The 54823-nt window shown below is 43.4% G+C and carries 55 protein-coding genes; 33 read left to right on the top strand and 22 right to left on the bottom strand.

Annotation, left to right across the window (positions count from 1 at the left end):
* The 3 genes from J2Z66_RS39575 to nagA form a co-directional block, all read left to right on the top strand.
* Nucleotides 1-256, top strand: a 256-nt coding sequence (locus J2Z66_RS39575; RefSeq protein WP_209979131.1) for a hypothetical protein, incomplete at its 5' end; no start/stop codon positions are given.
* Nucleotides 257-528: 272 nt separating this feature from the next.
* Complete coding sequence (locus J2Z66_RS39570) at nucleotides 529-1305, top strand: DeoR/GlpR family DNA-binding transcription regulator (protein ID WP_209979128.1); 777 nt, start codon at nucleotides 529-531, stop codon at nucleotides 1303-1305.
* Between the two features lie 2 nt (nucleotides 1306-1307).
* Nucleotides 1308-2477, top strand: a complete 1170-nt coding sequence (gene nagA, locus J2Z66_RS39565; protein WP_209979126.1) for an N-acetylglucosamine-6-phosphate deacetylase — start codon at nucleotides 1308-1310, stop codon at nucleotides 2475-2477.
* A gap of 66 nt (nucleotides 2478-2543) precedes the next feature.
* Here the strand turns inward: nagA and J2Z66_RS39560 are convergent, their stop codons facing one another.
* On the bottom strand, nucleotides 2544-3488 hold the full coding sequence (locus tag J2Z66_RS39560; protein ID WP_209979124.1) for a helix-turn-helix domain-containing protein: 945 nt from the start codon (nucleotides 3486-3488) through the stop codon (nucleotides 2544-2546).
* A gap of 198 nt (nucleotides 3489-3686) precedes the next feature.
* Between J2Z66_RS39560 and J2Z66_RS39555 the strand changes: the two genes are divergently transcribed.
* Genes J2Z66_RS39555 through J2Z66_RS39545 form a run of 3 tightly spaced genes read left to right on the top strand, consistent with a single transcriptional unit; the run spans nucleotide 3687 to nucleotide 6629 of the window.
* Complete coding sequence (locus tag J2Z66_RS39555; protein WP_209979123.1) at nucleotides 3687-4673, top strand: Gfo/Idh/MocA family protein; 987 nt, start codon at nucleotides 3687-3689, stop codon at nucleotides 4671-4673.
* Nucleotides 4674-4713: 40 nt separating this feature from the next.
* Complete coding sequence (locus J2Z66_RS39550; RefSeq protein WP_209979121.1) at nucleotides 4714-5784, top strand: Gfo/Idh/MocA family protein; 1071 nt, start codon at nucleotides 4714-4716, stop codon at nucleotides 5782-5784.
* Entirely contained in the window at nucleotides 5781-6629 is an 849-nt protein-coding gene (locus J2Z66_RS39545; protein WP_209979119.1) for a sugar phosphate isomerase/epimerase family protein, read from the top strand. The genes J2Z66_RS39550 and J2Z66_RS39545 overlap by 4 nt, the downstream gene beginning before the upstream one ends.
* 396 nt (nucleotides 6630-7025) lie before the next feature.
* Here the strand turns inward: J2Z66_RS39545 and J2Z66_RS39540 are convergent, their stop codons facing one another.
* Nucleotides 7026-7718, bottom strand: coding sequence for a polysaccharide deacetylase family protein (locus tag J2Z66_RS39540; RefSeq protein ID WP_245376187.1), 693 nt, complete (start codon nucleotides 7716-7718; stop codon nucleotides 7026-7028).
* Nucleotides 7719-8035: 317 nt separating this feature from the next.
* On the opposite strand from J2Z66_RS39540, the gene J2Z66_RS39535 reads away from it, so the two are divergent.
* The 6 genes from J2Z66_RS39535 (at nucleotide 8036) to J2Z66_RS39510 (ending at nucleotide 15271) form a co-directional block, all read left to right on the top strand.
* Nucleotides 8036-8479, top strand: a complete 444-nt coding sequence (locus J2Z66_RS39535) for an Hsp20/alpha crystallin family protein (protein WP_209979117.1) — start codon at nucleotides 8036-8038, stop codon at nucleotides 8477-8479.
* 121 nt (nucleotides 8480-8600) lie between these two features.
* Nucleotides 8601-9575: a DnaJ C-terminal domain-containing protein gene (locus J2Z66_RS39530; RefSeq protein WP_245376186.1), complete on the top strand. Its 975-nt coding sequence runs from the start codon at nucleotides 8601-8603 to the stop codon at nucleotides 9573-9575.
* Between the two features lie 27 nt (nucleotides 9576-9602).
* Complete coding sequence (gene clpB, locus J2Z66_RS39525; RefSeq protein WP_209979138.1) at nucleotides 9603-12215, top strand: ATP-dependent chaperone ClpB; 2613 nt, start codon at nucleotides 9603-9605, stop codon at nucleotides 12213-12215.
* A gap of 199 nt (nucleotides 12216-12414) precedes the next feature.
* On the top strand, nucleotides 12415-14121 hold the full coding sequence (locus J2Z66_RS39520) for an alpha/beta fold hydrolase (protein ID WP_209979113.1): 1707 nt from the start codon (nucleotides 12415-12417) through the stop codon (nucleotides 14119-14121).
* A gap of 57 nt (nucleotides 14122-14178) precedes the next feature.
* Nucleotides 14179-14466 (top strand): hypothetical protein, encoded by a 288-nt coding sequence (locus tag J2Z66_RS39515; protein ID WP_209979111.1) that lies wholly within the window; start codon nucleotides 14179-14181, stop codon nucleotides 14464-14466.
* A gap of 643 nt (nucleotides 14467-15109) precedes the next feature.
* Complete coding sequence (locus J2Z66_RS39510; RefSeq protein WP_209979109.1) at nucleotides 15110-15271, top strand: hypothetical protein; 162 nt, start codon at nucleotides 15110-15112, stop codon at nucleotides 15269-15271.
* A 230-nt stretch (nucleotides 15272-15501) separates the two neighbouring features.
* Here J2Z66_RS39510 and J2Z66_RS39505 read toward each other — a convergent pair whose 3' ends face one another.
* On the bottom strand, nucleotides 15502-17334 hold the full coding sequence (locus tag J2Z66_RS39505) for an LTA synthase family protein (protein ID WP_209979136.1): 1833 nt from the start codon (nucleotides 17332-17334) through the stop codon (nucleotides 15502-15504).
* A gap of 495 nt (nucleotides 17335-17829) precedes the next feature.
* On the opposite strand from J2Z66_RS39505, the gene J2Z66_RS39500 reads away from it, so the two are divergent.
* From J2Z66_RS39500 to J2Z66_RS39490, 3 genes are all read left to right on the top strand, one after another.
* Nucleotides 17830-18435, top strand: a complete 606-nt coding sequence (locus J2Z66_RS39500; protein WP_209979106.1) for a TVP38/TMEM64 family protein — start codon at nucleotides 17830-17832, stop codon at nucleotides 18433-18435.
* A 29-nt stretch (nucleotides 18436-18464) separates the two neighbouring features.
* Nucleotides 18465-19025, top strand: a complete 561-nt coding sequence (locus J2Z66_RS39495; protein WP_209979134.1) for a pyridoxamine 5'-phosphate oxidase family protein — start codon at nucleotides 18465-18467, stop codon at nucleotides 19023-19025.
* 156 nt (nucleotides 19026-19181) lie between these two features.
* Nucleotides 19182-19397 carry a hypothetical protein gene (locus J2Z66_RS39490; RefSeq protein ID WP_209979105.1) on the top strand — a complete coding sequence of 72 codons (216 nt, stop codon included), beginning with the start codon at nucleotides 19182-19184 and terminating at the stop codon, nucleotides 19395-19397.
* Between the two features lie 246 nt (nucleotides 19398-19643).
* Here the strand turns inward: J2Z66_RS39490 and J2Z66_RS39485 are convergent, their stop codons facing one another.
* The 6 genes from J2Z66_RS39485 to J2Z66_RS39460 all read right to left on the bottom strand — a co-directional run bounded on the left by J2Z66_RS39485 (nucleotide 19644) and on the right by J2Z66_RS39460 (nucleotide 24662).
* The gene (locus J2Z66_RS39485) at nucleotides 19644-20654 is read right to left on the bottom strand and encodes an ABC transporter substrate-binding protein (RefSeq protein ID WP_209979103.1); all 1011 of its coding nucleotides are present in this window, start codon (nucleotides 20652-20654) and stop codon (nucleotides 19644-19646) included.
* Nucleotides 20655-20769: 115 nt separating this feature from the next.
* Nucleotides 20770-22362: an ABC transporter substrate-binding protein gene (locus J2Z66_RS39480; RefSeq protein WP_209979101.1), complete on the bottom strand. Its 1593-nt coding sequence runs from the start codon at nucleotides 22360-22362 to the stop codon at nucleotides 20770-20772.
* 237 nt (nucleotides 22363-22599) lie between these two features.
* The gene (pyrH, locus tag J2Z66_RS39475) at nucleotides 22600-23340 is read right to left on the bottom strand and encodes a UMP kinase (RefSeq protein ID WP_209979099.1); all 741 of its coding nucleotides are present in this window, start codon (nucleotides 23338-23340) and stop codon (nucleotides 22600-22602) included.
* A 274-nt stretch (nucleotides 23341-23614) separates the two neighbouring features.
* Nucleotides 23615-23815 carry a hypothetical protein gene (locus tag J2Z66_RS39470; RefSeq protein WP_209979097.1) on the bottom strand — a complete coding sequence of 67 codons (201 nt, stop codon included), beginning with the start codon at nucleotides 23813-23815 and terminating at the stop codon, nucleotides 23615-23617.
* Complete coding sequence (locus J2Z66_RS39465; RefSeq protein ID WP_209979095.1) at nucleotides 23809-24039, bottom strand: hypothetical protein; 231 nt, start codon at nucleotides 24037-24039, stop codon at nucleotides 23809-23811. The genes J2Z66_RS39470 and J2Z66_RS39465 overlap by 7 nt, the downstream gene beginning before the upstream one ends.
* 260 nt (nucleotides 24040-24299) lie before the next feature.
* A complete protein-coding gene (locus J2Z66_RS39460; RefSeq protein WP_209979092.1) occupies nucleotides 24300-24662 on the bottom strand; it encodes a hypothetical protein in 363 nt (120 codons plus the stop codon).
* A 339-nt stretch (nucleotides 24663-25001) separates the two neighbouring features.
* Here J2Z66_RS39460 and J2Z66_RS39455 point away from each other — a divergent pair, with 339 nt between their 5' ends.
* From J2Z66_RS39455 to J2Z66_RS39445, 3 genes are all read left to right on the top strand, one after another.
* Nucleotides 25002-25490: a hypothetical protein gene (locus J2Z66_RS39455; protein WP_209979091.1), complete on the top strand. Its 489-nt coding sequence runs from the start codon at nucleotides 25002-25004 to the stop codon at nucleotides 25488-25490.
* A gap of 2 nt (nucleotides 25491-25492) precedes the next feature.
* Nucleotides 25493-26116: a TetR/AcrR family transcriptional regulator gene (locus J2Z66_RS39450; RefSeq protein ID WP_209979089.1), complete on the top strand. Its 624-nt coding sequence runs from the start codon at nucleotides 25493-25495 to the stop codon at nucleotides 26114-26116.
* 99 nt (nucleotides 26117-26215) lie between these two features.
* Nucleotides 26216-26692 (top strand): YfbM family protein, encoded by a 477-nt coding sequence (locus J2Z66_RS39445; protein WP_209979087.1) that lies wholly within the window; start codon nucleotides 26216-26218, stop codon nucleotides 26690-26692.
* A gap of 68 nt (nucleotides 26693-26760) precedes the next feature.
* Here the strand turns inward: J2Z66_RS39445 and J2Z66_RS39440 are convergent, their stop codons facing one another.
* From J2Z66_RS39440 to J2Z66_RS39425, 4 genes are all read right to left on the bottom strand, one after another.
* On the bottom strand, nucleotides 26761-27723 hold the full coding sequence (locus J2Z66_RS39440) for an NAD(P)-dependent alcohol dehydrogenase (protein WP_209979084.1): 963 nt from the start codon (nucleotides 27721-27723) through the stop codon (nucleotides 26761-26763).
* Entirely contained in the window at nucleotides 27720-27947 is a 228-nt protein-coding gene (locus J2Z66_RS39435) for a helix-turn-helix transcriptional regulator (protein ID WP_209979082.1), read from the bottom strand. The genes J2Z66_RS39440 and J2Z66_RS39435 overlap by 4 nt, the downstream gene beginning before the upstream one ends.
* Before the next feature lies 1 nt (nucleotide 27948).
* Nucleotides 27949-28395: a hypothetical protein gene (locus tag J2Z66_RS39430; RefSeq protein WP_209979081.1), complete on the bottom strand. Its 447-nt coding sequence runs from the start codon at nucleotides 28393-28395 to the stop codon at nucleotides 27949-27951.
* A 376-nt stretch (nucleotides 28396-28771) separates the two neighbouring features.
* Nucleotides 28772-29215, bottom strand: a complete 444-nt coding sequence (locus J2Z66_RS39425; RefSeq protein WP_209979079.1) for a GNAT family N-acetyltransferase — start codon at nucleotides 29213-29215, stop codon at nucleotides 28772-28774.
* A 217-nt stretch (nucleotides 29216-29432) separates the two neighbouring features.
* On the opposite strand from J2Z66_RS39425, the gene J2Z66_RS39420 reads away from it, so the two are divergent.
* Both J2Z66_RS39420 and J2Z66_RS39415 read left to right on the top strand, forming a co-directional pair.
* Nucleotides 29433-30212 carry a stalk domain-containing protein gene (locus tag J2Z66_RS39420; RefSeq protein WP_209979077.1) on the top strand — a complete coding sequence of 260 codons (780 nt, stop codon included), beginning with the start codon at nucleotides 29433-29435 and terminating at the stop codon, nucleotides 30210-30212.
* 298 nt (nucleotides 30213-30510) lie between these two features.
* Nucleotides 30511-31236, top strand: coding sequence for a hypothetical protein (locus J2Z66_RS39415; protein ID WP_245376185.1), 726 nt, complete (start codon nucleotides 30511-30513; stop codon nucleotides 31234-31236).
* A gap of 296 nt (nucleotides 31237-31532) precedes the next feature.
* On the opposite strand, the gene J2Z66_RS39410 is transcribed toward J2Z66_RS39415, so the two are convergent.
* The 6 genes from J2Z66_RS39410 to J2Z66_RS39385 form a co-directional block, all read right to left on the bottom strand.
* Nucleotides 31533-32378, bottom strand: a complete 846-nt coding sequence (locus J2Z66_RS39410) for a sulfurtransferase (RefSeq protein ID WP_209979075.1) — start codon at nucleotides 32376-32378, stop codon at nucleotides 31533-31535.
* Nucleotides 32379-32417: 39 nt separating this feature from the next.
* Nucleotides 32418-33191 (bottom strand): ABC transporter ATP-binding protein, encoded by a 774-nt coding sequence (locus J2Z66_RS39405; protein ID WP_209979074.1) that lies wholly within the window; start codon nucleotides 33189-33191, stop codon nucleotides 32418-32420.
* A gap of 36 nt (nucleotides 33192-33227) precedes the next feature.
* Nucleotides 33228-34256, bottom strand: coding sequence for an ABC transporter substrate-binding protein (locus tag J2Z66_RS39400; protein WP_209979072.1), 1029 nt, complete (start codon nucleotides 34254-34256; stop codon nucleotides 33228-33230).
* A 32-nt stretch (nucleotides 34257-34288) separates the two neighbouring features.
* A complete protein-coding gene (locus J2Z66_RS39395) occupies nucleotides 34289-35068 on the bottom strand; it encodes an ABC transporter permease (protein WP_209979070.1) in 780 nt (259 codons plus the stop codon).
* Between the two features lie 52 nt (nucleotides 35069-35120).
* Complete coding sequence (locus J2Z66_RS39390) at nucleotides 35121-36482, bottom strand: LLM class flavin-dependent oxidoreductase (RefSeq protein WP_209979068.1); 1362 nt, start codon at nucleotides 36480-36482, stop codon at nucleotides 35121-35123.
* 145 nt (nucleotides 36483-36627) lie between these two features.
* Nucleotides 36628-37620 (bottom strand): aldo/keto reductase, encoded by a 993-nt coding sequence (locus tag J2Z66_RS39385; protein WP_209979066.1) that lies wholly within the window; start codon nucleotides 37618-37620, stop codon nucleotides 36628-36630.
* Between the two features lie 367 nt (nucleotides 37621-37987).
* Between J2Z66_RS39385 and J2Z66_RS39380 the strand changes: the two genes are divergently transcribed.
* From J2Z66_RS39380 to J2Z66_RS39355, 6 genes are all read left to right on the top strand, one after another.
* Nucleotides 37988-38584 (top strand): nucleotidyltransferase domain-containing protein, encoded by a 597-nt coding sequence (locus J2Z66_RS39380; protein ID WP_245376184.1) that lies wholly within the window; start codon nucleotides 37988-37990, stop codon nucleotides 38582-38584.
* A 349-nt stretch (nucleotides 38585-38933) separates the two neighbouring features.
* Nucleotides 38934-39599: a GntR family transcriptional regulator gene (locus J2Z66_RS39375; protein ID WP_209979064.1), complete on the top strand. Its 666-nt coding sequence runs from the start codon at nucleotides 38934-38936 to the stop codon at nucleotides 39597-39599.
* Between the two features lie 118 nt (nucleotides 39600-39717).
* Entirely contained in the window at nucleotides 39718-40281 is a 564-nt protein-coding gene (locus J2Z66_RS39370) for a DUF1697 domain-containing protein (RefSeq protein ID WP_209979062.1), read from the top strand.
* A 4-nt stretch (nucleotides 40282-40285) separates the two neighbouring features.
* Entirely contained in the window at nucleotides 40286-40861 is a 576-nt protein-coding gene (locus J2Z66_RS39365; protein ID WP_209979061.1) for a nucleoside/nucleotide kinase family protein, read from the top strand.
* A 682-nt stretch (nucleotides 40862-41543) separates the two neighbouring features.
* A complete protein-coding gene (locus J2Z66_RS39360) occupies nucleotides 41544-41867 on the top strand; it encodes a hypothetical protein (RefSeq protein WP_209979059.1) in 324 nt (107 codons plus the stop codon).
* A 38-nt stretch (nucleotides 41868-41905) separates the two neighbouring features.
* Complete coding sequence (locus J2Z66_RS39355; RefSeq protein WP_209979057.1) at nucleotides 41906-42241, top strand: transporter; 336 nt, start codon at nucleotides 41906-41908, stop codon at nucleotides 42239-42241.
* Between the two features lie 94 nt (nucleotides 42242-42335).
* On the opposite strand, the gene J2Z66_RS39350 is transcribed toward J2Z66_RS39355, so the two are convergent.
* The 3 genes from J2Z66_RS39350 to J2Z66_RS39340 all read right to left on the bottom strand — a co-directional run bounded on the left by J2Z66_RS39350 (nucleotide 42336) and on the right by J2Z66_RS39340 (nucleotide 46871).
* Nucleotides 42336-43496: a GNAT family N-acetyltransferase gene (locus J2Z66_RS39350; RefSeq protein WP_209979055.1), complete on the bottom strand. Its 1161-nt coding sequence runs from the start codon at nucleotides 43494-43496 to the stop codon at nucleotides 42336-42338.
* An 816-nt stretch (nucleotides 43497-44312) separates the two neighbouring features.
* Complete coding sequence (locus tag J2Z66_RS39345) at nucleotides 44313-46076, bottom strand: sensor histidine kinase (RefSeq protein WP_209979053.1); 1764 nt, start codon at nucleotides 46074-46076, stop codon at nucleotides 44313-44315.
* Between the two features lie 21 nt (nucleotides 46077-46097).
* Nucleotides 46098-46871 (bottom strand): response regulator transcription factor, encoded by a 774-nt coding sequence (locus J2Z66_RS39340; protein ID WP_209979052.1) that lies wholly within the window; start codon nucleotides 46869-46871, stop codon nucleotides 46098-46100.
* A gap of 378 nt (nucleotides 46872-47249) precedes the next feature.
* Here J2Z66_RS39340 and J2Z66_RS39335 point away from each other — a divergent pair, with 378 nt between their 5' ends.
* The 7 genes from J2Z66_RS39335 (at nucleotide 47250) to thyX (ending at nucleotide 54506) form a co-directional block, all read left to right on the top strand.
* Complete coding sequence (locus tag J2Z66_RS39335) at nucleotides 47250-48587, top strand: ABC transporter substrate-binding protein (RefSeq protein WP_209979050.1); 1338 nt, start codon at nucleotides 47250-47252, stop codon at nucleotides 48585-48587.
* 136 nt (nucleotides 48588-48723) lie between these two features.
* The gene (locus J2Z66_RS39330) at nucleotides 48724-49617 is read left to right on the top strand and encodes a carbohydrate ABC transporter permease (RefSeq protein ID WP_209979048.1); all 894 of its coding nucleotides are present in this window, start codon (nucleotides 48724-48726) and stop codon (nucleotides 49615-49617) included.
* On the top strand, nucleotides 49617-50456 hold the full coding sequence (locus J2Z66_RS39325; protein WP_209979046.1) for a carbohydrate ABC transporter permease: 840 nt from the start codon (nucleotides 49617-49619) through the stop codon (nucleotides 50454-50456). The genes J2Z66_RS39330 and J2Z66_RS39325 overlap by 1 nt, the downstream gene beginning before the upstream one ends.
* 31 nt (nucleotides 50457-50487) lie before the next feature.
* Nucleotides 50488-51558, top strand: coding sequence for a Gfo/Idh/MocA family protein (locus tag J2Z66_RS39320; protein WP_209979043.1), 1071 nt, complete (start codon nucleotides 50488-50490; stop codon nucleotides 51556-51558).
* Nucleotides 51559-51601: 43 nt separating this feature from the next.
* On the top strand, nucleotides 51602-52876 hold the full coding sequence (locus J2Z66_RS39315) for a nickel pincer cofactor-dependent isomerase, group 22 (protein ID WP_209979041.1): 1275 nt from the start codon (nucleotides 51602-51604) through the stop codon (nucleotides 52874-52876).
* A 163-nt stretch (nucleotides 52877-53039) separates the two neighbouring features.
* Nucleotides 53040-53711: a hypothetical protein gene (locus J2Z66_RS39310; RefSeq protein ID WP_209979039.1), complete on the top strand. Its 672-nt coding sequence runs from the start codon at nucleotides 53040-53042 to the stop codon at nucleotides 53709-53711.
* A gap of 78 nt (nucleotides 53712-53789) precedes the next feature.
* On the top strand, nucleotides 53790-54506 hold the full coding sequence (gene thyX / locus J2Z66_RS39305; RefSeq protein ID WP_209979037.1) for an FAD-dependent thymidylate synthase: 717 nt from the start codon (nucleotides 53790-53792) through the stop codon (nucleotides 54504-54506).
* Nucleotides 54507-54823 lie beyond the last annotated feature (317 nt).

Genomic DNA, 54823 nt, shown 5'->3' with positions numbered 1-54823 from the left:
TCCTCTTGTGGATCTGGACAATTCCGAGAGTATACCCTACCATTTTTGTCTTGGAAACACTCCAATTTTTGGTACACAGACTATTTTACGCCACCGGGTTTCCTGGCATTCAGTCGCTTTAATGATGTTTTTCATCGTTAAACGAGGACGAATAGCCCCTTTGGGGGTGGTTAAAGGGGTTTTAACGATGTTTTTCATTGTTAAAGTATGGTTGTGGGGGCGACCTCGTGCATTTAGCGATGAAAAACATCGTTAAAGTAGAAGTTCATCTCTCTACTACAATCTAGCACATGCAACTGAGCCTGCTAAGAAAGATCCTCCAGCCAAGAGAAAAACAAATTTATTGTAAACTTTGATCTTAAAACGTTTCGAGTTGCAGCAAAGCCTAAATGCCGAATAGTTGGTCGAAAATCGCAAAAGTAATTAAAATATATGCGGAGATAAGAATAAAATGATTGATATAATGTGTATAAATGCTTATAATTACTTAAATGATGCTTATAATTACTTAAAAGAGGAGGGATTCCATTGTTTCAAGAAGAACGTCTGCTGTACATCATGGAGCATTTGAACAAGCACCAATCGATGAGTGTTGCGGATATTTGCCAGAAAACGGGGGTATCCCGGGATACGGCCCGTCGGGATATCGTCCGGTTGGAGGAACAGGGCGTTGTGGTGCGTACGCACGGAGGAGTGGCGTTACCAAGACTCCACAAGGAGCTTGCCACATACCAGGATCGGTTGATCGACGCGTTTGACGCCAAGCAGTGCATTGGTCGAATTGCTGCTGGTTTGATTCGTGACGGAGAGACGGTTATGTTAGATGTTTCAACAACTGTAAGGGCGGTTGCCGAACAGCTCACTGCGAAGGGGGTTACAATTGTTACTCACTCGATTGACAATGTAAGCGCTCTGTCGGACCGGGAGGACCTGCAAATTTATCTACTTGGCGGCTATCTGAACACGAAGAATAGGCTATTATATGGACCGTCCGTTTTGGAGAAAATCGCGGAAATCAGGGCTGACAAGGCAATCATAGGCGCTTCCGCCATCCTGCCGGATGGTCTATATTACCCGTTCGAAGAGGATGCAAGTGTGAAGAAGGAGATGGCAAGACGAGTCGATCAGGTTATTGTTGTCGCGGATAGCACGAAGTTTAGAAATGTCTCCCGATTCCGGCTGGCGCTGGACTGGGTGGATGTGCTGATTACAGACAAGGACATTCCCGAGGAAACGAGGAAAGAGCTGGAACGGCAGCACGTTGAGATTCTAATATGCGACACAACAACAGAGAAGGAGGACTAAACATGACGACGAAATTGATCGTATATAATGTCAGGCTTGCATTGCCGGATCGGATTTTATCGGGAGCCGCAGTTTGGATTCGAGATGGCATTATCGAACGCGTAGCAAGTGACGCCGTGCTTTCGGAGCAGGAAGACGCGGAATGGATCGATGGGCAGGGCCAACTGCTGATTCCCGGTATGGTGGATGTGCATATCCATGGTGCAAATGGCTTTGACATGATGGATGGGACAGAGGAGAGTGTACAGGCTGTCTCTCGCGCTTGTTCGACAACCGGCTGCACATCGTTTCTTGCGACATCAGTGAGCTCAACGATCGAGGATCTAATAAAGATGATTCACAGCGTAAAACGTGTTGTGGGCAAGGAAGAGGGGGCCCGAATCGCAGGAATCCATTTGGAAGGCCCTTACTTGAACCCGAAGCGGAAGGGTATGCAGAACGAAGCATATTTAAGGCATCCTGATATGGAGGAAATGAAGTTTATTGTCCAGGAAGCGGGATCTCTTATTAAAATGGTCACCCTTGCACCGGAGCTGCCTAACGGAATGGAACTGCTCGCTTATCTGAGAGAGCAGGGGATTATTGTGGCGCTTGCGCATTCAGACGCGACCTATGAGGAGGCTAAGCTGGCGTTTGAATCAGGCGCCCGTCATGTGACGCACTGCTTCAACGGTATGCGATCCATTCATCATCGGGATCCCGGTCTTATCGCCGCGGCACTCGAAGAGTCTCATGTTAGTCTGCAGGCGATTGTCGATGGCGTACATCTGCATCCGGCCATCGTTCGATTGATGCACAGACTCAAAGGGCCGCATGGAATGGTTCTGATTACCGATGCGCTGCAAGCCATGGGACTCGGCGATGGGGAATATGTCTTCGGCGGGCATGACGTAACCGTATCCGAGGGCATCGCGCGTTTGAAGGATGGTACCCTGGCTTCTAGTACGGTGACGATGAACGAAGCATTACGGCTGACGACCACATTTGGTATCTCCCTGGCTGATGCGGTCACGATGGCGGCAAGCACGCCAGCGGCATTGCTCGGCCTCCATCAAGCTGGACGAATTGAGGTTGGTTGCGATGCTGACTTGGTACTCTTGAATAATGAGTTTCAAGTACAGTGGACCATGCTGCGCGGTGAAATCCGTCATCGTGCGTCGTGGTCCTTTTAACATCAACGTCCTTGCAACGCAGAAGCACCCCCGCAGCATTTTCTGCGGGGGTGCTTCTGCGTTGTCCTAGATTCTCGCCTTCAATGTCCTTAAGTATTCAGATGGCGGCATGCCTGTCTCTTTTTTGAACTGGCGTGAAAAGTAATGGATGCTCTTATACCCAAGCTTCTCGGCAATTTCTGTTAAATTGAGCACTTCCTCACGAATGAACAGCTTGGCTTTCTCAATTTTTTTTCGTTTGAAATGCTCCATAATGCCGCAGCCGGAATATTCCCGAAAGATGGTATTGATATACGTTCTGCTTAATGAGAAATCTCCACAAATCGTACTGAGAGATAAACTCTCCCGCAAGCGTTCCTCCAGGTATTGATCGATTTGTAGTGCCAGCTTATGGTTTTCTTTCTCTTTGGTAATTTTGGAAAGCTTGGGTTGATACACTTTATCGGCTTTATCCAATTTAGCCTGCTTCTCCAGACTACTGCGGATCAGCTGGATAAGAAGGGCCTCCAGATAAATTTTCACAAGCTGCTGCGCCCCAAAAGTAGAAGGGTCCGTGTTTTCCAAGGGCGTCTTCGGCTTATTTTTTCTCACTTTAATTTCTTTTGGCATGGGGCTGGATGTAGTAAAAGCGCGGCGGCCTTCCTCGATAAGCAGAGCCAGCAGTTGACGCTCGGCGTTGCCGATCCGCAGTGATTTATAGGAAAAAAAACGCATAGCTTCCGAACGACAACCAAACGCAATGATGAAAATATTGGATGGTGTTTTGCGGTTGCTTTTCAGGCTATGGAATTCATTAGGCGCATAAAAAACGATGTCTCCCTGCTTCAGATAATAGGTGTTAACATCTGTGACAATTTCCAGCTCACCATTATCGACATACAAAAATTCCCAGAAATCATGTTTTTCACCTTCATACACATAATCCTTTGTCAGCTCATTATAATGAAGCGAGTAAATTCTGCGGATGACGATTTCTTCCTTTAAATTCCAGTGTAAATAAATGTTGGGCACGGATAATCCTCCCCGACCGATCCGATATAATGCAATTGTAGGCCGCTTACAAAACACTGTCAATCCAAGGATGAATTTTAGCTTGCCTGATGCAGATAAATATTCATTTGTGCAAATATCGTGGCGAATTGGATAAAGATTTTGCACGTTGAACCAGCTATGATTACCTTGTAAACCAATTTCAGGAGGTAATTATAAATGAGCAAAATTCGCACAGCAGTTGTGGGACTTAATATGGGACTTGAACATGCTTACGCCTACAAATTAGCAGAACGGGCAGAGCTAAGCTGGGTAGTCGATTTAGATGAAAGCAAAGCCGCAAAGGTCGCAGCAGAGCTGGGCTGTAAATATGCTACAGATTGGACACAAGTATTGGACGACGTCGATGCAGTTAGCATCTGTACACCGCATCACCTGCATGCGCCGCAAGCTCTCCAGGCGATCGCCGCAGGGAAGCACGTACTTCTGGAGAAACCGCTCGCTAATACCGAAGAGGACTGCCTGAAGCTGATCAGTGCAGCCGATAGTGCTGGCGTTTCGCTGATGATTGCTTACATCGTTCGCTATTTGCCTGCTTTGCGGAAGCTGAAGGAGATTATGGACAGCGGCCGCTACGGTAAACCGATTCATGCAGAATGCTGGGTGCAAGGGTTCTTGGAGCCGATGCCAAACACTTGGTTTGCGCGCAAGAGCACGCTCGGTGGCGGGGTTTTGTTCAGCCATGGCTGTCACTATATTGACATTCTAATCTGGCTGCTTGGCGAGCCTGAGCAAGTGGTATCTCTGGATACACGTAATGGCACGGATTGGATGGAAGGCGAAGGAACAGCGCACAGCACCATCAAGTTTGTTAACGGAGCCATAGCGCATTTAATCAGCAGCTGGGGAACCAGGTTTCAAGAGGCGCCAGCCAATATGCATATCCATACAACAGATGCACTTATTATTTTAGGAAGAGATCTTTGGACCGTAGAGGTCGTAACTGCCGACGGCCGCCAAACGTTGTTTGAGCGCAGTGAACAGGATGAAGCAGTGCCGGGACGTAATGCGTTGGGTGAAATTGAGCACTTCCTGGAAAGCATTGCCACGGGGCAAAAGCCGGAAACCTCTGGAGAAGACGCGCTGAGATCGCATCGCACGATATGGGCTATGTACGAGAGCAAGGGTGTACCGGTAAAATTATAATAAAGCTAATAAAGATACAAGGAAAGGCGGAAAAAGTACAATGATTAAAGTTGGAATTATTGGCTGTGGATTGATGGGGGCGCTGCATGCGAGAACCTTGCATAAGCTGCCAGGCGTTGCAGTTACGGCTTTACAGAACCGCACGCGGGAAAAAGCGGAGCTGCTTGCTGCTGAGCTCGGAGGAGCGGCTGTTTATGATCGTTACGAGGATTTGCTGAAGCATGATCTCGATGCTGTCTGGGTTGCTACGCCTGACCATCTGCATGTTGATGCAGCCATAGCGGTACTTGAAGCTGGCAAGCATTTATTTTTGGAAAAGGCGATTGCAACTTCTGTTGCGGATGGTGCGCTCATTGCCGCGGCTGGAGCAAAGCATCCCGAGCTGAAGGCGATGGTGGGCTATCCATTACGATTCGCTCCGGCTTACCGGGCGATGAAGGATGTTGTGTCGAAGGAAGACGCAGGCAAGCCTATCCAAGCTTGGTCCATGCGCACACATTTTCTTGACCCTGATCAGCGGGTATATGATAAATATCGCGACCATTACTATGACACGCCGAGCTGGTATTTTGATGATGAAACTGCCAAGGGACCGATCTTTTCCCATGGTTCACACGATTATGATTTGCTCCGCTGGATGTGCGGTGAAATTGAATCCGTATTTGCCTATGGAGGTACCTATTTACTGCCCCCTGGTAGCGTAGCGGATGCTTTCACAGTTGCAATCAAGTTTGTGAATGGTGGAATTGCCCATGTCAGCACACCTTGGGTAACCCGGGTGGAGTATGATATTACAGGCGTGGCGACCGAGAAGCTAACTGTAGTAAACAACAATGGCGAGCTTATGTTCAAAGATGATAATGGACCCGAGCAGCGGACAACCTTTGCAGATAATGATATGTGGGTGCGTTTAAACAGTCATTTTATTGAATGCGTAAGAGACGGCAAAGAACCATTAATCTCATTGGAAGATGGGCTCAGAACGATTGCTGTATCGGAAGCTGCTTATCGCTCACTTAAGGAAGGCGTAGAGGTGAAGATAGAAAAGTTGGATCTGCAAAAGCTGCAAGATACACAGAGTAAAGCCTCTTCAAGTGGGGCGGGCGTATGATCAAGCTGGCTTGCATGTCATGGGTATACGCCAATGTTTCATTTGAGCAAGCGCTGCAGAGAATCGCACAAGCGGGCTATCGTTATGTCTCCTTCGGCTTGCCGCATGAAGGGAAGCCTGCTTTCGATGATAGCCTGCAGGGCGAAGCTGACCGTATTTTGCGTTTGCTTGACAGGCATGGGCTGCAGCCGCTGACGCTTGTCAGCACAGATTCGCTTGCGCCAGATCAACCACTTGCGCTTGCGCTTAACCGTATGGAGTTCGCAAAAGCACTAGGTGTACAAGAGCTCCTTTCTCTTGGCACATGGGGCTATCACCAATTTCCAAACGAGCCCCGCAGCGGGGAAGAAATGAAAATAGTCAACGATGCTTTTGATGAAAAGTTTCGGTTGTTGGGGGAAGAAGCAGGGAAGCGGGGCCTCATGATCTCGATCAAACCGCATACGGGTAATACCGCGACAGGACAGGTTATTGCGGAAACCTTGCATCGTATCGGCTCTCCGTTTGTTAAAGCCTGCTATGATCCGGGAAATGTCCGCTTTTATGAGGGTATCGAGCCTAAAGAAGATGTATCGGCCATTGCGGGACAAACGATCTCTTTCGTTGCTAAAGAGCATAAAGGAGCACAATTTGAATCGAACTTCCCGATTCCAGGACAAGGCGAGGTTGATTTTCCTGCCCAATTCTCCATTCTGAAGGCTGCAGGCTTTGATGGTCCTGTTATTGTCGAGCGGATTGACGGACAAGGTGAATCGCTCACTGTGGAAGCGTTTGACGAAAGGAATGCCCATGCCCGTGCAAATTTGGAAGCCATGTTGGCTGAAGTGGGGTTAGATGTTTCTTAGTTTTCTGTTGGATAACCAGGCAGCGCTTAAATGGCGCTGTCTATTTATGTACTTATTAGCGTATAAGCTTTGGGATTCCTGGAGTGAAAGAAGCAACCTCTGTTGGCAGTCCGTTTGAGCGAGTGAGTACTTCGTGCGCTGCACTTAACGATGTTTTTCATCGTTAAAGTAAGTGTTCCAGGTCAATCCGTCAAGTTAACGATGAAAAACATCGTTAAAGTTCGTAAAGTAGCAGATCCTCTCGGTTGCGCGCGCTGGCGGGGGCGCTCTTCATCCCCAGCACCTGCGCCCGCTAGTTGAAAGGAACAAATCTTAACAGCGGCTGGAGCCCATAGCCATTCCCTCCCTCCATCCACGAACGTTACGAACACGCTCCTCAAAGGAATTCACTGTTCATCAATTCATCATACGTGCTTTTTTGTTGGAGAGGAGCTCCGAAACGGTAACAAATTGATAGCCTCTTTGCTTTAATTCAGGCAAAATGATTTTTAAAGCATCAATGGTTTGTGACTTCCCTTCCACATATTCGTGAAAAAGTACAATATCCCCGTTTCGTGTATGATTCAGCACGCTGTCCACTATTTTTTTAACCCCAGGTCGATCCCAATCCCTAGTATCCTGATGCCAGGACCACATTACGACCGTGTATCCCTCTTCTTTGGCCAGATTCACTAGCTTTTCATGATAAAATCCGCCGGGAGGACGGAATAAGTTGCACTTTTGTCCAGTGATGGATGCAATGATTTCCTCGGCATGCTTGATTTCTGATTTCATTTTGGATAGCGGTGTTTTTTGATTCAAATAGGAGTGGCTGTATGTATGATTCGCCAGCTCATGCCCTTCTTTCACTTCTCGTTTGACTAATTCAGGACTGCGTTCAGCTTTATTCCCGATAAGGAAAAATGTAGCTTTGGCATCATACTGTTTTAGAAGGTCCAAAATAAGAGGAGTATTCTCCAGGTCGGGTCCGTCGTCAAAGGTCAAGGCAACGAGTTTATTATCGGTGGGCACCTCCCATACAACTTCACCGCGGCCTTCGTAATAAGCTCTATTCTTCTTAGGTGCTGCTCCGGCAGAGGAATAGAACAAGAGGGAGCAAACAGCTGCTGTACATGCAAGCTTGAACAGAATGTTTCGGATGACGTAAACCTCCCACGCAAAATGATGACTAATTTGACTACAAGTAGGGTATCCCAAGCGTGTAAAATATATGAGAAGGAAGGAATGTAAGAAACTTCTATTTATAAAGGTCAAAGAAAGTCAAAGTCAATAAAAAACAGTTTTTTTTCATATATTTTGCCTGAAAATGCTGATTTACAGCCGTATTCGGTCTAAAATTGCTTTTGATTGCCATATCGAAGGGATGTATAATATAAACATACCCAATATGAAGGAGGAGATTATGTATGTTTGATCTGGTTCCATTCCGCAAAAGAAACGATGACCTGTTTGGACAAATGCTGAAATCCTTCAATGAAGTTTTTGATCCGAATGCACTTGCACCGCTTCATGGCAACACGAGATCGTTCCGAACCGATATTCGGGAAAAGGAATATGCTTATCTCATTGAAGCTGAGCTTCCCGGATTTACTAAAGAAGATATCGAGATTGATGTAAACGATAAATATTTGACGATTCGGGCAGCGCGCAATCAAGTGGAGGAAGAGAAGGACGAGAAGGGGACCATCATTCGCCGAGAACGCCATTATGGACAATTTGCCCGTCAGTTTTATGTGGAAAACATTGAAGAAGATGGGATTAAGGCTAAGCTGGAGGATGGGGTTCTGAAGCTGGACATACCGAAAAAGGTCAAAAAGGAGCCCTCCAGCAAACGAATCGGCATCGAATAACGCGAAAGCTTGGGCACGATGGAGGTTGCTGCAACCGTCTGTCGTGCACTTTTTATTGAAATTAGTTTGACCTTATTTGACCATAACCATGACCATGACTATGAAAAGGGGGGTGAAGCCATTGAAGAATACAACCAATTACTACGAAGTTCTCGGTGTTGACCGGAAGGCAAGCAAAGAAGATATCAAGAAGGCTTATAAAAAAATGGCTAAGAAATACCACCCCGATGTCAATAAAACGTCTGAGGCAGAGAAGCGCTTCAAGCAAGTGCAGGAGGCTTACGAGGTGCTGCACAATGATGAAGCCCGCGAGGGCTATGACAAATATGGTGAGCATTGGCGCGAGCGTACAAGTGCTCAGCAGGCTGGGGGCGCAAACTTCGGACAATCAGGCGGATTTTACGGCCAGGACAGGGGTGGCGGAACACGCGGCGCCAGCTACCAGACTCAAACCGAGTATGGTGATTTCGGCGATATATTTGGCCAGTTTTTTGCAGGCGCGCAGAACGGAAGCGGGAGGTCAGCAGGTGGCGGCTTTTTTGGCGAAGATGGGGATTGGGATATTCAGGATGAGCGTCCTGATCAAGAGGCAATTCTCAATCTAACGCTGGATGAAATCGCCCGGGGCGGCAAGGTTAGAGTGCGTGTAGGGGAGAAGGAGCTAAGCATTAAGCTTCCAGAGTCGGTGAGCGATGGGCAAAGCATTCGTTTGAAGGGGATGGGGGGTGCATCTAGGGACGGAAGTAAAGGGGATTTGTACATTACCCTGCACATCCAGCCTGATCCGGTGTTTACGGTTGAAGGATTCGATCTTACGGCTGCACTGCTGGTTGCACCTTGGCACGCTGCACTTGGTACTGAAGCAAAGGTTCGTCTGCCTGGGGACAGCATGCTGAACGTGAAGGTGCCGGCAGGCATTGCCGCGGGACAGAAGCTGCGGTTATCTGGTAAGGGGCTTCGCAAGCCGGACGGAAGCTTTGGTGATCTATATGTTGCTGTGACGGTGACGGTGCCCAAACCAAGCTCAGAGAAAGTACAGGAGCTGTACCGGGAGCTGGCTAAGGAACAGGCTTTCGAGCCGCATTTTGCCGAATAAGATGTTTAAGGAATGGGGGAATAGATGATGGATTTTAACCGTTTTACGCAAAAAGCCCAAGAAGCTATTGTTGGTGCGCAGCAGGCAGCTGTTTCGCGGCGCCACCAGGAGATTGGTCTGCTTCATCTGGTCAAGGCGCTGATTGATCAGCAGGAGGGACTGGCTCCCAGATTGCTGCAAAAGCTGAATATTCCGCTGGACACCTTCCGCTCCAAATTAGAAGAGCAGCTCAGCCGCAAACCCAAGGTGGGAGGACCAGGGGCTGAAGCGGCCCGTGCCTATCTCTCTCCGGCCTTTAACGGGATCCTCGCAGAAGCGGAGAAGGAAGCGGCAAAGCTGAAGGATGAATACCTTTCTGTGGAGCATTTGCTTCTTGCTGTGCTTGAAGATAAGCAGGAGGCCGGGAGCTTGCTTCGTTCGTTCGGTGTAGAGCGCGAGGCTTTGCTGCGGGTACTTGCCGAGGTGCGCGGCCACCAGCGTGTGACCAGCCAAGAACCGGAAGCGACCTATGAGGCGCTTGCCAAATATGGGCGCGACCTCGTAGCCGAGGTGCGTGCGGGCAAGGTAGATCCCGTTATTGGACGGGATGGGGAAATCCGCCGCGTCATCCGTATTCTGTCGCGGAAGACCAAAAACAATCCGGTGCTGATCGGTGAACCTGGCGTCGGAAAAACAGCGATTGTCGAGGGGCTTGCCCAGCGGATCGTAAAGCGTGACGTGCCGGATGGGCTGCGCGACAAGACAATTTTTGCGCTGGATATGGGAGCGCTGATTGCCGGAGCGAAATACCGCGGCGAGTTTGAGGAGCGGCTCAAGGCTGTGCTGCACGAGATCAAGGAGAGCGATGGGCGTATTCTGCTCTTTATCGATGAGCTGCATACAATTGTTGGTGCCGGCAAAACCGAGGGTGCCATGGATGCTGGCAATATGCTGAAGCCGATGCTGGCTCGCGGTGAGCTTCACTGTATCGGTGCTACGACATTGGATGAATACCGCAAATACATTGAGAAGGATCCGGCTCTGGAGCGCCGCTTCCAGCAGGTGCTGGTCAGTGAACCGGATGTGGAGGATACCATCTCCATACTGCGCGGCTTAAAGGAACGCTTTGAGCTGCATCACGGTGTCAAAATTCATGACAATGCGCTGGTTGCTGCCGGTGTTCTGTCCAATCGTTATATTGCCGATCGTTTCCTGCCCGACAAGGCGATTGACCTTATTGATGAAGCTTGCGCAATGATCCGCACAGAGATTGATTCTATGCCGACTGAGCTTGACGAGGTAACACGGCGGATGATGCAGCTGGAGATCGAGGAAGCCGCCCTGCGCAAGGAAACGGATGCAGCAAGTCAGGAGCGTCTGAAAGCACTGCAGAAGGAGCTTGCAGATCTAAAGGACCGCCACAATACTTTAAAAGCGAAATGGGATCATGAAAAGGAAACGATCCAGGGCATTCAAAAGCTGCGCAAGGAATTGGAGCAGGCCAAGCTGGAGCTGGTTGAAGCAGAGGACCGGTACGATCTGGAGAAATCTGCAGAGCTAAGCTACGGCCGGATTCCGGAGCTGGAGAAGCGGCTGAAGCAGGCGGAGGAAAGCGCCAAGACAGATACCGAGCAGAGACTGCTGCGCGAGGAAGTGACCGAGGAGGAAATTGCTGGCATCGTAGCGCAATGGACAGGCATTCCTGTCAGCCGACTTGTGGAAGGCGAACGCCAGAAGCTGCTGCGGCTCGAAGAGCTGCTGCATAAACGGGTCGTTGGCCAGGATGAGGCTGTCAGCCTCGTCTCAGACGCTGTTCTGAGGGCGCGGGCGGGCATTAAGGATCCTAACCGTCCGATCGGGTCGTTCCTGTTCCTCGGCCCTACGGGTGTCGGTAAAACGGAGCTGGCGAAGGCGCTCGCTGAAGCGCTCTTTGATAGTGAGCAGCGGATCATCCGGATTGATATGTCGGAATATATGGAGAAGCATGCTGTCTCCCGCTTGGTCGGCGCGCCTCCAGGCTATGTGGGCTACGAGGAAGGCGGTCAGCTAACCGAAGCAGTGCGCAGGCAGCCTTATTCAGTTATCCTGTTCGATGAGGTCGAGAAGGCCCATCCTGAAGTGTTCAACACGCTGCTGCAGCTTTTGGATGATGGCAGATTAACGGATTCTCAGGGCAGAGTCGTCGATTTCAAAAATACGATCATCATTATGACCTCGAATATCGGATCGCCCTATCTGATTGAGGGCATGGATGAGAAGGGACAAATCTCGGCTCAGGCGGAAGAGGCCGTTTACCGGGATTTGAGGGCGCATTTCCGGCCGGAGTTTTTGAACCGGATCGATGATGTTGTACTCTTCAAGCCGCTATCTCTAGAAGAAGTAGAACGTATCGTTGGCAAGCTTGTGCTTGGCTTAGAGCAGCGCCTTAGCGAGCGTCGTATTGCGGTCCTTCTGTCGGCTGAGGCTCAAAAGCACATTGCCCTTGAAGGGTATGATCCTGTATATGGCGCGAGGCCGCTAAAGCGTTATATTCAACGTTTCCTGGAAACAAAGCTGGCGCGGGAAATTGTTTCTGGAACGATTACGGATGGAACACAGGTTGTCGTCGATGTCACGGATGGGCAGCTAAGCATCCAGACAGTCTCTGAAATAACAGTATAACGTCTGATATCCTTGACTAAACGGCCATACTGCTTAATTAAAAGCGGTATGGCCGTTGACTTTTTTTGGTGAAATTGGATGAATGTAAAGTGTCAGGCCATGTTTTGCGTATGAAAAAGCTTGGCTTTCTGCCTATTTTTCTATAAAATATAAATGCTAGGAGTCTAATTACCAATTAATAGGTTAGGAGCCAGTATCCATGATCGCAGCTAATGAACCAATGATGATTAAAGAAGGCAGCCGGATAGCTTTTTTGGGAGATAGTATTACGGAAAATGGGCTGTATATTGCTATTGCGGAAGCCTTTTTTTGGCACTATAAGCCTGGCATTCAGATGACATGGATGAATATGGGATTAAGCGGCGAAACCGCATCCGGTCTTAGCGAGCCCTCGCATTCACCGCCGAGGCCATGCATTCAGCAGAGGCTGGAGCGGGCTTTGGAATCAGCGAAAGCTGATTATGTTATGGTATGCTATGGCATGAACGATGGTATATATCATCCTTTTGCTGAGGATCGCTTCGCCGCTTACTGCAGCGGCATGAAGGAACTTATCGGTCAAATACACGCTAGCGGAGCGCGGGCGATCGTGATGACGCCGCCAATTTTTGACGAGAAATCCATACCTGGAAAGCTGAGCACTATTGACGCTGAGGAATTTGGCTATGCCGAGCCTTACGAGGGTTACAATCAAGTCCTTGATCGTTACGTAGAATGGGTAAAAGGCTTGCAGGAGGAAGTACATACTGTCATTGATATCTACACACCTCTGCGTGCTTTTCTGGAGCAGCAGCGGGCATTGAATCCCGGCTACCGTTGGGGGGATGGCATTCATCCGGAAGCTGATGGGCATCGGATCATGGCGCAAACGTTGATTGCGAAGCTGCTTCAAACGAATGATATGAAAGATTTGAATGATACTCATGATATGAGTGATATGAATGGCATGAATGGTATTTCGCTGCCTGCATATTTTCTGGAGTCAGGATCCCCCGATATTTATGCCAAGCTGCTTAAAAGGCACGAAGGGTTAAGCGCGGCATGGCGAGAGCATATTGCACAAGTGAATCAAGGTAAGGAGGAAGCGCAGGAGCAGCTTTCTTCGGCTTTGCAGCATGGCGCATCCCTGGAACAAGAGATTCGTGAGCTCATATTGCAAGCAGATCACGGGATACAAATCCGCAAATCAGTCTGGAATGGTTATCTGCGGTATGATTTTCACATCGGCGATCATGAAGCTCTCCTTATAGTACCTAAAGAAGCTGCACCTGGCAGGCCATGGGTTTGGCGGACTGAATTTTTTGATGCATTTGCCCAAGCTGATCATGCGCTTTTGGCAAAGGGCTGGCATTTGGCTTATTATCAGGTAAGTGACAGGTATGGTTGTCCAGAGTCGATTGAGCTTATGCATACATTTCAGCAGCAAGCAGGGGCAGCTTTCGGCTTGGCTGAGCAGGCAGCGCTCTTTGGCTTCAGTCGGGGAGGCTTGTATGCCTTCAATTATGCGGCCACTTATCCACAGCAGGTTGCTGCTCTTTATTTGGATGCGCCTGTGCTGGATATTAGAAGCTGGCCCGGCGGAAAAGGCAGTGGGATCGGTTCTCCCGCTGAATGGATAGATTGTATGGCTCATTACTGCATAACGGAGGAGCAGGCTGCTGGTTTTAAAGGAAATCCGTTGGATCAAATTGAACGAGTTGCTGCTCATCACATTCCGATCATCCTCGTATCAGGAGATGCGGATCAAGTTGTGCCATATACGGAGAACGGGGCGATTCTGGATACTGTTTATAGGGAGCTGGGTGGTGAAATCGAAACGATTGTCAAGCCTGGGGTAGACCACCATCCTCACTCGCTGGAAGATCCAACGCCAATTGTAGATTTTATTTTAAGTAAACATGTATAATAAGGTTGCCTCTTATTCCATAAGTGTTATATAATATATATCGATGGAGGGGAACGTATGAGCGTATCTAAGCTGGATAAAGAGAAACATTTGCAAATGATCTATAGAAACAACGTTGTTATTGCCAAAGACGAAGAAAGATTGATTGTTGTACATAGCAAGAGAACCGTAAAGCCACTGCTGCCGTTTGAAATTAGCAAGGAAGTATTTGAGCATTGGAGGCAGCGTGACGCGAGAATGGGCATTACAGATACTCCATACATGGAATTGTTCGATGGTATTGGAGGACGCAATGATTTAGCCATTGTAACCGATTTTAATGAAATTGAATTTATTGAAAATTAAAGTCTTGAGGCAAGAGCAGGCTGTCCCAGCAAGGTCAAGAAATGACCTTTGGGGCAGTTTTTTTTAACTGATGAGCAAGTTTAAAAGTTTATCAGTTTAAAATGCTTAAAGTGCTATGTGCTATGCTAAGTGCTAAAGGATAAAAGGGGTTAGCTTTTCTAATTAACAGTCCTGGTAGCGACTGGCCAGTCCGGAGTTGATTGAGCGTGTGCTTCATGTGCTTCTTTTAACGATGTTTTTCATCGTTAAAAGAGACGTTTCTAATCAATCCGTCACGTTAATGATGATTTTCATCGTTAAAAGAGGGCGGATGGCCACTCTGGGTGGTATAAAGGGGATTTAACGATGTTTTTCATTGTTAAAGTAAGGATGTGGTGCGGAGCCGTGCTTTTAACGATGAAAAACATCGTTAATGTAGCAGGCGGGCGCCGCGCGGGCAGGGAGCGCTTTTCTTCCCAGTGTCCGTATCGTTTATCGTTTATATATGCTTCACCTACCCAAATACCTAAGCTCCAGAGTTTCTTTCCGGAATGGTTGCGGTCACAGTTCAAAAGCTCAAGTTCGATTACACAATTTAAAGTGGGCAACTGTCTAATAATTTGAAGTAGCTGCTTATTATGTTAACCGTAACTGGGGAGGAATCATGAAGCGGGTATTAACTCTAATGTTATTGACTTTTGTAGTCATTACAGGCTGTAAGTATAATTCAGTAAATAAGGTGATAGAGCACGCCGTAGAGCACTCCTATTCTCCTGTCACTGCTGAGAACCTGGCCAAAGGAAAGCCGGATCAAGATGCTGACTAATGAATGGATAGATATAGCGGGGAATTGGCTGATCGATACGGAGAGGGGGCAAACCGATAAAAAGAAAGAGCTCTATACATACTATAATGGCAGGCTAATAAAATTTGGTTGATACAGTTGTTTAATAAAAAAACACGGAGGATAGAACCTGGTGGCTCTAATCGACCGTGTTTTTGCTTTTTTTTATAGTGTGCTCACATAGGTTTTATTGTCTAATAAATTTATTCAAGCTATTCATGATCCGGCAGTTGTTTTACGAAGCTGTCTGACAGGTTCAGCAGCCTTAACGCTCTTGTATATTCTGCCTCAGTAACACCCAGGTCGTTGACTTCTTCTCCAGCGAGAGAATACTGTGTCCCGTCCTCGAAGCCGCTGCCAGGCATAAATAGTGTTTTCTGACTGACGAAAGAGCCTGAAGGCAAATAATAACGTTGTGGAAGAATATTGTATGATTGGTTGAATAAGTCCTGTCCGAAATGCAATTGATGATCCATTGAAACACCAGATAGATTAGCAATTGTAGGCAGCAGATCGACTTGACCGCCAATTTGCTCAAATACGGCTGGCTCCTTGATACCTTCATAAGCGAAAATAAGTGGAATATTAATCATGTCGCTGTATCCATATTCACGCCCATAAATTTCTGCCATCAGTTTTTTATCGTCGTTGTCCAGTGAATAGATGGGAAGCCCCAAATGGTCACCGTAAATCACGACCAGGCTGTTTTGCCAAATTCCTTTATTTTTCAAATCCTCGATAAATAAGCCAAGTTCGTAATCTGCATAATTTTGAGAACGGATATAATCTCCTACAAAGGTGCCTTCATAGCGGTCAGGAAGCGTCATGCGATATTTATCCTCGGGAATCGTAAAAGGATGATGAGCTGTCATGGAAATAATATGTGAGTAGAAGGGAACTCCGGTTTGCTGCATGCGTTCCAGCTCAGTCGCCGTCTTCTTATACAACACATCATCGGAAGCACCGAAAAACACAGTATCTTCGTCTCCAAAAAACGATTTGTCATAATATTTGTCAAAGCCAAGTGCTTTATAAAGCTCGCCGCGATTCCAAAATTCAACGACATTTGTATGAAAGGTTGCTGTGTCATAGCCTTGCTGCTTCATCAGCTTGGGCAAACTTGGCAGTGCTTTTTTCGCGTATTCGCCTGAAGCTGCTCCATTGGGAGGAATGTATAGGGACGTGTTCACAATGAACTCTGCGTCTGAAGTATTTCCTTGCCCGACCTGTTGATAGAAATTAGGGAAGTATAAATTGTCTTTAACCAGTTGATTCATCACCGGAGTGACTTCTTTGCCATCGAGTGACAGGTTGATCAGAAAATTTTGAAAGGATTCTAGCTGAATGATGATTACATTTTTTCCCTTTGCTGCTCCAAAATACTCGGGATTATCTACAATTTTATTACCCTTGAGCTGTTCAATGGCTCCTTGAGTAATGTCCTTCATGTCAATAAGCTCGGATTTGTCTTTAGCAAAAATAGTGTACAGCTCGTAATTTAGAATGCCCATATCCTCGGCTTTTTTAATTTCATTCATACTTGCCCGGTTCGGCCAAATATTAAAGGAGCAAACGACAATAGAGAAAACAAAAAAGGCTAAAATGATACTTCGGTTTTCCTTCTTTGCGCTCAATGATTTCCAGTTTGGCATCTTTTTTCCCCGTAACAGCACATAGCCAATAACCAAAATATCTGTGAAAATAAATAAATAATAGGGATCCATTAATGAAAAGACACTGTTACTAACAGCCGTTACTTGATTCACCTGATCCAGTGCATGATAAGTGACGATGACGCCATAATATTTATAGTACATAAGTGCTGCAAAAAATAAAGCGGTTATCAACAGATTGACCCATAAATAAATAGCGAGCTTGCGTTTCGTAGCAAACCATTCTATTAAACAGAACACAATCCAAATAAAGGGCATTTCGGTAGTAAGCATTTTCCAATTCAAGACGTTGCCAAAGATGACTAGCCAGGCCAAGTAGCTTTTGACCAGCAGGATGATGGAGAAAAGGATGAATGGTTTAGCGCTAAACATCCGCTTTGAAGTTGTTGATAGTGACACGATTAGACACCTTCCTTTTTACAATCAAAATAAGCTATACAATACTGGACAGCTCATTTATAAAAACATTTTAGTTAAATAGATTTATAGAATAATAATTATGATACTTGGTCAAGTTTATGTCAAAAAATAAAGGAGTTCAGTTAATAAGTGGTTGCGGCTCTGATGATTTAATCTTACGATAAATGTGCACCAATTGTAAAGCTGATCATTCATCCAAAAATGACATGAAAAAAAGCTGGACAGCTCCAAGTTTATAAAATTTTTAGAATTGATTTACAGCGAGTTTAGAACCTTTCCTTATAATAAAGGAAGGAATTTTACATAGAAGGCTTGCCAATCGATATGCTCTGGCGTAAAGTAATTATTGATAACAATTAATTGATCATATGGGGTCCGGCTAGGCCGCGGCAACAGGCAAGTTATAAGGATGGCTGCAGAAGCGTTTGGAAATGGAGTCGAATTGTTATGGGAAGCACAATAGAGCTATGGATTGATCAATTGTTAGAAATAACGCAGCTGGATGGTACGCTTATTTTGCTAATTACGATTCCGCTTGCTATAATTCAGGGCTTTCTTGGTGTGTTTCCTTTTGCCACTTTGATTGTTCTGCATATTTCTGCTGTAGGCTTAGCTCTTGGTTTGGTTTTTAGCTGGTTAACAGGCACCTTATCCGCTTTGATTGTTTTTCTGGGTTGTCGATTTTTCTTTTCCAAACCTTTCAATCGAAGATGGGGAGCACGCTTGCAGAAATATGAGAAATGGCAAAACTATATGGATAAGTACGGCATTTGGACTATTATTTTTTTGCGGACCTTACCGATTATGCCCAACAACCTAATATCTTTTATGTCAGCTATATCTCAAATCAAGCTTAGATCTTATATATGGTCTTCGATTTTAGGGAATTTATCTCATATTTGGCTGTTTGGACTCATAAGCTCTTCTATTATTATGCCAGAAACGGATGTCAGCTTTCTTTTGATTACATATATCATATTTTGTTTAACACTTACAGGTATTTTTGTTGCCAAGCTAAAGCTTGGAAAAGCTAGCAAGAGGGGCGGATTTTAAGGAATCAGCATTGTTCGAAGAAAGGAGTTATCGCATTGAAATTTGAATCCATTCTGCCCGAACATGAAGCTTTCATTCATAAGCAGCATATGTTCTGGGTTGGTTCGGCGCCTTCCGGTTCAGAGGGGCATGTCAACTTGTCTCCAAAAGGCTACGATACGCTGCGTATTTTCTCGCCAACCGAGGTCGCGTATCTGGATCTTACAGGAAGCGGCAATGAAACGAGTGCGCATCTGCTGGAAAATGGAAGAATCACATTGATGTTTATGTCTTTTGAAGGAGCTCCCAGCATACTGCGGCTTTATGGGAAGGGTCGCGTTATACTTCCAGATACGGAAGAATGGAGAGCGAAGATCGATCAGTATGATGTTTTGCCCGGAGCCAGACAAATGATTGCGGTCCATATACACGCAGTAAGTACTTCCTGCGGCTTCAGTGTGCCGATATATGAATATAAGGGAGAGCGCGACCGATTGATCCAATGGGCGGATAAAATGGGCGAGGAGCGACTGCAAACTTACCGGCAGCATCATAATATGCAGAGTATTGATGGTATGGCTACACATTTGGGGCAGCAGACTGAGGGATGATAGTTACATGATGAAAAACGCCTTGGGCGTTTTTTTTTGTACATCGCGCCTAGCCAAACTAGTCACAACTAATTGATGAAAGATCAATCGAGGTAAGAGCCAAGTCGGATTGTAGCTGATAGGCAACTGGTGGAGAGATCATAAGGTCGAAAGCCCTTGGAAGTGCAGCGCGCAAGAAAGAAGAAAGAGGAAAGTCGGAAAGCCGGAAAGCCGGAAAGCAGGATGAAGGAGAACTTCACTTCCAGTTTGAAAGTTTTAAGGGAAGAGCATACTCCGAAGCTGCCTGCCTGCGGCCGAAATGAGCGTATGCTTGACTTAACGATGTTTTTCATCGTTAAAGTAAGGATGTGGAGTGGATCTAATGCTTTTTAACGATGAAAAATATCGTTAAAGTTCGTAAAGTAGCAGATCCTCTCGGTTGCGCGCGCTGGTGGGGGCAAACTCCATCCCCAGCACCTTCGCCCACGGGGAAATAAATCTTAACAACGGCTGGAGCCCAGAGTCATTGCCTTCCTCCGTGCACCAACGTCTCGAACACACACGACAAAAGACGCCACAAGGCGTCTTTCCCACTGCATCTTCATGCTATGTTCGGTATCTTCGATATGTTCACTCGTTCTACTTCTCACCTGAAAGCCAGGCTGCAAGCTCCTCAGTTTGCGAGAGCACAGCAATTGGATCATAGTACCAGGAACGTTCTTCCTTCCATACATAAACACGGTCGTTTTTTACTGCCTCCAACGTACTCCAGACCGGGTCTTTTTTGAAATCATCGAGTGTCCGTGAATTGGAAGTGATTATAAGATAATCCCCAGCATAGCTCGCCAGCATTTCCATGGAAAGCTCTTTCCATTGTTTTTTCATGATTTCATCGGCTATGCCTGCTGGCGGCTTGCGTCCGAGCGCCTGATAAATGGGTTGTCCACCGCGTCCGAAATTATCCCCATAGGTGTAAACTGACTTCTCTCCATCCTCAAAAATAGTAAAGGTTGCATCCGCGGGAATAGCCTTATCCACCTTGGCCTTGGCTTTGGCAATTCTATCATCATAGTCTGCCAGCCAAGCTGCAGCCTCAGCTTCCCTGCCCAGCAGCTTGCCGAAATAGGTTAGTTCCTCGTGAGCGTTTTTTAGCTCGCCATACGGAACAGAAATAGTGGGGGCAGCCTTGGCCAACACATTATATTTGGCTTCATCGTCCTCTGCAGTGATGATTAAATCGGGATGCAAATCAATGATTTTCTCCATCGAGCTGTTGCCGTAGTCGCCAATATCCTCAACCCCAGCAAGCGCTTCGGCAAAATAAAGATTTTTCAAATGAAGTCCTGGCGTACCAATAGGCTTAACTCCCAGAGCAATCAATGAGCCCAGATAGTCATCCGTTACAATCCGCAGCGGTTTGACTGGTATTTCAATGTCACCATGTAGTGTTGTTACCACTTTTGTAGCTGGTGTTGTCTCTGTTGGTGCAGTTGTTTCTGCAGGTGAAGTTGTAGACTCTAATGTCGCCGCGGCAGTCGGTGATGACGCATCCTGTTTCACGTCCGAATTTTTCCCGCAAGCTGACAGCAGCAGCACCAGCATTAGCAATGCGATCCCCCAACTTTGAATGTGTCCATTTCTTTTTTGCATGTGTATGTTCCCTCTCTATCCTCATTTATAAGAATGATAATCATTCTCATGAAATAACTTTAAGCGCATTCGCTATAAAATACCATGTCACAAAGTGATTGGGGACGATGTAATTTTATGATGTGAAGCTGCCAACTAGCATTTCAAGCTGTTTCTGAGTGGATAACGGATCAAAGCCGTAAAATAGATCGAAAGGGTTAGGAACAACAAGCTGGCGCCGCTGCTGCTCAGCCCTCAGCTTTTTACAGGATGGAGAGTGGAAAATGCGTTCTGCCTGGGGGATGCAGGTCTGATGTGTGATTACGATATAATCTGCAGGATAAGTGAGCATTTGCTCGATGGACACATAGATATAACCCTTTGTTTCCAAGCTTTTTTGGTTTAGCTGCTCCGGCATATGAAAGCCAAGATCGTCATAAAGCACATGACCGCCCCGGCCAAAACGATTGCCAAAAGCAAAGGCCCCGTTCTCATGCATCTCCCATATGATCAGACTCCCGCGGCCTCCAAGCTCTCGATCCAGCTTCGTGTTGGCAAGATCAACTTGCTCGTTATAGCGCTCAAGGAGTTTCTCCGCCTGTTTCTGCTTATCTGCGACTTCAGCAATCTGACGAAATTGCTCGCGCCAGTCAAGCTTCATAAAGGGAAGCCCTACTACAGGAGCAAGACTCATCAGCTTCATATCCGCTGCCAGCTCTGTATAGCCAAGAATGACGTCGGGCTTGAGTGACTGGATTTGATCATAAGAGCCATAACCCCCGGGTCCAAAAAGTTCACGCTCTTGATCATTGGGAATATCAGGCTGTCCAGCTCGTATCCATGAGGAATAAGCGCCTAATACCGGTTGAACCTGTAAGGCAAGCAGCATGGCTGTATAGTTGTAGTTTGCCGATACAATTCGCTTTGGCTTACGGATGAACATCATCGGAGCTGTGCCTACAACCTGTTTAAATTTACGGCTCAGGTAATAACCGTCTTTGTAACCGACTCTTAGTGCCAGATCGTGTAAATTGTCAGGCTTTCCGGTTAGAAGCTGCTGCTGTACATTGCGAATACGAAGCGTGTTCAAGTAAGAGTTGAAGGTGCAGCCAATGTGCTTATGAAAGGCACGTGAGAAGTGTTCCGGGCTGACGCCAGCAAGCAGGGCCAATTGCTCCCTTGTTAGCTCGTCCCGATAGTGCAGATGGATATGGCCTAGAACATTTTGCAGCCAGTCAGCTCCTTGGTGCGCCGCTTCCTCCAATTCAAGCTGTACGTTCTCCAGCAGCTCAAGAAACAGCCGATGAGCCTGAAAAGGGCGATCTGATCTCAATGGCCACGCATCCTCAAGCTCATTGGCCAGCACATTGACGCGATGAGAGCAGGGGTGAGGTGTTGTTCTGGAGGGCAGCGGCAATGGAGCCGAATGGTTCAATGTCATGCAGCGATATTCTATCAGTATGGCTCGGAAAGATTGCATCTCCATCAGCCGCAGGCTTGAACGCTTGTCACAGGAAACCACGAAACACCCTTGTGCAGTCTGCTCCACACCATTCACCCGAAGACGGGCACTTCCGCCCATGATCACCAGTAAGAAGGGGTCATCGCTTGGTGTTTCTTTATCTCTAGTAAAGAGCGCTGCAGACTCCGGAAAGCTGTACAATTGTGTAGGTATGTAGTAGGTATAATCAGGCATTTCGGTTGTTCGACTGATGCTTTCACTTTTCATTTATAGGATGCCCCCGTGTTGGGTTTGAATTTGATCACCATGTTAATTATATTGATAACGATTCTCAATATGAATTATAATCGAAGCGGGTATTATATTCAACCTTTATCAGTTGAGTTATTAGTTGAGTATAATTATCTGATCTGTCTGTGAGAACAAACCAAAAAGGACTGCAGCAGATCGCAGGTTCGCCATCTTACTGCAGCCAATGGGGAAGGGGGGCTAATTATCTAGCTATCAGCAGTCATACTCTAAAATAGATTGACTACTGATAACAGTACCAATATTTTTTCCTTCACAAACTTCCTTCATAGACCCTGGTTTATCAAAGTTAAAAACATGAACCGGCAAGCTGTAATCTCGTGCTAGAATAAAAGCGGATTGATCCATAACTTTTAAATCATGTTGGATTACATCATTATAATGAAGAGAACGAAACTTTTTTGCAGCTTTATTGTACCGTGGATCTGCATCATGAACACCATCTACGCCTTGTTTGGCTACTAAAAGTCCTTGACAATTAACTTCTATAGCCCTTTGTACAGAAGGGTAATCAGTTGTAACATAGGGCTGCCCATTTCCTCCCGCAAAAATTACAATATAACCTTTCTCTAAATGATGAATCGCCCTTAATCTAATATACGGTTCAGCAACTGATGCAATGGGTAAAGCTGTCATGACTCGAACTTCCTGCTTTGTTTTGGCTTTCAGAACCCCCCTTAGCATCAAACTGTTTACAACAGTTGCCAGTGTCCCGATGTTGTCTGCTTCCGCTCTTTCAATCCCCCAACTCTCGGCCATATTTCCTCTGAAAATGTTCCCGCCTCCAATAACAAGAGAAACTTCAATTCCCATGTTTACGACCGATAAAATTTCGTTGGTGATATGGTCCAATCTTTCAGGCTCAAATCCAAATTCACTTTCCCCTGCAACAGCTCCACCACTTAGTTTAATCAGGACCCTTTTGTACAAACTCATAGCAACACCCCCATAAAAATAAAAGACACTAGAGCAATGAATGCTTTAGTATCTAAATGGAATAAGAATATGAAAATGATTTGAAGAATTAATGCGATTCCACTGTTTCCGCCTCATATTCTCACTCCTTCCAGTTGTTTCCGTTGATTCATTTTATACAGGATCAGGTTGAAAAGCAACCATTATATTCCAAGCTGGTGAGGTGAACTCCGCCTTGATTTCAAGCAGTGAGCCGCGAGCACATCATATGTAGTTACTCGGATTCACTCCATACCTACTCTTCTTCAGCAGACTCTTTATTTTTAATCATTTTAATACCATATTGCTCAGCAAACCACATACCTTTAACGAGCGTATAGAGTTCATATTTTTTATGTATGGCTGATGCGACAATCATCGTCTGAACAATAGTTACATGATCGTTTAATAAACCGATGGCAATATTTGTATCAAGGATTACTCCTTTCTTCACCATCTTTCCCTCATTTCTTCATTTTCCTTCAGCCATTCTTGAGCCCGTTCATCAGATATAGTACCTCTAATACCCATTAAATCAGAAATACTTGTTTTTTCGTATTCAGTGATTATGCTGTTTTTCATATCAATGACAATACGGTCTTCATCTTGTAGATCATATTTCTGAAGCAATTTTTTAATTGCCTCTATTGTACTCTTATCAATTTTTTTTGCCTTTGTCAATCTCCCCTTACCTTAATATATCGTCATCTGATGTGCATGATCTTACCACTTTGTTGCCGTAAAGCTATTCTACATCAATTAACTTCAGGCTCCAACCAAAAACCTATAATACGTAATAAAACAGCAAAAAAAACGGCATTCCTGCCGTCTTGGTTAAGATGAATGAAACGCTGATTGTTGACCCTTATTCAAAAGAATTCGGTAAATCATCTATTTATGTTCTGACAAGGCATTCATAAAATATCTATGACTTACGATACTCAGTCCTGAGAAGTACCAAGCGAAATTCGATACTCCGAGTATTCCTCGATAATGTGCTCGCCACCTTGCGCAAAAACCCAGCGGAAATGTAATTGTTGGCCGCTATAGCTGGTTTTGCTGACGATGTCTGGAATGATCATGGATTCCAAATTGTCGAGCAAGGTTTGCTGAAGCTGCTTGATTCTTTGTTCATTTGCACTCCTGCGTTTCTCTGCCTCCTGCTCTGAAGATGAGGTTTGGATATAGTAGGCTAATCCGATTTCTTCGTCGCTTAAATTAGCCGGTAGGGGCGCTCCGGATCCAAGAAAAATTTGCTTTACTGCATCAAGCCAGTCTTGATATAGGTGGATGTTAATTTCCAAAGTAAGGGTTCTCCTCCTGAATAATTAATTTAATTAATTCTGTAAAACGGGATACCTTTTACATTTTACTCTATACAGCTTCCTATCGTACAGTGTTTTCAAATAGGCCGATCTTTCTCCCAATCCGCATTGCCAGCTGTTGACTGAGTGAGTGGTATAAAGTATAATTTGATCAATTGATCAGAAAAATATTTATATAGTCAGTAATATGATTTAATGATCAATAAAATACTTTGGTGGTCAATATAATATTTTAATAATTAATAAAATGCTTTAACGATCAATAAAGTGTTTGAGGAATCAAAAAAATCCTTCAGAATGAAAGGTAGGTACATTACGATGAACGAAAATAGCAAAAAGGGGCAGCAGGACAACGGCTCACTGGATTGGAACGCCAGCCTGCTGTCGCTAATAAGTTTGGCCGCGGGTATTATGATCCTGTGGGCAACCTGGTTCTTTTATAAGGACGCATTGGACACACCTGGGTTTCCCTGGTATCGTTGGATACAGCCCATTCTCATGGTGCTTGGCGGCATTCTGAGTCTAATTGCAGCCGCATTATTACTGATGCGCAGGGATTCTGGCATGGCCGTTCTAAAAACCGCAGTTGGCATCATTCCGGTTATCCTTGCATTAAGGCTGTTAATCGTTATCATTATTTTTATAGGTAAAGCTTTCGATGGTACAATAATGGCACGGCTAAATGATATCACGATGAGTCCTCTCAAAATTACGATCAATGTAGCTGTAGTGGTTGTCATTATTCTGTTAGTGCAGCTGGGCAAAGCAGGGAAGTCGAAATCGGATAAGGCAATGAAGGAGAAATAAGTATGACTGATAAAGAAGCGGATGAAAAAATTTCATTCATCACAGAGGCAAGACGAGCACAAATCGTCGAAGCGGCGATTACTACGTTGGATGAAATCGGCTATATTAACGCCAGTCTGGCTCAAATCGCCAAAAGAGCCGGAATCAGCACTGCGCTGATTTCCTACCATTTCAAGGACAAGAACGATCTGATGGACTATACACTAATGAAGCTGTCAAGCGATTCGGCCTCCTATGTGGGGGAGCGAATAAGTGCTGCAGCCACCGCAGTGGAAAAGCTGCATACTTACATCGTATCCAGCCTGGCTTATCAGGCTACTCGCCCCAGACACAGCACAGCGTTGATTGAGATTGTCTTTCACGCACGGACACCTGATAATGTGCCGTACTACAAGCTTGGGGATGAGGAAGAGGAGCCACTGACATTCGAGCTCCAACAGATTCTGAAAGATGGACAGTCGAAGGGTGAATTTCAAGAGTTTAGTATTCCTGTTATGACTAGTGTTATCCAGGGAGCGATTGGCGAGTATATGTTCAACACGAAGCTTACTGACAATGTGGACCTGGAGACTTTCAGTACTCAGCTTGTAAGTATATTTGACAGAATGATTTTGAAGGAGGGCTGAAATCAGCCCTAGTTATATGTTCAGAGGACAATCTGACATTGAATTGAATGGTCAAGAAGCCGCCAATGCAGGCTATTAGAACAATGGAGTGTGTAAACGATGGGAATGATAGGAAATTATATTGCTTTGGATGATATTCAAATTAAACAAATTGCTGATGGCGAAATAGAACTGGAACAGCTTGATCTGACAGCCAATGAAACACTCGATATTGATAAATCCTGGCAGGCCATTCATTATTTATTATGTGGTGATATTTGCGAGGGCGCGCCTCCTTTGGGGTATGTGGTGCCGATGCTGGATGAGAATATGGTCGATTTTGCTGAGTACGGTGCGTTTTATCTTTTTTGTGCGCAGGTAGAGGAGGCTTTTCATGCAGTTGCTAAGCTTTCAGAGCGTGATGTTGTGAATTTGTATCGTTTTGAGGCTATGCTCGAAGATGGGGTGTATCCAATTGTAAGTGATGAAGATGGAGAATCTTTTTTTGAATATCTTCTTGCAAATCTTAGAGCGATTCAATCCTTTTATGAAAAAGTTGCAGCAAAAAAGCAAGGAGTTATTTTCTATATTTTATAATTTTCAGACGAAACGTCAGCCGCGCCATCGTGTTAGGTAATGAGGGGGTCTCTAGCATCTAAGCTTACTTACAAAGTGATGACGACATTTCCTTTTTTGTGCCCTTTTTCAACATAAGTGTGAGCCTCGGCTGTCTGTTCCAAGCGATAGCGTCTATCGATGACCGATTTTATTTTTCTCGCCTCAAAAAGCTCTCTAAGGAAGACCAAATTTTCTTTATTCTGCTTTAAGCCTGCGGCCGTGAATATTGCTTTTTTGCTGCTGAATTTTGAAGTCCATAACATTTGGAGCATGGTTCCCAAGGCAGGGACGGTTGAGAGGTAGATTCCTTTTTGCTTTAGTGACCCTTTACATCGTGAAAATGATTGTTTGCCTACTGCGTCGAAAATAACGTCATAGGTCTGACCGTCTTTGGTAAAGTCTTCCTTGGTATAGTCAATGACTGCGGCGGCTCCCAGAGATTTCACTAATTCTAAATTGTTAGTACTGCATACTCCAGTCACTTCTGCTCCGAAGTATTTGGCAAGCTGTACAGCATAAGCTCCTACTGCACCTGAAGCGCCATGGATAAGAACTTTTTGTCCTTGCTGAATTTTGGCAGTATCTCTAAGGAAAATCAAAGCAGTTAATGCCCCGTCACAGACGGCTACGGCTTCTTCATAAGAAGCATTGACTGGTTTTAAGGCCAGTGGTTTATCTTCGGGCAGACACATATACTCCGCATAAGCACCCAAGGTATTCGGACTTACGCCAAAAACCTGATCCCCTTTTTTAAATAACTTTACATCTTTGCCTACCGAATCAATTTCCCCAGCGACTTCAACTCCTAATATCGTATATTTGGGTTTTCTAAGACCATAAATAAATCTGACTATAACAGGATCTGCCTTTCTAAAAGCACAGTCGGAGGGTGTTACCACTGAAGCATGTACCTTTATCCGTACTTCATTGTTTTTGGGAGCAGGTTTTTCAACTTCTTTAAGCTGAAGCACATCCGGAGCTCCATATTTTGTAAATACAATAGCTTTCATAACAATTCCCCCTTATTTTCGATAAAGAATACTTCTTCCAACGGTAAATTGAAAACAAAAGCAATCCGAAAAGCCAGTTCCAGAGAAGGGGAGTATTTACCTTGTTCGAGGGCTACGATGGTTTGTCGTGTCACGTTAGCTTTTTCAGCCAATTGTTGCTGGGTCATTTCATTATGGTTAAAACGTAGTTTCCGAATGTGATTGCTAATAAGAATTTTGCCCATCTTAGATACCTCTCCGATAGAGGTAAATCTGAGTGATTACGCCAACCACCTCTGACAACAGCCCTGAGAAAATAAGGATAATGAACATCATATAGGGAGGCATTTCCATGACCAGAGATACCATAGCTAGAAGAAAGCCAATAATAAACACATAATGAGAATTTCTTGTGGATTTCAACCCAATGATCTTGTCTAATTCATCAGCAAAAGAAGGTTCCTTTTCATTTGTGGATATTCTATAGATGATGTTGAAAATAATAGAAATGATGATTTTGGCCACAATCGAAACCGGGATTAGGATTAAGATGACGGACGCCCAAAAGCTGAAAGCATCTGTCGAAGCAAGGGTCGCTTGGGGGTACCTATCAAACACATACAAACAATAAAATACAAAAACCAGTAAGGTGCCAACTAAAGAGACAATATTCTTATTTTCCTGATAGGACATTTTTTCTCCTCCTGTATGGTTATTCTTACTTTAAGTATAATAACATATACATAATGTAATATATTTCATACGTATTGTCAATGTTACATTACACTAATTCTACAGAAATGTATCCCGAGGCGGCCTCGAATCGTTTTGTAAGATGATTAAGCTAAAAAAAACCTGATTTCAAAAAATGTGGATTTGGGTTATATGTCGTAGGAGTAGAAAGTAAATATTACTATTATTATTTGTTAGAGGGGTGATGAATCTTGATTGGTTCTCGATTACGAGTATTCGGCATCGTCGAACAGGAGGTTAGAGGAAATAAACACAAATTTCGTTATTATAGCAGAACTGCCTGAGACGGCAGCTCTATAATAGTGTTTGCCATTGCCTAAGAAAGCTGCTTCTTCATTCTAACATGCGGAATGTTCGCATCCAGGAAAGGCTCGGACGACACCGTGACATATCCCAGCTTGGAGTAAAAGATTTCAGCCTGGCACTGCGCATCAAGTAATGTGTATTTAAATCCTTTGCGAAAAGCTTCTTCCTCTAACGCATAAACGATGGCTTTACCAGCTCCTGTTCCACGATAGGGTTGAAGTACGGCTATACGTTGGAGCTTCATCGTTATCTCGTCGTAAGGCTGCATCCGTCCAGTAGCTGCGGACTTACCATCGTGGTGAAGCAGCACATGCACGCAAGCTTCAGGGGAAGCATCGAATTCGTCAATCTCCAAGCTTTCGTCTACCTGTTGTTCATGAATGAACACTTCTCTTCGAATTGTCAGGCATTGCTGTAGCTCCTCGGGTGTTGTTACGATAATGGTGTGATTCATGATGACAGTCTCCCTTCGGTGTGCACTAAAGTACTCTTATCCCCATTAATCTTCTATTTTATGATTACAGGAAAAAGCTCCAATGTAGTTATGGAGGTGTAAAAATTAAGAGACAAAGGAGGAATTGAGCATAACTACAATTAATTCCATTATTTAGTGCAACATTATGAATATTAACACGTCTAATGCTACATCAATGAGAGGATGTGTGCATTATATGAAAAAACTATTAACTGGAGTAGCTATCGGTGTCATCCTGATGCTAACTACAGCGGCAGTCTCATCAACGTCCATACAGGCAACATTATTCCCAAGTAAAGTCACGATCCATAATGGTAGCAAAATAACTACAATTGATGGCACAGGAAAGGATGGAATAATTAACTATAACAATAAGTCTTATATCCCACTTCGTACCTTTTCGGAAGCTATGGGAGCTAAAGTGGATTACGAGAGTGCTTCAAAGCAAACAAACGGTGTACATAAAATCGATATTTACCAATCTCAGGCGAACAATTGGTCACTATACAAGGTTGATGAGCCAGAAGGAGCACAATTATACTCAGTAACGTGTCCCGAGTATCCAATTCGTATGCAGATTTGGGATATTACAAAGGCTGGGTCAACCAAGAAAAAATTTAATTTTGTTGTATCAAATTTCATGGGAGAAGATATCAGGATCAATCCTATTGATCTTACGGTGAATATATATAAATCAGATAACAATGGGAATAGGGAGTACTTAATATTTAGTAAGTCAGCACCAACTTTCAGTGAATTAATTCCGAATAAATACGAATACTTATTTACTTTCGAGTGGGATGGGAAAGGACTGGATGGGAAGGTGGCTCCGCTCGGTAAGTATTCAGTTGAGTTGATCCGTCCTGAAGAAGTCAAATATACTGTTCATGGAAGTAACGAATTGAAAACGAAAGCGATTGACGCCTGGTTATTAGGTGGTTGCAATATACCCTTTTATGGATTTGAATTATATTAATATTACAGTCGGAGAGATAGAGAACAATAATTTATGATTATATATCAAATGTTAAATTATGTTACATAAACCGATAAAATCTGCCAGATACGCTATTCCAGCCGGTATACCTGCTGACCCTTTAGTCAAGGAATATTTACAATCAATCGAGTAAATAGGTAGGCCAAACCAATGCCAAATTAGTCATTTTTTCTGTTGCAATCTTTGAAATGTTGTGGCACACTTTAAATATTGCATATCAGCCAAGGGCAAAGCATGCCCCGCCTCCTTTCTCAACCGGAAAGGAGACGGGGCTTTTATGCGTTTTCCCAACAACTATGAGAAGGTGAGGGGACAGGCGATGGGGTTTCAAATAGAGCAGGATAGATGGATAAAAGATCATCTAAAACGAAGAAGAGGAGAACGTCTTGATGCCCTCAAACGCGGCCATGGCTACGGAAATCGATTATTTATTGAGTGGGTCTGGTGGCCGCTTGTCGGACATTTCCACAAACTGCATCCGGAATATGAGGTGAAGGACTGGCGGGGAAGATCCTATTTTGTGGATTTCATGTGGGTTGTAGGATCCATACGGATTGGAATTGAAGTTATGGACTTTGGGTCCCACGGCACAGACCGGACCAAGTATCGAATGGATTTGAACCGAGGGCTCTTTCTTCAAGCTCAAGACTGTGCGATCTACTATATCTCATTGGACGAGTTAAAGGAAAATCCCTCGTTCATCCTCTCCGCATTGCGGAGCATTTTGTCCCCCTATCTGTCAGCTGAGGGTGGGGCTATAAGAACATCAAGAAAATCTTTTTCGAAAATTGAACGGGACTTAATGCGTGCGGCCATTCGACACAATCGGGTTATTCGCCCGACCGAGGCTGCCAGGGAGCTGGAGCTGTATACGATGACTGTTATTAAGTACTGTCGGATACTGGTGGAAAAGGGAAAGTTTCGAGCTGTAGCGAGGGGAGTCTCACAACGCGTCATTTACTACGAATATGTTGGATCCATCCAAAGTCCGGATTTGGTTTAACTTTTGATTTATGCGATTGTGTATGAAAAACCATATAGATCTTGGCTTCAGATGGCTCAGTCGATGAATCTGTATGAAAAACCAGATAGAATTCATCATTTAGCGTCTAAATCGGCTATTCTGTAAGAAAAATCATACAGATTAACTGACACATGAAGATGAATGGCTCGGGTTGCCTTGTATTTATCATACGTTTGCGAGCTGTTGAGCGAGATCGGCAAAAAGGGCTGCAACAGGTCACTTGCCCATTACCTGTCACAGCCCTCCAAACCGCGTTCGATGCGGCTTCTTGGTTCTTATTCTTTTCCCGTCGCAATCGGATTCTCCGGATATGAAATCCAATCGCTCCAGCTCCCGCCATACAGCTTCACATTGCGGAAGCCCGCTTCTTCCAAAGCAAGCACGTTGGGAGTAGCCGAGATGCCAGAGCCGCAGTAAACGATAATTTCCTGCGAGGGATCTACGCCGGAGAATTGCTCACGCAGCTCTTCAGCAGACTTCCAGTTGCCTGTTTCAGTGAGGCTGTCCTTCCAGAAGAAGTTGACAGCGCTTGGGATATGTCCGGCAATCGGATCGAACGGTGCTTCAAGTCCGAGATATTGATTGGCATCCCGGGAGTCGATAAGTACGGTTTCTTCATTTTTTGTTGCTGATCTCACTTCTTCTATACCAACCAGTAATTCCGGCTTAAGAATAGGGTTAAATGTCTTGCTGACAGGTTCAGGCACCTCAGTTGTAACGGGCAGTCCAGCGGCTGTCCAAGCTGAGTAGCCTCCATCCAGCACATATACTTGTTCGTGCCCCAGATATTTCAACACCCACCAGAGGCGAGCTGCAGCAGGACCGTTAACGTCTTCGTAAACGACAACAGGGGTATCCAAGTCGATGCCCAGTCCGCCGAAAATCCCGGCAAGCCGCTCCTGCTCTGGCAGTGGGCTTCTTCCGCCATGCTCACGCGCAGGATCCGTCAAATCTGCTTTAAAGTCAACGAATACGGCTCCCGGCAGATGCCCATGATCGTAAGCGTTTCGTCCGTAGCTGGCTTCTTTTGGCGAGAATCGGACGTCAGCAATAGCAAGATTAGCTCCTGCTTGAAGCTGTGTTTGAACCCATGTGGTATCGACAATATTGGATGATGGCATGAAGTATGCCCCTTTCTTGTATCAGTTATGTTGAAACGATTAAATTGTAAATTCAATATGTTCCTGTGTTTTCACATCGTGAATGGCTGCATAAATATCATTCTGAATTTTGAGCAGCTCAATATCGTCACGTTTACGTGGACGCTTCTGGGGCACGTGAAAAATCTTGTTGATCCGTCCTGGCCGTGGTGACAGAAGAACGACCCGATCTCCTAAAAATACGGCCTCCGATACATCGTGGGTAACGAAAACGACGGTTTTCTTGTCTGCTTCCCAAATGTTCAGCAGGTCATCCTGCAGCTGCAGTCTTGTGAGGTGATCGACAGCACCGAAGGGCTCATCCATCAGCAATACTTCTGGACTTCCAGCCAGCGCGCGGGCCAAGCCTGCCCGCTGCTTCATCCCACCTGACAAATGGTGGGGGTACTTATGCTCAAAGCCGCTCAAACCAACCATATTCAGATATTTCTGAACCGCCTCTTTGCGCTCTGATTTGGGGGTCTTACGTATTTCGAGACCGATCTCAACGTTCTTGAAAATAGTGCGCCAAGGATAGAGGGAGGGGTCCTGAAAAACAACCCCGCGTCTAATGTCTGGACCTTGCAGCTTTTTCCCATCGAAGAGTACTTCCCCAGAGGTATAGGGCTGAAGGCCGGCTAAAATTTCGAGTAGTGTACTTTTGCCACAGCCACTGGGTCCGAGAATACTTAGAAATTCGCCATCTCTAATCGTCAAATCGATATTGGTCAGTGTTTCGGTCGGTGATGTTCCGCCATATGATTTAGATAATCCGTTGATTGCAAATCCGGCCATTTGCTGCCACCGCCTTTTTCTATCGTAAGCTTACAGTTACTTTTTGGGAATAAAACGCAAATCCAGTATTTTGTCCAGATCATAGATTTGATCCTGGAAGCCAAGGTCTACCTGTATTTGTTGGGTTTTTTGCAACACTTCTTTATTCACGTCGGGATTGTTCTCCCACAGTACGTTCTCACGCTCAAAAGCTTTATCTACCGCAGCCGGATCGACCTTCACCTTGGTAAGGAAGAAAGTCTTGTATTCGTCAAAGTTACTTTTCGCATATTCTTGTGATTTGAAATAAGCGCGAAGCAGCTTCTCAATCAGTTCCGGGTGCTCGTTAATGAAATCATTGCGCGCAGCCAATACGCCAGTATGGAAGTCAGGCAAGTAGTCCCAGCCTTTGGCAAGCAACTTTCCTTTACCTGTTATTTCTGCCAGGGAGGCGAAGGGCTCATGAATGATTGTTGCTGCAACTTGACCGGAAGTAAGACTGGCGAAGGCAGCATCGTTCACACCATTGGCAACGAAGGTTACATCTTTTTTGCCTAATCCATGCTCTTTCAAAATCGTTTGTACATACACATCAAGTCCACTGCCGAATGCGGCTGCACCGATGGTTTTTCCCTTCAAATCCTCAATGCTGTTAATATCGGGACTGGCGATTAAATAAAAAGGCCCTTTGGTACGGAATAGGGAGGAGACGATTTTGATCGGTGCTCCTTTACCCGCTGCGACGATAGCTGAAGTTGTTGCTACATCGGCGACATCCACATCTTTGCTTGTCAGGCCTTCAACTGCATTCTGAGTCGTAATAAACTCTACATCAAGTCCTTCTTCTTTGAAAAAGCCTTTCTCAGCGCCGAATTGTACGGCCAATCCGCTGACGCCATTAAATGCCGCATAGCGGATTTTCTGAAGCTTCTGATCACCTTCCGGGGAGGCAGTCGTGGTAGTCGCGGCTGGCGTGGCCGCATTTCCATTAGTGGTCTTATCACCCGCCTGACTTGAGCATCCTGCTAATACCATCACGGCAAGCAAGCTTAAAATTCCTGAGTTTATCCAACGTTTTCTTTTCATTTCTAATCTCTCCCCTAAAATGCATATGATGTTCAAGAAGACTTCCATTTCAGAAATACCTTCTTTTCAAGCAAATCAATAAGTACAATGATCAAAACTGAGACGATAGTAACAATAGTAATAATGGCAAAAGCTTTTGCTGTATCATAAAGCGATGTAGCTTTAACAAGGAGATTTCCCAGCCCATCTTTCGATGCAATCATCTCCCCAAAGAGGGCGCCAACCAGTCCGGTCGCTGCCGATACACGCAAACCGGCAAAAATGGTTGGTGCAGCTGAAGGAAGAATGACCTTCATGATCGTTTGCATTTTGGATGCTTTGAAGACTCGTGAAACCTTTAGATGGTTTTCTGCTGTTTGTTTCACCCCGGTTATTGTATTGTAGGTAATGGTGAAGAAGCAGAACAGGAACACGATCGCTATTTTGTGAGATAACCCGATGCCCAGCCACAACATGAGCAGTGGGATGATCGTGACCTTCGGCACTGCCATAAGTGAAGATAGGAAGGGGCCGAAGAACGTTTCTGCCCTTGGAATCAGGACAAGTAGAAGTCCAGTTCCGATACCCGCCACTGCGGCTAGCAAGTACCCGGCGAGGAATTCCTGCAGAGTCACAGCCAGATTGTGGAAGAGTTCGCCTTGCGTAAATAAAAGTATGATTTCTTTAATGACCCTTGTCGGTTCCGACAGATACAAGCTTCCAATAATACCCTGCCTGACGGCGTACTCGATAAAGCCTAGAATGAGCAGCAAAAGAGCAATCTGGCCGATGATGATGCGGCCCCTGAATCTGCCTGGTTTGTCGTTGTTCATCGTTTTATCCCCTCATTTTCCACACTGAATCTGGTTAGTCGAAAAACGTGATTCAGCTGCCCTGTAAAGCGCTCGTTCTAGTAAACTGATTGTCCGGACGCGCTAAGCCGAAATGCTCCCGAAACGTACTGCCCTCATATTCAGTGCGGAAAAGTCCGCGACGCTGCAAGACGGGTACAACCAGCTCGATGAACAGGTCAAGTCCTCCAGGCATGTAAGGTGGGCAAATATTGAACCCGTCTGCTGCTCTTCTAACGAACCACTCTTCCATATGATCAGCAATTTGTTCGGGATCGCCAACGATCAACAGATGGCCGCGTGCAGTTGCGGTGAAATAATAGAACAGTTCGCGCACCGAGATGTCTTCATGTCCTGAAGCGAGCTCAGCAAGCCGCACCAGCTGCTGCACCTCATGGACAGGGTGGGTGGAAAGCGATAAATCAGGAAGCGGGCCGTCGAGTGGAAGACCAGTCAAATCAATCCCAATTCTTCCAGACAGCGGAGCAAGATTGAAATCCGTTACCAGCAGTTCACTTAGCTCCAGATATTTGGCACGGGCTTCAGCTTCTGTTCTGCCTACCAATGGAACAAGCCCTGGCATAATAAACAGCTCATCTGGATTGCGATTGTATTTGGTCAGTTTGCTTTTGATACCTGCGTAGAACTCTATGGCCTGTTCGATTAGTATTTGTCCTGTAAAAATTGCACTGGAGAACTGGGCTCCCAGCTCCTGGCTGCGTTCTGAAGTGCCTGCCGATAACAGTGGGAGTTGACCTTGCGGTGGTCTTGCCACATTGAGCGGACCAGCTACTGAGAAATGCTCGCCTACATGATGGATGGCATGCACCTTGCTTTCGTCCACGAATACTCCGGACTCTTTATCGCGTACCAAGGCGTCATCTTCCCACGAATCCCACAGCTCTTTTACCACTTTTACGAATTCATCTGCATAATCATACCGCTTCGTATTATCCCAATGCTTTTCGCGGCTGAAATTAAGTGCTGCTCTGGCATCTGCGCCAGTAACAACGTTCCAAGCAGTTCTGCCACCACTTAAATAATCAAGAGAAGCAGTGAGCCGGGCGATATGGTAAGGTTCTGCATAAGTTGTATTTGCTGTAACGATCAAGCCGATTTTTTCAGTAACTGCAGCAATGCTCGCGATCATCGTGAAGGGTTCAAGCCGGACCATTTGGGAAGGAAACATATTTTGCATATCAGCGCTTGAAGCAAGGGCATCACCCAAAAAGAAAAAATCGAATTTGGCTTCTTCGAGCTGTTGAGCTACACGATGGAGAAATTTAGGATCAAAGGCTCCATCTGTTCGTGATTCTGGCAGCCGCCAGCCTGCAGGGTGATAACCGGTCGAGAAGAGGAATAAACCAAGATGCAATTGACGTTGTGATGAACTCATTTTTTACTACCCCCTAATCATATTAAAAACATGTGAAAAGTCGGATTAAATCGAGTGATAAACCTTTGTCGAAGTCATTCAAGCAAACGAGAGAGACCCCAGACAAAGGTAGATGATGAACAAATAAAAACGTAATAGATTTCATTTAAAAGGGTAAAATAAGACCGACCTTACGAGATACGGCATCTATTTCTGCAAGCTCTTCTTGAGTTAGATGCTCATCTGCAAATTGGAGGGCATCTTTGATTTGTTCAGGCTTGGATACGCCTAATATAGCTGAGGATACATAAGGATGACTAAGCACCCAAGAGAGCGCAAATTGTGCCAATGTCCAGCCCCGTCGTTCAGCTAGTGGGCGAATAGCATCAACCAGTGCGTAAGCAGGATTAGTTTCCAGCAGCAGCTCCAAACGCTTCTCTCCGGCGGCAAGCCGGGAATCAGCAGGTGGTACTTCACCTTGTTTGTACTTCCCAGTTAGAATACCCCGTCCTAGTGGACTGTAAGCAATAATTCCGACCTTTTCTGATTCGACAAAAGGCACTAATTCACGTTCAATACTTCTTGAGATCAGGCTGTATTCAGGCTGCACACCTTCAAAACGATTCCATCCCTTCAAGGCACTGATGCCATGTGCTTTAGCTAACTGCCAGGCCGCGTAGTTGGAACAAGCAATGTACCGGATTTTACCCTGCTTCACTAGATCATCCAGTGCACTTAATGTTTCTTCAAGTGGTGTAGAGGTATCAAACCCATGTACTTGATAAATATCTACATAATCTGTTTTCAGACGTTTTAAGCTATTTTCCAACGCACGATAAATGTGGTAACGGCTAAGTCCAGCATCATTGATGCCAGTTCCTACCCTGGCGAGCACTTTGGTAGCAAGAACGACTTTATCACGTTTCCCTAGCAGCGCCCTGCCAATAATAGCTTCGGACTCGCCAGTTTGAGTAGGATCGTTCAAATCCATTCCTTTTCCATAGATATCCGCTGTATCAATCAGGTTAATGCCTGCATCAAGCGAAGTGTTAATGACCTTCACGGACAAATCTTCATCGATCCATCGTCCGAAAGCCATCGTCCCCAAACTGACTTCGGATACCTTCAAACCTGTCTTTCCCCATTGTCTGTAATTCATGCAGCTGACACTCCTTTTATCCCGATAACAATCTAATAATAGGTATAAGTTAACTAATCAAGGAAGGCAGCATCCCCAGTGGTCCGGTAGAAGCTGCTTGTATGGTTGTATAGATATTCATGAATAACGTGATTCCAGTTAAATCCTTACTTTTCCTATCGGATATATGGATAATAGCATCAAATTCAAAATATTGCAATAGTCTGTATTCTTGTTTTTTTGTGAACAAATGGTTAAAGAATGACCGAGATCGAAGCAAAAGCACAAGAGGGTTGTCGTTAAGACACTTGTAAATGTGGTAATATATGGAGATCAAGTAATCGTATTAAAGTGTTCGTATTAATGGGATAAGAAAGAGGGGACACCAATGCCGGAAAAATGGGAGCTGGCTCTTGAGCATTTCTTAGCGGATTGGAAAGAGCGTAATGAAGTCATTGGTGCTATGGTATGTGGAAGTTATATTACAGGAAGTCCATCTGTCCGTTCTGATATAGATGTACATATTATTTTGTCCGATCATGTTGATTGGCGGGAGCGTGGAAATAGAATATACAGCGGATATCTTATAGAGTATTTCGCTAATCCAGCCAAACAAATAAGAGATTACTTTAAAAAGGATTTTCATGACAGCAGTACGATGTCGATGGTTCAATTTCTTACAGGCAAAATCTTGTTCGATAAGACGGGAGTAATTAACGAATTAAAGCTTGAAGCGGCCCAATGGAAGCTAAAGGCGCGCGAGGGGCTAAATGATTCGATGATGGAATTAAAAAAGTATGGATTGTGGGATGATCTGGATAATTTACAGGATTGTTATGAACAACAGAGGATTGATTTCCATTTTCTTTATTATCATTCATTATTTCGTCTTTTTACAACGTATTGTGCGTATCTCAAGCTGGAAAAGATCCCTTACTACCAAATCTCTTCCTATTTGTTGGATTCGACTTATTTGAATAAATAATTAATGAACAGCTTCCCTGATGAAGATTTTAAGCAAGCTTTTTTAAGTGCTTTTCAAGAAGCCGATAGAACCAATATGATGGTTGTTTACGAGTTGTTATCAAAATACGTTATAAGTCGAATGGGCGGGTTTGAGATTGATGGTTGGAAGCTGCGAAGTGCTCTAGATATGTAAGGGGAATTCTTGTTCAGCCGGGGGAATCCGTCGCAGACCCAGATTAACTAGCCTTAGCTCCAGAACCAGAACCAGGCCCCATAGATGAAGTTGCAAAGAAGCTTCAAAAGGGTTGCATTCAACATACGTATGCGATATATTGCGTATAATGATATTTACAGTAAGGATGGATGAAATGCCTGTACCTAAAGATTTTTCTTCACCAATCCGTATGTCCGCAAAAGAACGAGCATTATCCCAGCTCCAAAGATGGATCATAGAGGGTACTCTATTGCCAGGCGAAAAATTACTGGATGCCGAGCTTGCAGAATCTTTGGCTGTAAGCAGAACCCCGATTAGGGAAGCTCTTCAACTGCTGGAAGTGCAGGGGCTCGTTTCTATGCATCCCGGCAAAGAGACGAAGGTGACGAACATTGAGAAAGACGATGTATTAAAAATGTATCCGACCCTCGCCGCGCTGCACGCTTTGGCGGCTGAATATGCATCGCAGCTCATTTTGCCCGAGCAGATTGAAATGCTGAAAGAACTAAATGCACAGTTTAGCAACGCTATCGAAAGCGGTCAGCCTTATCAGGCGATGGAAATAGATGAACAGCTGCATAATCTCATTGTGGAGGCTTCTGACAATATGTACGTTGCTTCATTCAGTGCCTCGCTGCAGATTCACATCAGAAGATTTAAATACGTTTTTCTGAAACAGCCGATCACAGAGACACTTACCTCAGTAGAAGAGCACGCAATGCTCATTGCAGCTTTGGAAAAACGTGATAAAGAAACGGCTGCTGCGATAATGAAACAAAATTTGATCAGACCTATGCATGAACTGTATGCGTTAATTTAGAAAAATGCACTGATTTTCCAAGTTGATTTGTCCCTAACGATGTGCCGCGCTTATTATTTACAAATAAGATATAATGATATGGATATGAACTCTATTTTTGAAAAGGGTGCTGGGGTAGATGACGATCTATGTTGCTTTGTTGCGAGGTATTAACGTTGGCGGGAAGAATATGATCAAGATGGCTGCGTTGAAAAATATGTTTGAATCCATGGGCCTGAGCCGAGTTAAAACGTATATTCAAAGCGGCAATGTTTTATTCGAATCGGAAAAAGAAGAAGAAGTGCTGCGCAAGCAGATCGAAAATAAAATAGAGGTGATTTTTGGTTTTTCGGTAATTGTTGTTCTAAGAAAGGCCGAGGAATTGAAAAGAATTGTTTCGAACTGTCCGTTTTCGGCAGATGAAATTTCAGCAGCAGAGGCGGCTTCTGAAGCAGAAAGCTTGTATGTCTCGTTTTTGCTGGAAGCACCTTCACAAGAAGGGGTTGAGCGGCTCAGCACTGTCAAAAGTGAAAATGATGAGTTCCGCATTGTGGGGCGTGAGGTGTTTCTTCTATTTCCTCAAAGCATACGTAACTCAAAGCTTGCCAATAGCCTTCAAATGTTAAAAGTCCCAGCGACCGTGCGAAATTGGAAAACAGTAAACAAACTCGTTTCCTTGATAAGTGAGATGGAGGAGGGGTGAATGATTGGGGATTACGGTCGTTTCACTTAGTGGGCCTTCAGGATCGGGTAAAACTAGTCTAGTTCAGGCCATTGCTCAGCGCCTTCCAAATGCAATTTCACTTCATTTTGATGACTATAAAGAAACTACGCAATTCCCGGAAGATTTAACATCATGGATCCGTAACGGTTGTGATCCCAATGAATGGTTGACTCCGAAAATGGTTGAAGACCTTCAGATTTTACGTAACAAGCAGAAGGCAGTAAACGGTTGGGTTATTGTTGAGGAGCCGTTCGGAAGGAACCGAGACTCCATTACCAGTTTTATCGACTATGTAGTCTGTATTGATATTCCTTTGGAGATTGCATTTGCTAGGACAGTGAAAAGAGCTGCAATTGCTGCTCCAATAAATGTCGAAGTAAATAAATTACTAGAGAATATAGTAGAATTTGTTGATCAATATCTAACTGTGGGCAGGGATACATACGCTATCGTGAATAAAAATGTGATGCAAAACAGCGATCTGATCGTCGACGGAATAAAAGCTATTGATGTACTGGCAGATGAGATCGTTAATAGGTTAATTAAGCAGTTAGAGTAGACCATAGATATAATGATTCTTTGCTGTTCTCAAATGATGGCAGCATTTAAAAGCCGCTATAGCAGCGGCTCAGAATCGATGCTAGGTTTCAAAAGTTTCAGCTAGAATACGTGCGATTTGTTCACTATCCTGTTCCCTATAGACATATTCATGATAATGGGGCTGGTAGATGTCCTTCCACCCCTTTTCAACAGCTGCATTGTAATAATGCTTCGCTCGTTCCGTTTCACCTGTCAATTAAAACAGGCAAGCAGCATCCCAGTATAGTGCCCAATCTCCATCCCAGTCCCAGTCTCTATCAAGCGCTTGTGCGTAACTCCAAGCTGCACCTGAGGCTATTTTTCGCGCCCATCCGTTTCCTCGTATCTTGAATAGCCACACACCCAAAACCGTTGTCCTCAAATGCTTCTATGGAAGGCCAGTCCTCTTGAATTTCGTTTACTACGCCATCAAGTCCCATCCCAATAGTTATCTGATAGATAGAAGAGTACATAATCTAATTTACTTACAGACGCACGGTAAGGTAACAGCTCTTCTTTAAGCAGTGTGTTAGCTTCTACAAAAAACAAATGGTTCTCTGGAAAGGCCTGCTGCTTTGTTAAAGCTGCAAGCGTCAAACTTTAGTAACACATAACTGGGCTTATGCATAGGATAATTCAGGTTCGAATAGGAGGTCTGTATCATGAACATGTCAAGCATGGCTCAGCCCACGCTGACGCCGATTTATCAATGCCATTCAGAAGTGCATCAACTGCTGTGTTCGGTGAAAGACCATCTTCATCAACTGTGCGGTCAGCACGCCAATCGGCTGGTGAAGGTAGAGACGATGGACGGTGAAGTCTTCGAAGGACACATCGTGCATTGCGACAAAAGTATTCTCTACTTGAGCTTGTCTAACGAGGGCTACTCTCGCGCCTTTTTTCCGGGCTACCCGAACCCTTATGTTAACAGCAATGTCGTGCTCCCTCTGGTACTGTTCAATCTTCTTGCGATTTCGCTGCTGTAAGGGCAGAAGATCATTCAACGACGATAGGAGTGATTCGTTTGACCTTTTTTCCTCCTTTTGGGCCGCAGGGCGGCCTAGGACCACAAGGCGTTCCAGGACAGCAAGGACCGCAAGGCGGACCGCAGCCACCCCCTTCGCCACCGCCTCAAACCATTCCGCCTCAGCCTCTTGCGGCAACATTTGCTGTTGATCCGGGCGCTATCTCCCGCTGTATGTTCCGTTATACCTACATTTGGCCGCGGAGCGGACCCGGTTTCTGGTTCTATCCCGTCTTCGTCGGACGGACATCCGTCTCGGGCTTTCGATGGAACGGATTCTTCTGGATGTTCTCCGGGTTCGATCTTGGACGAATCGAATCGTTCTCCTGCTTCTAACCTGGAGGAGGCAAATGTCAAAAAGGACGTTACAGCCTTATGGTCGTTAAGTCCTTTTTGTCATTTGTCATTTAGAGGGAGCTCAGAATCAATGCTAGGTTTCAGAAGGTTCAGCTAGAATACGTGCGATTTGTTCACTATCCTGTTCCCTATAAACATGTTCATGATAATGGGGCTGGTAGATGTCTTTCCAGCCCTTTTCAACAGCTGTATTGTAATAATGCTTCGCTCGTTCTGTTTCGCCTGTCAAATAGAACATGCAGGAAGCATTCCAATAAAGTGCAGCATCTCCATTCCAGTCCGAGCCTTTATCTAGCGCTTGTGCATAACTCCAAGCTGCGCGGGCGTAGTTTTTCTCTACACCATACTTACTATTCCCACGCATATAGTGGTTTCCATTGACAAGAAGGTTGTTTAGGGGGCGATTCCATCCGAACATGACTGGAAAATCAGCTAGCAGCTCAAAGCCTGCAGATAAGGCTGTTTTTTGTGATCCTATATTATTGGACCAACACTGCCAACCAACCCTTTTTAGGCCGCGCTGTTTTGCGAGTAATAGTGCACCTGAGGCTGTTTTTCGCGCCCATCCGTTTCCTCGAAAGCTTTCAACCGTTTCAATGCCAAACTCACACTCATTACCAACAACCCAATCCGTCAGGCACCAGCTAATTATAGTAGAGCCCTCTTTCGTATCTTGAATAGCCACACACCCAAAACCGTTGTCCTCAAATGCTTCTATGGAAGGCCAGCCCTCTTGAATTTCGCTTACTACGCCATCAAGTCCTGTTAAATCTTGTTGCTTTAATAAACTGCCAGTCACCGGAAAAACACCATCATAAAAGGAGCTTTGCACATGATCCAAATCGTGAGAAAAAGTCATTCGCCCGCTTTTCATCGGCAGTAAATCTTTCATTACCTCGCCAATAGCTTCCTCCCAATAGTTATCTGTTGGATAGAAGAGTACATAATCTAATTTACCCGCAGACGCACGGCAAGGTAACAGCTCTTCTTTAAGCAGTGTGTTAGCTTCTACAAAAAACAAATGGTTCTCTGGACTTCCCCCTATAAAAATGCCTTGCGGATTTGTTAATAAGGCCGAGCTACAATCTTTAGACAGAAAAATTCTACCGGCTATAGAGCCTGTCACAACACCTTGAATAGAAATGTGATGCTTCAAAGCTTCAAAAAGGCCTGTTGCTTTATTAAAGCTTTCGCTAGTGAGTTCCAATGTATGAACCATGTTGTTTGAATCCATTTCGCTCGTGTGCCTCCCTTAAACGGATGAGAGGATATATTCATCTACAAATATAAACCTCGCATCTGCTTCTCGATTTGTTTGTTCGTATCCAAACATCATCACTCCTTTGAATGTATTTGAGGGTTAAGATAGTACGATTATGGATAAATCATCCAAATTAATCAAGATGGAATTCGTTTATAATAGAACTTTCTATGGAATTCAAGTAAAAACATGCTGAGATTAATGGCTCAACCTAATAATCAGTGCTTGACAGTCAAGCAAACATTCGATGGCGGTTAAATGCTACGAAAATGCCAGCTTTATAGCGGCCCGGTACTTGTCATAGCTATTTTCATATCGGCGAGGGTAACACGTGCGCTAAAGGTCACCGCAGTCCGCTAGAAGCGGAAATGCAGCGAAATGAGATTGTAACGGTCATGGATGTCCCTTACAGGATGAAAAGGGGGCGATTGTGGGGAAAACCGCCTTCTAATGGCCGCGGATGTCCATTAGAATCGTGAATATGTAAAAATCAGCCTCTAAAGGTCAGCGGTGACCGTTAGAGACAGGTCCAGGTCCTTTCCGTATCTGGAAGATATCTTCCGTCGTCGTGATATACGGATTCTGCATCGGTCTATTCCTCTTTTGTGGTTGGGTAGGACTTTCAATCGTACAGGATTGGCAGATGTTTTTCCAGTTTTAGCTGTCCATTAATTTGTCAAGCACTGATTGTGGTGTTGAGCCAGATTAAGCAGCATGTTTTTGTATCCGGTTTCATATAGCTCGCATAGAGGTGTCAAATGTTTCATTTAGAATCCTGAAACTTGGAGTCTAATCAGTTGGATCTTCTGGAGAGATGGGAATATACATACAAACAACCGTTCCCAATCCAAGTTTACTCTTTAGTTTTAGCCCATATTCCTCACCATAATTAAGCTTCAATCTCTTATCTGTATTGAATAAACCGATATGATCGGAATAGTCTTCCGAGTCTTTTAGTTTTTCATTTATTTTTTTCAGTGCTTCAGGGTCTATACCAATACCATTGTCAATAATTGAGATTCTAAGCAGCGAATTCACTAAGAAGGCTTTTACTTTTATTAGGCTTTTCCCTTCTTTTGTTCTAATACCGTGATGTATGCTGTTCTCAATAATTGGCTGCAATATTAGTTTTATCACAGTAAGCTGTTTAACACGATCATCAATATCCCATATAATGTCAAAATTATCTTTGTAACGTACCTGTTGAATTTCTGTATAACTCATTGTCGTCCGTATTTCTTCTTCCAAAGTAACTAATACTGCTGGGTTATTTAGAGAATAATCCAGAATGTCTGAGAGGTTTTCTATCATTTTGCTTACCTCATTTTGACCTCCTGATAGGGCGTATGATTTCCAGTATATTGTTTTTAATGTATTAAATAGAAAGTGGGGGTTGATTTGTGCTTGCAACGCTATAAGCTCCATAGCTTTCATCCTGAACTTTTTCTCGGATAATGTAACTTTAAGGAAACTATGCTCTATAAAAGTTTTTAGGATATTGTTACTGATATAGCTATACTCGTCTTTGATACGATCAGGTAATGGAGGGAGGGGGTTCCCGCTTTCTGCTGAATCAAGTATATGGACGATATTCGATATTTGCCTGTAATTTCTGCTTGTAATATAGTAGGTCAGCCCAAGGCCAATTAAAAATGCCGTTAAGAGTAACATCAGCATTAATCCTCCGAGCTTGGAGGGGAATTCGTAAAGCGTTTGCAAAGGGACGATGGACAGGTATTTCCAGCCATATCTTTCTGACTGATGCTTTGAAATCATATAAGAGCCGCTCTTAAATTTCATTGTAAAAAAGTCTGAGGATGATTGACTAATTTGATTAAGATCAATATCGTTTAATAATGGTGCGTTAGCATTTTGGAAAATAACCTGTTTGTCTTCATTCATAACCAGTAAACTTTGATCAGGAAGGGGCGTAATACTATTAAGAATGTTTTCAATATATTGCGGTTGGATGTTCAGTATAATAACACCTTTGCGCGATAACATACGATGATAAATAGAGACAATCTGTACAGGTTTTTCTTCAAATGTATATCGTTTAATTTCTCTGGCTTCAGTCCAGAATTGCTTATTCTGATCCTGTTTCCGGTAGCTTTCGTACCATGAATGATCGATTACTTTCTCTAAATTGGTTACACCGTCGCTAGACGAGAAGAAATTGCTTCCTGCACTGTCATAGTAAACATAGATGGAATAAATGTAGGGTCTTGCGCTCGGATCAGCATTCATAAATCCTTTAATAATTTTCGCTGCTACATTTCTCTCATAAGTAGTTGAATTGTTTTGCAGTATGGAATCCATTTCAAAACCAATGTCAGCATTTGTATCATAAACCAGGCTCAATTGATCCACTTCATTTAATACAAGTTCGACGTTTTCTTTGGTTTGTTTTAATAAGCTTGTATTATTTTTATTGATATTGCTTTTCAAATTATTTTGTGTAAGTACAATGGACGAAACTCCAAAAATGAATAACGGAATCAACAAGGGTACAAGGAAAAGGGCAAGGTTTTTAAAGAAAAATTGTTTTTTCATGTGCGCTCCCGCCGTTCCATATTATTCCACACCATTGAGGTTTTCGTTAATTCTAAATTCTCTTGGGCTTTTGCCGTAATAACTTTTGAACGTTCTTGTGAAATTTTTTACATTACTGTAACCAAGCATATAGCTTACTTCATAGGTCTTGTATTTGATATCTTTTAGCAGTTCTAATGCTTTTTCCATTCTAATGGATAGAAGATAATCGGAAAAATTTTGTCCGGTTTTTTTCTTGAATAATCTGCTGATATAATTTGGATTCATATGTACAAGCTCGGAGATATCTTCAAGCTCAACATCCTTATAATGCTCTTTAATATGGTTCTTAATTGTGAGTATTAGTCGATCGTAAAAATTATAGACTTCCTCCGAATCTTCTGTTAATTCTTTGGATGGAAGATCAATTTCACCGGTTTCCTGATCGAGTTCATCTTTAATCTTTTTAAATACATTGACAAGCTCACTAGACTTGGTTGATTTTACGACATAGCTTTTAACACCATATGACACCGCTTTCTGTGCAAATTCAAAATTCCTGTGACCGCTTAAAAAAATAATCTTAATTTTTGATTTTTGTTTTTGAAGCTCTTCGGCCAGTTCAATACCTGTCATTACAGGCATTTCAATGTCAGAAAGTATAACATCAACTTCATTATTTTTCACGAAATCCAATGCCTGTTTACCATTTTCCGCTTGTCCTACAACCTCGAAACCGATTTCATCCCACGGGAAATAATTGCAAAGCCCTGTCCTTATTTCATATTCATCGTCAACCAAAAGAAGTGTGTACATGTCCCTACCTCCAAGTTGTATAAGGTGCTTGAGCATTATCATTTAAAGGAGATATACCACTATCATGGTATCCCTCTGGCATGCGATCGTCAAGTCTATTTCAGTGTGCTAAAAGATAGGTTGTAATTGTTTATATGACATTTTATGTTACTATACATAACTTTTTTTAATCTGATATTATTTACTTAAAGATTTAATATTATCAGTTAATGATACGATATCATCATTAATGATACCTTTTTCATTGCGAACCTCATTTACTTGTTCAATAACGATACCTTTAGTCAATTATAATACATTATTAAAAATATATTAAGCTGATATACTTGGAAACAAGGCGGAACATAACCTGTATTTCATAAACTAGGAGGTCATTTAATGAAAAAATTTTCAAAGATTTTGATTGTATCAAGTATGATTGCCATTTTGCTTTTTGCAATTACGGGGTGTGGTAGCAATTCGAACAAATCACCTTCATCAGGCGACACAACGCAAGGTTCAACTGACAAGGTATCATTAAGGTTTTCATGGTGGGGATCGGACCCTCGTCATGAAGCTACTCTAAAAGTCATTGCCCTATACGAATCTAAACATCCAAATGTGAAAATTGATGGTGAATACATGGGATCAGATGGCTACAAAGAAAAGTTAATGACACAACTTGCAGGAGGTTCTGCACCTGATATTATGCAGATAGATCCGCCATGGCTTTCGGATTTCACTAAACAGTTTAATTCTTTTGAAGACTTAAATCAGCTTAAAAGTATAGACACAACAAGTTTTGATAAAGAATTTGTTGAAAATTATGGCGTCGTCGATGGTAAACTAGTTGCTCTTCCTACTGGAATCAGTGGAATTACAATGCTCATCAATAAGGACGTATTGACTAAAGCTGGTATTGATACAAACACAGTATGGGATTGGGATACAATCCTATCTGAAGGAGCGAAAGTAAACCAGGCAGATCCTAAGGCATATTTTTTGGTAACCGATCAATTTGCTACCATCATACAAATATTGCCACCTTATTTGAAGCAAAAGACCGGGAATCAGATTGTGAATGATGACTACACGCTTGGATTTACCAAGGCTGACCTTGTTGATGCATTCACATACTTGAGAAAACTTTTTGATGCAAAAGTCGTTGAGCCTGCTGCTCAACAATATATGTTCAAGGCAAAGTACTTCGAGAATCCCGTTTGGGCTAATAAACAGGCAGGAGCCACGATTGACTGGATTGCGGCCCTAGGTCCGAGAATGGAACCATTCAAAAATTCAGCAGATGTTGTTCTCCCGCCCATTGCAAAGGATGCTAAGGATACAGGATTGATTGTAAGGCCTGCTCAAATGCTTAGTATCAACAGTAAATCTGCTAACAAGGAAGAGGCAGCAAAATTCTTGAACTTTTTCTATAATGATGAAGAAGCCCTTGCCATATTGAAGGATACCAGATCTGTTCCCCCAACAGAATTAGGCAGAAAAGTAATTGCAGATGCAAATCTAATAGATCCTCTAATATTGAAGGCAGTTGAACTGGCTTCTGGAAGACAAGGCATGGCGGATAATGTGATATCACTCAATATACAGTTGCAAAACATTATGATCGACGCAGTTGAAAAAGTCGGATTCGGCGCTTTAACACCCGAACAAGTTGCTGACGATATGATCAAACAGTTCCAGAATAAACTAACAGAATTAAAGGCAAATGCTAAATAAGACGACTTGCTGAATAATTGTTAGCGCATTCACTTGTTTGTGCAAGGCACGCTCGAATACGGCGAAGCCGTTTTCGAGCGCTCTTTGTTGTTAGTATGTGGTTTAAACAACCTCAATGCGAAAGTTGGCTGATCGAATGGTCTCTGTAAAAAAATACAAGAATTACACAGGTTTGTTATATATTTTACCTTGGATTATTGGATTTGCGGTTTTTCAGTTCTATCCGATGATTGCGTCACTGTATTACTCATTCACCGATTATTCTTTGGGGAGAGCTCCTAAATTTATCGGAATAAAAAACTTCACTGACATGTTTACAATAGACCCGAATTTTATTCAATCTTTAAAAGTTACACTTCTTTATTTTTTAATGGCAGTCCCTTTAAAGCTGGCTTTTGCGCTGTTAATTGCCGTTATATTAAATGTAAATATCAAATTCATTAATTTTTTCAGGACAGTATATTATATACCCTCAATACTCGGAGGAAGTGTTGCAATTGCAATACTATGGAGGGCTATGTTCTTACAAGATGGAATGGTAAACCGTGCGCTGGCTTTTATTCATATTCCAAAGATTGAATGGTTCGGGAGTCCATTTATAGCTCTGTTCACCTTAAGTTTGCTTACAGTCTGGCAGTTTGGTTCTTCTATGGTACTTTTTCTGGCGGGATTAAAACAGGTTCCTAAAGAGCTATATGAAGCTGGGACAATGGATGGTGCATCCAAAATAAGGATGTTCTTTAAAATCACATTACCCATGCTGACACCCATTATATTCTTTAACCTGGTCATGCAGATGATAACTGCTTTACAGGAGTTTACATCAGCATTTGTCGTAACCAACGGTGCTCCTATGAAAGGAACATATCTCTATGGGATGAAGTTATATGAAGAAGCATTTTCAAATTTTAAAATGGGATATGCATCTGCACTTTCATGGGTACTTTTTATAATTATCCTGATTATAACCTACTTGATATTCAGGTCGTCAAAAAGATGGGTGCACTATGAAGACGGGGGTGATTTTTGATGAAAATAATTGGAAAAGATTATACACGATATATATTATTAATAATCGTCGGAATCATCATCATATATCCGCTCATCTGGCTTTTGCTAGCCTCATTCAAGACAAATGAGGAAATATTCGGTGTGACGACAAGCTTCCTGCCTGAGAAATTTTCCTTGAAGGCATATATAGAAGGCTGGAAAGGGAGCGGTCAGTTTACCTATGGCCACTTTTTTATAAACACTTTCAAACTAGTTGTACCTACCGTTGTATTTACAGTTGCTTCCAGTGTTCTGGTGGCTTATGGTTTTGCCCGGTTCAAATTTCCTTTTAAAAAAATATTATTTGCCATCATGATCTCTACTCTCATGCTTCCTAATGCGGTTATTATCATTCCAAGATATATACTATTTAAAAATTTGGGTTGGTTAGACACTTATTATCCTTTCATTGTTCCAGCCGTATTTGCTTGCTTTCCATTTTTTATTTTTCTAGTCGTTCAGTTTATTAGGGGACTTCCCAAAGAACTCGATGAGTCAGCTTTTCTGGATGGCTGCAATTCATTTACAATACTGACAAAAATATTGCTGCCATTATGTAAGCCGGCGATATTCTCGGTGGCACTGTTACAGTTTATTTGGACATGGAATGATTTTTTAGACTCATTGATATTTATCAACAGCATAAAAAAGTTCACCCTTACTCTTGGACTTCGAATGTCTCTGGATGCACAAGCGGCAGTAAACTGGGATCAGATAATGGCAATGGCTACACTAACGATAGTTCCTTGTATTGTGCTGTTCTTCTTTGCACAAAAATACTTTGTGGAGGGTATTGCTACTACAGGTTTGAAAGGTTAAATACAAACATGAAATTCAGGAGGAATAACATATGAAAGCACGTTTAGGAATAATCGGTGGAGGAATTTATGGTACGAAAATGTTAAAAGCCTTCTCCTTTGCTAGTAAAATGGAAGACATTGAATTAGTTGCCTTGGCAGATATTAATGAAGAGGTTGTTAATCAGCAAGCAAAAGATTTTAATATTAAAGGATATCTTGACTATAAGGAAATGCTAAAGAAGGAGAATCTCGATGCTGTTGCTATTGTAACACCTGACTTTTTACATCGGGAAATTACTTTGGAAGCAGTAAAGTACGGAGTACACGTTCTTGTACAGAAGCCGTTAGATACAAGCAGTCAAGGTGCCCAAGACATGATTAAAGCTGCAAGAGAGAATGATTTGATGCTGTTCGTTGATTTCCATAAACGTTTTGATCCGGCTCATATGCAGCTCAAAAATGATATCAAGCATGGAAAACTAGGTAATATTCAGTATGGCTATGCTCATATGGAAGATAAAATTGTTGTTCCATCCGTTTGGCTTAAGAATTGGGCACAACACAGTTCTCCAGCGTGGTTTCTTGGAATTCACTTTTATGATTTGATTTACTGGTTGTTAGCATCCAAGCCTAAGAGAGTTTATGCTACTGCAATCAAGGACAAGTTAATCGGAATGGGTATTGACACTTATGATTCTATTCAGGCTAAATTTGAGTTCGAGAATGGTACCCATTTTTCAATGGATTCTTCATGGATTCTTCCTAACAGTTTTCCATCCATCGTAAATCAAAGTATTCGTTTAATTGGTTCGAATGGTATGACTGAAGTAGACAGTCAAGATAGAGGTGTATTAAGTGCCTTTGAGGATGACGCTACTTCAATCGTATCGAACCCATTTGCAGCGCTTGAAGTTGAAAGACCATTTTATGGAATCGCTCCTCAGGGGTATACATTTGAATCCATGCTTTATTTTACAAAACTCATAAATTTAATGAAAAATGGGATGAAATTGGAGCAGTTAGAAGGCTCTTATCCTTGTGGAGAGGAAGCTTTAGTGTCTACACAAATGTGTGAAGCTGTGCATGAAAGTATTAAGATTAATCAAGTCATTCAATTGTAGAGGTTTAATTGTTTGATGATGTTTAAATGGGAGTGGTAGGTTGATGAGTACTTTTTATGATTTATTAAGAGATGTGCCAATTCCTAAAATGGTAAAAGTAAGGCAAAAATTTCCGCGTGTTTCGATTGATGTTGATGATATTCCAAAGAAGATCAATGAAATTTTGGAAAATGAAGATATTCTAAAAACAATTGTTCCGGGTATGAGTATTGCCATAACTGTCGGAAGCAGGGGAATAAACAATATTGCTTTAATTACAAGAGAATTAGTAAGGTTGTTAAAAGAAAAGGGAGCGAATCCCTTCATTATTCCTGCCATGGGGAGTCACGGTGGAGGTATTGCGGAAAACCAGAGAAAAATTATTGAAGAATTTGGTGTATCTGAAGAGTACTGTGGCTGCCCCATTAAGTCGACGATGGATACGGTGCAGATAGGAAAATCTCCAGAAGGTCATCCTATTGTTATTGACAAATATGCTGCTGCGGCTGACGGAATTGTTGTTGTAGGAAGAGTAAAGCCTCATACTGCATTTCGCGGGGAATATGAGAGCGGCATCATGAAAATGATGGCAATAGGTTTGGGCAAAAGAGAGGGAGCCAATGCCTGCCACGCAGCAGGCTGGAAACATATGCACCATTTAATTCCGCTTTTTGGTAAATCTATTCTACAACACGCAAACATTCTTTTTGGAGTTGCCATAGTGGAAAACGCTTTTGATGAAACCTGCATCCTTGAAGCGATTCCCAGAAATAAAATTGCCGAAAGAGAACCCGAATTGTTAATTAAAGCGAAAGAGTTAATGCCCCGTATATGGATTGATGAAACTGATGTATTGATTGTTGATAAAATCGGAAAAAATATTAGCGGCGACGGAATGGATCCAAACATTACTGGAACATTTGCTACGCCATATGCCAGTGGCGGGTTGAAGTCACAAAAAGTTGCTGTACTTGATATTACGAATGAAAGCCATGGGGTAATTATAGGAGCCGGAATGGCTGATGCAACCACACAAAGATTGTTTGATAAGGCTGATTTAGAGGCGTCTTATATCAATGCTTTAACATCGACGGTTTTTGATGTTGTGCGCATACCCATGATCTTAAAAAGTGATCGTGACGCTATTGCTGCATGTATAAGAGCAAGCAATGAAATTGATATTAATTGTCCAAGAGTAATACGTATATCCGATTCGCTTCATATTGAGTATATATATATTTCTGAAGCGCTTTTGGATGAGGTTGCAAAAAATTCGAATATGGAAATTGTCGGTGAGCTGCGTGAAATGCAGTTTGATTTAAATGGGGATTTATGGTGAAAATTCATTTTAAATAAATTGCCTACCTTAATCGGTAGGTTTTTTGTCGCTTTTCTGGAACGATAAAAACAAAAATTGACGTGTGAAAAAGACAAAGGTATATTTAGTACTAAGTTCTAATACCAAATGCTAATATATGAATTAGCGTAAAGGCGGGAAATGAATGTTAAGGCTAATTAGTTCAATAATTTTCAGGCTGTTATTTTACCGCTTTCCTCAACTTGCATATTCACAAGAAGAGATCGAGGAATACGAAAAAATGTACTCGAAAGCCCTTACAAGTAAGTCCGAGATAAAATATTCCAGCAATTTTCCAAAACTTCATTTCATTCAATACATCGCTTCAACGAAAAAAGTTGTGCTCCACGGTTCAAATCATAAAGGTATTAATGAGTTCGAGCCGAGAAGGCAAACGCTATTTAATGGAAAATATGAGGAAGCCGTGTTTGCGACAAGAGATGGAATTTGGCCTATATTCTATGCTGTTTTTGATCGCAATAAATTAGTTGGTAATTTTCGTAACGCGTGTATTAGTAGTGATTTGAAATACAACTATTATTTCTTTTCTTTGACTAGGGAAACCATCCTATCAAATCCATGGACGAGTGGAATGCTTTACTTCTTGCCTGAAGAAACATTCGAAAAAGTAAATCATTCATTAGTTCCCTTCGATGAGTGGATAAGCAAATCGCCAGTTGCACCCCTTACAAAAATTGAGGTGGAACCTGAAGATTTTTATTTTATAAACAAAGTTTCATATCACAATCCAAAAGAATCAGTTATTGTATCGTGGTTTCTTTATAAGCTTAGAACAAAATTTTTTATAAAAAGATGAGCACGATGAACCTAAAAGAGGAAAATCTTACTTTTTGTAGAACCTATAACGATTGGAATAAAAGGGGGATATATTAAATTGTCATTAATCAAAGTACTGAATGAAGGATATGTAAGGTTAGTCGATCATATGGGGTCGGACCTAACAGTAGTTAATGCTGCCCGTGTATCTTATGCCAAGGAATCTCTTGAATTAAGTGATCGTGATATAAAATTAATTAAATTTTTATCACGCGAAGGCCACACGTCGCCATTTCGACATGCAATCACTCAATTTGAGGTGTATGCTCCCTTAATGGTTGCTAGACAATGGTGGAAATATGTCGTGGGCTCTGCTCACTATGAAGGTACAGGTGATAGCCTGGATGCTTGGAATGAATCTAGCCGACGGTACATAACGGAAGAACCGGCTTTCTATTTCCCAGAAGCGGGAGAGTGGAGATCGAAACCGGAAAACTCTAAACAAGGCAGCGGAGCAATCATTGAATGGGAGCTTGGTGAGAAGTATAGTCGCGAGCTAATAGACTACACGGAGTTAGGGATATCTAAATATGAGGCAGCGCTAGCAGATGGAATATGTGCTGAGCAAGCGAGACTTTTTCTTCCTGCTTACGGTATGTATGTTCGTTGGTACTGGACAGCATCTGTCCAATCGATAGCACACTTCTTAAAACAAAGGCTTGAACATGATGCCCAAAAAGAAATCCAGGATTATGCCAAAGCTATTCTAGAGCTGATCAGGCCGCTATTCCCTGTTTCACTTGAGCAGCTTATGTCTGAGGTCGTCAAAGACTGAGGGGCTTAGTTGAGTGAGAAGGGCAGTATGTGATTGATTTTGTGGGGATGTAACGGGTAGCCTGCGGGCAGGCTACCCGTTACATCCTTTAATTATTATTAAATCCCTGTTGTTGCATGAGATCAAGGTTGTAACTCCTTCTTTTCCTGAAAAAATAAAAAGCAATTAAAGAGGGGCTCACCACCACAATCAGTGCTTGACAAATGAATGGATAGCTAAAATTGGAAAAACATCTGCCAATCCTGTACGGTTGAAAGTCCTACCCAACAACAAAAGAGGAATAGACCGATGCAGAATCCGTATATCACAACGACGGA

The organism is Paenibacillus eucommiae, from assembly GCF_017874215.1.
GTDB classification, from domain to species: Bacteria; Bacillota; Bacilli; order Paenibacillales; family NBRC-103111; genus Paenibacillus_AI; species Paenibacillus_AI eucommiae.
This window is presented reverse-complemented; position numbering and strand designations above follow the sequence as displayed.

Coding starts and splice junctions, on each gene's coding strand:
- J2Z66_RS39395 (WP_209979070.1), bottom strand. CDS start 35,068: ATGAACAACGACAAACCAGGCAGATTCAGGGGCCGCATCATCATCGGC.
- J2Z66_RS39310 (WP_209979039.1), top strand. CDS start 53,040: ATGTTAAGGCTAATTAGTTCAATAATTTTCAGGCTGTTATTTTACCGC.
- J2Z66_RS39430 (WP_209979081.1), bottom strand. CDS start 28,395: ATGTCCTATCAGGAAAATAAGAATATTGTCTCTTTAGTTGGCACCTTA.
- J2Z66_RS39435 (WP_209979082.1), bottom strand. CDS start 27,947: ATGGGCAAAATTCTTATTAGCAATCACATTCGGAAACTACGTTTTAAC.
- J2Z66_RS39550 (WP_209979121.1), top strand. CDS start 4,714: ATGATTAAAGTTGGAATTATTGGCTGTGGATTGATGGGGGCGCTGCAT.
- J2Z66_RS39450 (WP_209979089.1), top strand. CDS start 25,493: ATGACTGATAAAGAAGCGGATGAAAAAATTTCATTCATCACAGAGGCA.
- J2Z66_RS39500 (WP_209979106.1), top strand. CDS start 17,830: ATGGGAAGCACAATAGAGCTATGGATTGATCAATTGTTAGAAATAACG.
- clpB (WP_209979138.1), top strand. CDS start 9,603: ATGGATTTTAACCGTTTTACGCAAAAAGCCCAAGAAGCTATTGTTGGT.
- J2Z66_RS39400 (WP_209979072.1), bottom strand. CDS start 34,256: ATGAAAAGAAAACGTTGGATAAACTCAGGAATTTTAAGCTTGCTTGCC.
- J2Z66_RS39445 (WP_209979087.1), top strand. CDS start 26,216: ATGGGAATGATAGGAAATTATATTGCTTTGGATGATATTCAAATTAAA.
- J2Z66_RS39485 (WP_209979103.1), bottom strand. CDS start 20,654: ATGCAAAAAAGAAATGGACACATTCAAAGTTGGGGGATCGCATTGCTA.
- J2Z66_RS39335 (WP_209979050.1), top strand. CDS start 47,250: ATGAAAAAATTTTCAAAGATTTTGATTGTATCAAGTATGATTGCCATT.
- J2Z66_RS39420 (WP_209979077.1), top strand. CDS start 29,433: ATGAAAAAACTATTAACTGGAGTAGCTATCGGTGTCATCCTGATGCTA.
- J2Z66_RS39340 (WP_209979052.1), bottom strand. CDS start 46,871: ATGTACACACTTCTTTTGGTTGACGATGAATATGAAATAAGGACAGGG.
- J2Z66_RS39380 (WP_245376184.1), top strand. CDS start 37,988: ATGCCGGAAAAATGGGAGCTGGCTCTTGAGCATTTCTTAGCGGATTGG.
- J2Z66_RS39385 (WP_209979066.1), bottom strand. CDS start 37,620: ATGAATTACAGACAATGGGGAAAGACAGGTTTGAAGGTATCCGAAGTC.
- J2Z66_RS39520 (WP_209979113.1), top strand. CDS start 12,415: ATGATCGCAGCTAATGAACCAATGATGATTAAAGAAGGCAGCCGGATA.
- J2Z66_RS39510 (WP_209979109.1), top strand. CDS start 15,110: ATGAAGCGGGTATTAACTCTAATGTTATTGACTTTTGTAGTCATTACA.
- J2Z66_RS39390 (WP_209979068.1), bottom strand. CDS start 36,482: ATGAGTTCATCACAACGTCAATTGCATCTTGGTTTATTCCTCTTCTCG.
- J2Z66_RS39505 (WP_209979136.1), bottom strand. CDS start 17,334: ATGTTTAGCGCTAAACCATTCATCCTTTTCTCCATCATCCTGCTGGTC.
- J2Z66_RS39360 (WP_209979059.1), top strand. CDS start 41,544: ATGAACATGTCAAGCATGGCTCAGCCCACGCTGACGCCGATTTATCAA.
- J2Z66_RS39455 (WP_209979091.1), top strand. CDS start 25,002: ATGAACGAAAATAGCAAAAAGGGGCAGCAGGACAACGGCTCACTGGAT.
- J2Z66_RS39440 (WP_209979084.1), bottom strand. CDS start 27,723: ATGAAAGCTATTGTATTTACAAAATATGGAGCTCCGGATGTGCTTCAG.
- J2Z66_RS39555 (WP_209979123.1), top strand. CDS start 3,687: ATGAGCAAAATTCGCACAGCAGTTGTGGGACTTAATATGGGACTTGAA.
- J2Z66_RS39345 (WP_209979053.1), bottom strand. CDS start 46,076: ATGAAAAAACAATTTTTCTTTAAAAACCTTGCCCTTTTCCTTGTACCC.
- J2Z66_RS39405 (WP_209979074.1), bottom strand. CDS start 33,191: ATGGCCGGATTTGCAATCAACGGATTATCTAAATCATATGGCGGAACA.
- J2Z66_RS39535 (WP_209979117.1), top strand. CDS start 8,036: ATGTTTGATCTGGTTCCATTCCGCAAAAGAAACGATGACCTGTTTGGA.
- J2Z66_RS39370 (WP_209979062.1), top strand. CDS start 39,718: ATGACGATCTATGTTGCTTTGTTGCGAGGTATTAACGTTGGCGGGAAG.
- J2Z66_RS39330 (WP_209979048.1), top strand. CDS start 48,724: ATGGTCTCTGTAAAAAAATACAAGAATTACACAGGTTTGTTATATATT.
- J2Z66_RS39515 (WP_209979111.1), top strand. CDS start 14,179: ATGAGCGTATCTAAGCTGGATAAAGAGAAACATTTGCAAATGATCTAT.
- J2Z66_RS39325 (WP_209979046.1), top strand. CDS start 49,617: ATGAAAATAATTGGAAAAGATTATACACGATATATATTATTAATAATC.
- nagA (WP_209979126.1), top strand. CDS start 1,308: ATGACGACGAAATTGATCGTATATAATGTCAGGCTTGCATTGCCGGAT.
- J2Z66_RS39425 (WP_209979079.1), bottom strand. CDS start 29,215: ATGAATCACACCATTATCGTAACAACACCCGAGGAGCTACAGCAATGC.
- J2Z66_RS39415 (WP_245376185.1), top strand. CDS start 30,511: ATGCGTTTTCCCAACAACTATGAGAAGGTGAGGGGACAGGCGATGGGG.
- J2Z66_RS39470 (WP_209979097.1), bottom strand. CDS start 23,815: ATGGTGAAGAAAGGAGTAATCCTTGATACAAATATTGCCATCGGTTTA.
- J2Z66_RS39320 (WP_209979043.1), top strand. CDS start 50,488: ATGAAAGCACGTTTAGGAATAATCGGTGGAGGAATTTATGGTACGAAA.
- J2Z66_RS39410 (WP_209979075.1), bottom strand. CDS start 32,378: ATGCCATCATCCAATATTGTCGATACCACATGGGTTCAAACACAGCTT.
- J2Z66_RS39375 (WP_209979064.1), top strand. CDS start 38,934: ATGCCTGTACCTAAAGATTTTTCTTCACCAATCCGTATGTCCGCAAAA.
- J2Z66_RS39350 (WP_209979055.1), bottom strand. CDS start 43,496: ATGGATTCAAACAACATGGTTCATACATTGGAACTCACTAGCGAAAGC.
- pyrH (WP_209979099.1), bottom strand. CDS start 23,340: ATGAGTTTGTACAAAAGGGTCCTGATTAAACTAAGTGGTGGAGCTGTT.
- J2Z66_RS39480 (WP_209979101.1), bottom strand. CDS start 22,362: ATGAAAAGTGAAAGCATCAGTCGAACAACCGAAATGCCTGATTATACC.
- J2Z66_RS39315 (WP_209979041.1), top strand. CDS start 51,602: ATGAGTACTTTTTATGATTTATTAAGAGATGTGCCAATTCCTAAAATG.
- J2Z66_RS39545 (WP_209979119.1), top strand. CDS start 5,781: ATGATCAAGCTGGCTTGCATGTCATGGGTATACGCCAATGTTTCATTT.